The sequence below is a fragment of the Pseudomonas sp. RP-B7 genome (genome assembly GCF_059803535.1).
The window spans coordinates 168,162-210,448 of the sequence record NZ_JAPFHC010000005.1 but is presented as its reverse complement, the minus strand read 5'-3'; the positions used below and the strand labels follow the sequence as shown (position 1 = coordinate 210,448).

At 61.5% G+C, this 42,287-nt stretch carries 37 protein-coding genes and 1 pseudogene (1 of these 38 only partly in view); 16 read left to right on the top strand and 22 right to left on the bottom strand.

Going from position 1 to position 42,287, the window contains the following annotated elements:
- Positions 1-132: 132 nt before the first annotated feature.
- From OPU96_RS07830 to gap, 5 genes are all read right to left on the bottom strand, one after another.
- The gene (locus OPU96_RS07830; protein ID WP_498558935.1) at positions 133-741 is read right to left on the bottom strand and encodes a biliverdin-producing heme oxygenase; all 609 of its coding nucleotides are present in this window, start codon (positions 739-741) and stop codon (positions 133-135) included.
- A 135-nt stretch (positions 742-876) separates the two neighbouring features.
- Positions 877-3,447 carry a TonB-dependent receptor gene (locus tag OPU96_RS07825; RefSeq protein WP_498558934.1) on the bottom strand — a complete coding sequence of 857 codons (2,571 nt, stop codon included), beginning with the start codon at positions 3,445-3,447 and terminating at the stop codon, positions 877-879.
- A 115-nt stretch (positions 3,448-3,562) separates the two neighbouring features.
- The gene (locus OPU96_RS07820; RefSeq protein ID WP_498558933.1) at positions 3,563-4,531 is read right to left on the bottom strand and encodes a FecR family protein; all 969 of its coding nucleotides are present in this window, start codon (positions 4,529-4,531) and stop codon (positions 3,563-3,565) included.
- 61 nt (positions 4,532-4,592) lie between these two features.
- Positions 4,593-5,111 carry an RNA polymerase sigma factor gene (locus OPU96_RS07815; RefSeq protein ID WP_498558932.1) on the bottom strand — a complete coding sequence of 173 codons (519 nt, stop codon included), beginning with the start codon at positions 5,109-5,111 and terminating at the stop codon, positions 4,593-4,595.
- Positions 5,112-5,337: 226 nt separating this feature from the next.
- Positions 5,338-6,339 carry a type I glyceraldehyde-3-phosphate dehydrogenase gene (gap, locus tag OPU96_RS07810; RefSeq protein ID WP_192299486.1) on the bottom strand — a complete coding sequence of 334 codons (1,002 nt, stop codon included), beginning with the start codon at positions 6,337-6,339 and terminating at the stop codon, positions 5,338-5,340.
- Positions 6,340-6,560: 221 nt separating this feature from the next.
- Here gap and edd point away from each other — a divergent pair, with 221 nt between their 5' ends.
- From edd to OPU96_RS07790, 4 genes are all read left to right on the top strand, one after another.
- A complete protein-coding gene (gene edd, locus OPU96_RS07805) occupies positions 6,561-8,387 on the top strand; it encodes a phosphogluconate dehydratase (RefSeq protein ID WP_305391458.1) in 1,827 nt (608 codons plus the stop codon).
- The gene (locus tag OPU96_RS07800; protein ID WP_226456273.1) at positions 8,384-9,340 is read left to right on the top strand and encodes a glucokinase; all 957 of its coding nucleotides are present in this window, start codon (positions 8,384-8,386) and stop codon (positions 9,338-9,340) included. The genes edd and OPU96_RS07800 overlap by 4 nt, the downstream gene beginning before the upstream one ends.
- A gap of 143 nt (positions 9,341-9,483) precedes the next feature.
- The gene (locus OPU96_RS07795; protein ID WP_192299483.1) at positions 9,484-10,218 is read left to right on the top strand and encodes a response regulator; all 735 of its coding nucleotides are present in this window, start codon (positions 9,484-9,486) and stop codon (positions 10,216-10,218) included.
- Positions 10,208-11,677: an ATP-binding protein gene (locus tag OPU96_RS07790; RefSeq protein WP_192299482.1), complete on the top strand. Its 1,470-nt coding sequence runs from the start codon at positions 10,208-10,210 to the stop codon at positions 11,675-11,677. The genes OPU96_RS07795 and OPU96_RS07790 overlap by 11 nt, the downstream gene beginning before the upstream one ends.
- Before the next feature lie 126 nt (positions 11,678-11,803).
- On the opposite strand, the gene OPU96_RS07785 is transcribed toward OPU96_RS07790, so the two are convergent.
- Positions 11,804-12,733: an AraC family transcriptional regulator gene (locus OPU96_RS07785; RefSeq protein ID WP_192299481.1), complete on the bottom strand. Its 930-nt coding sequence runs from the start codon at positions 12,731-12,733 to the stop codon at positions 11,804-11,806.
- Between the two features lie 328 nt (positions 12,734-13,061).
- On the opposite strand from OPU96_RS07785, the gene OPU96_RS07780 reads away from it, so the two are divergent.
- Positions 13,062-13,403, top strand: a complete 342-nt coding sequence (locus tag OPU96_RS07780; protein WP_192299480.1) for an antibiotic biosynthesis monooxygenase family protein — start codon at positions 13,062-13,064, stop codon at positions 13,401-13,403.
- Between the two features lie 12 nt (positions 13,404-13,415).
- On the top strand, positions 13,416-13,694 hold the full coding sequence (locus OPU96_RS07775) for a hypothetical protein (RefSeq protein ID WP_192299479.1): 279 nt from the start codon (positions 13,416-13,418) through the stop codon (positions 13,692-13,694).
- A gap of 159 nt (positions 13,695-13,853) precedes the next feature.
- Here OPU96_RS07775 and OPU96_RS07770 read toward each other — a convergent pair whose 3' ends face one another.
- Positions 13,854-14,486 carry a flavin reductase family protein gene (locus OPU96_RS07770; RefSeq protein WP_192299478.1) on the bottom strand — a complete coding sequence of 211 codons (633 nt, stop codon included), beginning with the start codon at positions 14,484-14,486 and terminating at the stop codon, positions 13,854-13,856.
- A 196-nt stretch (positions 14,487-14,682) separates the two neighbouring features.
- Here OPU96_RS07770 and OPU96_RS07765 point away from each other — a divergent pair, with 196 nt between their 5' ends.
- Complete coding sequence (locus tag OPU96_RS07765) at positions 14,683-15,444, top strand: COG4705 family protein (RefSeq protein ID WP_192299477.1); 762 nt, start codon at positions 14,683-14,685, stop codon at positions 15,442-15,444.
- A 127-nt stretch (positions 15,445-15,571) separates the two neighbouring features.
- Here the strand turns inward: OPU96_RS07765 and OPU96_RS07760 are convergent, their stop codons facing one another.
- The 4 genes from OPU96_RS07760 to OPU96_RS07745 form a co-directional block, all read right to left on the bottom strand.
- Positions 15,572-16,891, bottom strand: a complete 1,320-nt coding sequence (locus tag OPU96_RS07760) for an MFS transporter (protein WP_192299476.1) — start codon at positions 16,889-16,891, stop codon at positions 15,572-15,574.
- 281 nt (positions 16,892-17,172) lie between these two features.
- Positions 17,173-18,498 carry a sigma-54-dependent transcriptional regulator gene (locus OPU96_RS07755; RefSeq protein ID WP_498558931.1) on the bottom strand — a complete coding sequence of 442 codons (1,326 nt, stop codon included), beginning with the start codon at positions 18,496-18,498 and terminating at the stop codon, positions 17,173-17,175.
- Positions 18,492-20,258 (bottom strand): sensor histidine kinase, encoded by a 1,767-nt coding sequence (locus tag OPU96_RS07750; RefSeq protein ID WP_226456271.1) that lies wholly within the window; start codon positions 20,256-20,258, stop codon positions 18,492-18,494. Before OPU96_RS07750 ends, OPU96_RS07755 begins: the two co-directional genes overlap by 7 nt.
- 240 nt (positions 20,259-20,498) lie before the next feature.
- Positions 20,499-22,022, bottom strand: a complete 1,524-nt coding sequence (locus OPU96_RS07745) for a fumarate hydratase (protein ID WP_016971118.1) — start codon at positions 22,020-22,022, stop codon at positions 20,499-20,501.
- 217 nt (positions 22,023-22,239) lie between these two features.
- Between OPU96_RS07745 and OPU96_RS07740 the strand changes: the two genes are divergently transcribed.
- Both OPU96_RS07740 and OPU96_RS07735 read left to right on the top strand, forming a co-directional pair.
- On the top strand, positions 22,240-23,172 hold the full coding sequence (locus tag OPU96_RS07740; RefSeq protein WP_226456270.1) for an iron-sulfur-binding ferredoxin reductase: 933 nt from the start codon (positions 22,240-22,242) through the stop codon (positions 23,170-23,172).
- A gap of 30 nt (positions 23,173-23,202) precedes the next feature.
- Positions 23,203-23,952 carry an enoyl-CoA hydratase-related protein gene (locus OPU96_RS07735; protein ID WP_226456269.1) on the top strand — a complete coding sequence of 250 codons (750 nt, stop codon included), beginning with the start codon at positions 23,203-23,205 and terminating at the stop codon, positions 23,950-23,952.
- Between the two features lie 167 nt (positions 23,953-24,119).
- On the opposite strand, the gene pyk is transcribed toward OPU96_RS07735, so the two are convergent.
- The gene (pyk, locus tag OPU96_RS07730) at positions 24,120-25,571 is read right to left on the bottom strand and encodes a pyruvate kinase (RefSeq protein WP_192299471.1); all 1,452 of its coding nucleotides are present in this window, start codon (positions 25,569-25,571) and stop codon (positions 24,120-24,122) included.
- Between the two features lie 173 nt (positions 25,572-25,744).
- On the opposite strand from pyk, the gene OPU96_RS07725 reads away from it, so the two are divergent.
- Together OPU96_RS07725 and OPU96_RS07720 are read left to right on the top strand one after the other, a co-directional pair.
- Positions 25,745-26,119 (top strand): tetratricopeptide repeat protein, encoded by a 375-nt coding sequence (locus OPU96_RS07725; RefSeq protein WP_498558930.1) that lies wholly within the window; start codon positions 25,745-25,747, stop codon positions 26,117-26,119.
- Between the two features lie 226 nt (positions 26,120-26,345).
- Positions 26,346-26,705, top strand: coding sequence for a PilZ domain-containing protein (locus OPU96_RS07720; RefSeq protein ID WP_192299469.1), 360 nt, complete (start codon positions 26,346-26,348; stop codon positions 26,703-26,705).
- Positions 26,706-26,765: 60 nt separating this feature from the next.
- Here the strand turns inward: OPU96_RS07720 and OPU96_RS07715 are convergent, their stop codons facing one another.
- From OPU96_RS07715 to OPU96_RS07690, 6 genes are read right to left on the bottom strand one after another with little or no spacing between them, the layout of a single operon-like run.
- Entirely contained in the window at positions 26,766-28,097 is a 1,332-nt protein-coding gene (locus OPU96_RS07715) for a DUF58 domain-containing protein (protein ID WP_226456267.1), read from the bottom strand.
- A 7-nt stretch (positions 28,098-28,104) separates the two neighbouring features.
- Positions 28,105-29,100 (bottom strand): AAA family ATPase, encoded by a 996-nt coding sequence (locus OPU96_RS07710; protein WP_192299467.1) that lies wholly within the window; start codon positions 29,098-29,100, stop codon positions 28,105-28,107.
- Positions 29,097-30,257 (bottom strand): DUF4350 domain-containing protein, encoded by a 1,161-nt coding sequence (locus OPU96_RS07705; protein WP_498558929.1) that lies wholly within the window; start codon positions 30,255-30,257, stop codon positions 29,097-29,099. The genes OPU96_RS07710 and OPU96_RS07705 overlap by 4 nt, the downstream gene beginning before the upstream one ends.
- Positions 30,254-31,783, bottom strand: a complete 1,530-nt coding sequence (locus OPU96_RS07700) for a DUF4129 domain-containing protein (protein ID WP_305391452.1) — start codon at positions 31,781-31,783, stop codon at positions 30,254-30,256. The genes OPU96_RS07705 and OPU96_RS07700 overlap by 4 nt, the downstream gene beginning before the upstream one ends.
- On the bottom strand, positions 31,770-32,750 hold the full coding sequence (locus tag OPU96_RS07695) for a stage II sporulation protein M (RefSeq protein WP_498558928.1): 981 nt from the start codon (positions 32,748-32,750) through the stop codon (positions 31,770-31,772). Before OPU96_RS07695 ends, OPU96_RS07700 begins: the two co-directional genes overlap by 14 nt.
- Entirely contained in the window at positions 32,747-33,439 is a 693-nt protein-coding gene (locus OPU96_RS07690) for an RDD family protein (protein ID WP_226456263.1), read from the bottom strand. The genes OPU96_RS07695 and OPU96_RS07690 overlap by 4 nt, the downstream gene beginning before the upstream one ends.
- 167 nt (positions 33,440-33,606) lie before the next feature.
- On the opposite strand from OPU96_RS07690, the gene sbcB reads away from it, so the two are divergent.
- Positions 33,607-35,034, top strand: coding sequence for an exodeoxyribonuclease I (gene sbcB / locus OPU96_RS07685; protein ID WP_226456262.1), 1,428 nt, complete (start codon positions 33,607-33,609; stop codon positions 35,032-35,034).
- 90 nt (positions 35,035-35,124) lie between these two features.
- Here sbcB and mvaT read toward each other — a convergent pair whose 3' ends face one another.
- Complete coding sequence (gene mvaT / locus OPU96_RS07680; RefSeq protein ID WP_005790963.1) at positions 35,125-35,499, bottom strand: histone-like nucleoid-structuring protein MvaT; 375 nt, start codon at positions 35,497-35,499, stop codon at positions 35,125-35,127.
- A 349-nt stretch (positions 35,500-35,848) separates the two neighbouring features.
- Here mvaT and purU point away from each other — a divergent pair, with 349 nt between their 5' ends.
- Together purU and OPU96_RS07670 are read left to right on the top strand one after the other, a co-directional pair.
- Complete coding sequence (gene purU, locus OPU96_RS07675; RefSeq protein ID WP_226456261.1) at positions 35,849-36,697, top strand: formyltetrahydrofolate deformylase; 849 nt, start codon at positions 35,849-35,851, stop codon at positions 36,695-36,697.
- Between the two features lie 85 nt (positions 36,698-36,782).
- Positions 36,783-37,022, top strand: a complete 240-nt coding sequence (locus tag OPU96_RS07670) for a hypothetical protein (protein ID WP_192299579.1) — start codon at positions 36,783-36,785, stop codon at positions 37,020-37,022.
- On the opposite strand, the gene OPU96_RS07665 is transcribed toward OPU96_RS07670, so the two are convergent.
- Both OPU96_RS07665 and OPU96_RS07660 read right to left on the bottom strand, forming a co-directional pair.
- Positions 36,945-37,709 carry a methyl-accepting chemotaxis protein gene (locus tag OPU96_RS07665; RefSeq protein WP_370694924.1) on the bottom strand — a complete coding sequence of 255 codons (765 nt, stop codon included), beginning with the start codon at positions 37,707-37,709 and terminating at the stop codon, positions 36,945-36,947. The genes OPU96_RS07670 and OPU96_RS07665 overlap by 78 nt on opposite strands.
- A 93-nt stretch (positions 37,710-37,802) precedes the next feature.
- Positions 37,803-38,834 (bottom strand): annotated as a pseudogene (locus tag OPU96_RS07660) (cache domain-containing protein); the annotation flags it as partial.
- Between the two features lie 205 nt (positions 38,835-39,039).
- Between OPU96_RS07660 and OPU96_RS07655 the strand changes: the two are divergent.
- Entirely contained in the window at positions 39,040-40,518 is a 1,479-nt protein-coding gene (locus tag OPU96_RS07655) for a helicase HerA-like domain-containing protein (RefSeq protein WP_226456259.1), read from the top strand.
- Between the two features lie 4 nt (positions 40,519-40,522).
- On the opposite strand, the gene OPU96_RS07650 is transcribed toward OPU96_RS07655, so the two are convergent.
- A complete protein-coding gene (locus OPU96_RS07650; RefSeq protein ID WP_192299440.1) occupies positions 40,523-40,978 on the bottom strand; it encodes a DUF721 domain-containing protein in 456 nt (151 codons plus the stop codon).
- A 305-nt stretch (positions 40,979-41,283) separates the two neighbouring features.
- Between OPU96_RS07650 and secA the strand changes: the two genes are divergently transcribed.
- Positions 41,284-42,287, top strand: partial view of a preprotein translocase subunit SecA gene (gene secA, locus OPU96_RS07645; RefSeq protein WP_192299439.1) — the start only. It continues 1,732 nt past the right edge of the window; the window shows 1,004 of its 2,736 coding nt (coding positions 1-1,004); its start codon is at positions 41,284-41,286; its stop codon lies off the right edge, out of view.

Sequence of the window (42,287 nt, the reverse complement as noted above, 5' to 3'; positions counted from 1 at the left end):
GCTCGCGAAGGCGGTGTGCCAGTCGACATCTTTATCAACTGACAGACTGTATTCGCGAGCAAGCCCGCTCCCACACAAGCCCGCCCCCACACAAGTCCGCTCTCACATTTTTGATTGCATCCCAACCAAGGGTCAGGCCAGTTCAGGGGCGCTAGCGTACGCCTGTTCCAGCAATACGGTGAAGCGTACAAACGCATCCACAGCACCTTTTTCCACCGCGGCTTCTTCTGCAGCACTGAACTGCAGCGCGTCGAGGGTGCGGGTGAAGCGCTTCCAGCCTTCGGCGCGACCACCGGCGGGTTCGCCCAGGTGACGGGCACCGAAGGTTTCGCTCAGGCCCAGGCCTACCGCGCGCTTGATCAGGAACGCGGCGCCCAGCTTGGAGCCTTCGGACACGAACAGCCAGCCCAGGGCTTCGGCCTTGCTCGGGTTGCTCACCGCACCGGCCACGGGTGCGGGCACTTCGGTGTCGAGGTCGGCCAGGTCCAGCTTGGCGGCGTCGGCACGGCAGCGCTCGGCCAGGTCCGGGATGAGCTTGATCAGTTCTGCATCGGTGTACAGGGCCACCAGTTCCGACTGGAACAGGTACTGCGCGACCACGAAACGGGCGAAGTTGGCCTGGGTTTCGAACGGAGCGTGGGCTTTGACGAGGGCATCAAGCTGGGCGTGTGGCGCGTGGGTGATCTGGTTCAGGCGCTGGGAGCGCAGGTGTGGGCGTTCTGCGGTAGCTGTAGCGGTCATGGAAAAGTCCTTGAGAAGGGGAGCGCCTTGTTGCTCTTAAAGAGAGCCGTTATCAAATAGACGAACAGGAAGACGCGGCACAGTAAAAAAACCTCACCCCGTCGATGAAATTTCGACGAGGTGAGGCGGGTGCTATCAGATGTCCCAGATCAGGTTGATCGCAAAGTTGCGGCCAGGCTGGGTCAGGCGGTCGATGTTGGCGGGCGCGGTCACGCCGGCTTCGCCGATGCTGTCGAAGCTGCGCACGTCATCCCAGTTCCAGTATTTCTTGTCGGTCACGTTGTACAGGCCACCATTGATGGTCACGTCGTTTGTGACTTTGTAGAAACCGGTCAGGTCGACGATGCCAAAGCCTGGGGTCTTGAACGGGGCCTTGGTGGTGTCGCCATCGGGTGAGAAGAAGGTCGCGCTGTCGACACGGTTCTGTTTCTTGACCAGGGTCCAGCTGACCAGCGCTCCGTAGTTCTGCTGCTCGTAGCCCAGGCCGAACACGCCCTTGAGCGGGTTGACGCTATTGATCGGCTCGCCGGTGTCCTCGTTGCGGCCGTAGGCATAGGCCACCGAACCCAGGGAGTACAGGCCTTGCGGCGCGCCGAAGGCGTCGAGGTTCAGGCGTCCCTTGGCTTCCACGCCCTTGATGGTGGCGCGCTTGATGTTGCTGGCCTTGAAGGCGGTGCCGGTGGGGGACAGCAGCGCGGCGTCTTCGTTGATGAAGTCGCGGTACTTGTTATAGAACACCGCCACGTCGAAGTTGCCCGATTCGAAATTGCCACGCAGGCCGGTTTCGAAGCTCTTGCTGCTTTCCGGCTTGAGGTCCGAGTTCGGTTCGACCACGTAGCCTTGCTGGATATTCTCGAAGCGCCCGTACAGGGCCTTGGCCGATGGGGTGCGGAAACCTTCGGCGTACTGGCCGAACCAGGTGTAGTTATCGGTCAGGGCGTAGGTCAGGCCGAATTTGGGCGATACGCGGTGCCAGGTCTTGTCGCTGTCGTCGTGGGCGTAGATGCGGTTCGGGTCGGTGGCGTTGAGGAAATCCTCGGTCAGCTTGGGCTTGAGCTGGGTGTAGTCATAACGCACGCTCGGCAGGAAGGTCCAGTCGCCCCAGCTGATCTGGTCCTGGGCGAACAGCGCGTAGGTGTTGATGGTCGGGTCCGGGAAGTCGCTGGCCGGTGTGACTTTGTCCGAGGCGAAGCTGCTGGGACCACCGACGGCCGCGCAGTAGGTGCTGACGGTCAGGCAGGTGGCGCTGCCGGTACGCGAGCCGGTGACTTTGGCCTGTTTGAGGGTGGTGCCGTAGGTCACCACGTGGTCGGTGTCACCGATGGCGAAGGCTTTGTCCAACTGGGCGTCGAAGATCCATTGTTTTTCCTGGTAGAGCGTCTCGCGCTCACGCAGCAGGTTGCGCGCACCCGACACGTAGTGTTCGGCGGTGCTCTGGTCGGTCTTGGCGATCTGGTAGTTGAGGCTGGTCTTGATGTGATCGGCAAACGGCGCGTCGAGGGCGAAGGTGTTTTCCAGGCCGAAGCGTTCACGGCTGATGGTGTCGTTGCCCGAGCGTGCGCGGTACAGGTTGCTGTTGAAGCCGGTGTTGAACGGGCCGCCTACCGCACTTTTCTGGTTTGTATCGCGGTCGTCCTTGTACTTCTCGTAGGTCAGCACCAGGCGGTTTTCGTCGCCGTAGTTCCAGCCCAGCTTGGCCAGGACGTTGGTGGTGCGCGCGTCTTCCGGGTTGGCGCCGGTGCGGGCCAGGCCGGTGGCATTGTTGCCGTCGTAGGATTCGGTTTCGTGGCCGTTGCGCTGGCTCAGGTGCAGCAACCCGTCGAAGTCCTGCACGCGGCCGGCGACGGTGCCGGAGGTCAGCCAGCTCTCGTCGGCGGAACTGTAGCCGGTCTTGAGGCGGGCGCCGACGTCCTGGCCGGGCTTGATGATGTCGTCCGGGTCGAGGGTGAAGTAGCTCACTGCGCCGCCGATGGCGCTGCTGCCGTACAGGGCTGACGCCGGGCCGCGCAGGATCTCGACGCGCTTGACGATTTCCGGGTCGACGTAGTTGCGACGGGTTTGCGCGTAGGGGCCGTTGGAGAAGTGATCGGGCACTTCAACGCCGTCGACCTGGGTGAGGATGCGGTCGCCGTCGATGCCACGGATGTTGAAGCCGGCATTACCGGAGCGGGTACCTGCGCCGCCGACGGAGACGCCGGGCTCGTAGCGCACCAGGTCGCGGCTGTTGCCGACGTTGAGGCGGTCCAGCTCCTGGCGATCATGCACGCTGACGGTGCTGGGGACGCTGTTCACATCCTGTTCGTGGCGGGTGGCGCTGATGGTCACCTGTTGCAGGTTGAGGGTACTGCCGGCGACGCGCTTTTCCAGGACGATATTGTTGTTGCCCAGTTTGCGGTAGCTCAGGTTGGTCCCCACCAACAGCTGGTCCAGGGCCTTTTCCGCTGATAGCGGGCCGCGTACGCCGGGGGACGAGACACCCTGGCCCAGTTCCGCCGGCAGGCCGACTTGCCAGCCGGTGACGCCGGTGAAGGCATTCAGCGCCGAGACCAGCGGTTGCTGGGCGATGCTGAAGTTGTAGTTGCCGTGGCTGCGTGGCGCCGGTTCGGCGGCGCTGGCGCTCATCACCGGCGCGCCGGCCAGCAGAACGGCGGCGGTCAGCAAGGACAAGACGGGCGAAGAAGACCGGCGATTGAAACGAGAGGACATCGAGAGCGCTCCGGAGTACGAATCTTATAGTTGCGAACCGAACCAAATAGGAATCAGTTGCATTGGCTAAGACGAGACGTACCGTCGCAGGCTATCGAGTAAAAATAATTCTCATTTAGTTCAGGATCACCAGCGCGGGGTATTCCGAGAGCTTGGCCGAGGTGATGTGTGCCAGGGAGCGCACCACGTCCAAGGGCTGGTCGAGGCGGTAGTTGCCGGTCACGGCGACGCTGGCGAGCTGGTCGTTGTTATTGACGATCCAGCCGGGGTAGTAGCGACGCAGCTCGGCGAGCACTTCGCCCATGGGGCAGTTTTCAAAGATCAGCCGGCCCTCGACCCACGCCAGGTCCTTGTCTGCATCCAGCTTGGCCGGTGGGCCGAAGCCCTTGGGGCCGATGCGGATGCTTTGCCCGGCGCTCAGGCGCACACGGGCGTCGTCGACGGTGTTGCTCAGGTCCACGTCGCCGCGTTGTACTTGCACCTGGGCCTCGCCGTTGAGGTAGCGCACGGCGAAGGCCGTGTCGCGCACGCTGGCGCGCACCGGGCCGGCGTCGATCTCCAGGGGCAGGCCACGGTTGGGCGCGATCTCGAAAAACGCTTCGCCCTGATACAGGCGGGCAACGCGCTGGTGGTCCTTGATGCTGCTGGAAAACGCCGAGTTGGTGTTCAGCAGCACTTTCGCGCCGTCGTCGAGTTGCAGGCGCTGGCGTTCGCCGACCACGGTCAGGTGGTCGGCTTGCAGGCGCACCGGCAGGTTGCTGAAGCTGAACAGGCCGATCAGCAGCACGGCGGCGGTCGCCAGGGGTTTCCAATGCGGTTTGAGCCGGCGCCAGGCACTCGGCTTGCGTGGCGCGGCGAGGGCGACGGCAGCGCTGTGCACCGGCGCGCCCCCCCAGGCGGCCTGGGCCTTGGCGAAAGCGTGGGCGTGGGCCGGATCGCTGGCCAGCCAGGCCTGGAACTCGGCCTGCTGCCCAGGCTGCGGGCACTGCAAGGAGATCAGCCAGTCGAGGGCCTGGTCCATAGCCGTGTCTTGCAACACCTCATGAGCCAGCTCATGGGGGTGCAGTTTATTCGGGTCCGTCACGGTGTTCCTCGGGTCTTCGCCACGTTTTATTGATCTTTCCTACAGCTGAATCGGGTGAAGCTTAAAGCCGATCCAGCCTTTCGGCCACACCTACACAGATGGCCATGATCAACTTCAGTTCCTTTTGCACGGTGCTCAAGGACACGTCCAACTGATCGGCAATCTCCTGGTAGCTGCAACCGTGCAGGCGGCTGAGGATGAAGATCTGCTGCTGGCGGGCGCTCAACTGGCCGAGGCTGACGCTCAGGTGTTCCAGCAGTTGCTCGGCCTGGGTCGCGTCTTCGGGCGTACTGATGGGGGCGGCGACGCTTTGCAGGACATCCAGCGGGACATCTTCCTGCAACGTACGGGCCTGGATCCTGCGTGAGCGCAGATGATCCAGCGCCAGATTGCGTGCGGTTTGATAGACGAAGGGTTCGAGGTGGTCGATCGGCCGCTCGCTGAGGGCGCGGGTGACACGCAGGTAGGTTTCCTGCAAGAGGTCCTCGGCGGTGCTGGGGTTATTTACCATCCGCTGCAAGGTGCGTAGCAGAATCACCCGTTGGGTGATAAAGACTTGGTTGAAGCGAGATTGGCTCACAGGGGTACCAGACCGATTTGCAGTTAATGATAATGCTTATCATCAACTCAAATAGCAAGGAGCACTTTTGGGAGGGTTGGCGCAGGACAAATGTGGGAGCGGGCTTGCTCGCGAATACAGTCTGTCAGTTGATAAAGATGTCGACTGACCCACCGCCTTCGCGAGCAAGCCCGCTCCCACACAAGCCCCACACAAGCCAACTCCCGTGGGGATTTCTACTGGGCCGTTATTCGGCGTTGCACAGCGCCAGGCAGTTATCCAGCATGCGGTTGGAGAACCCCCACTCGTTGTCATACCAGGCCAGCACTTTCAGCAATTTGCCAGTGGACTTGGTGTGATTGGCATCGAAAATCGACGACAACGGGTTGTGGTTGAAGTCGCTCGAAACCAGCGGCAGGGTGTTGTAACCGAGGATTTTCGAGTGCTGGCTGGCTTCCTTGAGCAGCGCGTTGACTTCTTCGGCCGTGGCTTCCTTCTTCAACTGCACGGTGAGGTCGACCAGCGACACGTTGATCACCGGCACACGCACGGCCATGCCGGTCAGCTTGCCTGCCAGTTCCGGCAGTACCAGGCCGACCGCTTCGGCGGCGCCGGTCTTGCTCGGGATCATGTTCTGGGTGGCCGACCGCGCGCGGTACGGGTCGGTGTGGTAGACGTCGGTCAGGTTCTGGTCGTTGGTGTAGGCATGAATGGTGGTCATCAGGCCGCTTTCGATGCCCAGTTCGCGGTGCAATACCTGGGCAACCGGCGCCAGGCAGTTGGTGGTGCACGAGGCGTTGGAGATGATCTGGTGGGATTGGCGCAGAATGTCGTGGTTCACCCCGTAGACGACGGTGGCGTCCGCGCCCTTGGCCGGTGCGGAAATGATCACCTTGCGTGCGCCGGCGGTAATATGGGCGGCAGCCTTGGCGCGGTCGGTGAACAGGCCGGTGCATTCGAACACCACGTCGATATTCAGCGCGGCCCACGGCAGTTCGGCCGGGTTGCGAATGGCACTGACAGCGATCCGGTCACCATTGACGGTCAGGCTTTCCTGATCGTGGGCGACCTCTGCTTCGAAAGTGCCATGTACGGTGTCGAATTTGAGCAGGTGGGCGTTGATCGAACTGTCGCCCAGATCGTTGATGGCGACGATCTGCAAATCCTGGCGGTAGCCTTGGGTATACAGTGCGCGCAGGACATTACGGCCGATACGGCCAAAACCATTGATTGCGATACGAAGAGTCATTGGAAAGTGCCTGTCGTCGATTTGTTGTAAGAATTACAAGATTATTCGCATAAAAATAGAAAACAAGCCTTTTTAGTGGCAATATTTTGTTCAATCTACAACGAGTGACCTGAATCAACTGGTCCGATGATTCAAACGACACCCTGCCATCCCATGGTTAGCGGGCGTTTGATCAGCATAGACACTCAGGTCGCCACATCCGTTAGCCTGGAGTTCTACACATGCATCCCCGCGTTCTTGAGGTCACCGAACGGCTTATCGCCCGTAGCCGCGCCACCCGCGAGGCTTACCTTGCGCTCATTCGCGGCGCAGCCAGCGACGGTCCGATGCGCGGCAAGCTGCAATGCGCCAACTTCGCCCACGGCGTGGCCGGTTGCGGCACTGAAGATAAAAATAGTCTGCGCATGATGAATGCCGCCAACGTGGCAATTGTTTCGTCATATAACGACATGCTCTCGGCGCACCAGCCGTACGAACATTTCCCTGAACAGATCAAGAAGGCCCTGCGCGAAGTGGGCTCGGTCGGCCAGTTCGCCGGCGGCACCCCCGCCATGTGCGACGGCGTGACCCAGGGCGAGCCCGGCATGGAGCTGAGCCTGCTCAGCCGCGAAGTGATTGCCATGTCCACGGCGGTAGCGCTGTCCCACAACATGTTCGACGCCGCGCTGATGCTGGGCATCTGCGACAAGATCGTCCCCGGCCTGATGATGGGCGCGCTGCGCTACGGTCACCTGCCGATGATTTTCGTGCCCGGCGGGCCGATGCCGTCCGGTATCTCCAACAAGCAGAAAGCCGACGTACGCCAGCGCTACGCCGAAGGCAAGGCGACCCGCGAAGAACTGCTGGAATCGGAGATGAAGTCCTATCACAGCCCCGGCACCTGCACCTTCTACGGCACCGCCAACACCAACCAATTGCTGATGGAAGTGATGGGCCTGCACCTGCCCGGCGCCTCGTTCGTCAACCCGTACACGCCGCTGCGTGACGCCCTGACCCGCGAAGCCGCGCACCAGGTCACGCGCCTGACCAAGGCCAACGGCAGCTTCATGCCGATTGGCGAGATCGTCGACGAGAAGTCCATCGTCAACTCCATCATTGCCCTCAACGCCACTGGCGGCTCGACCAACCACACCCTGCACATGCCGGCGATCGCCATGTCGGCGGGCATCATCCTGACCTGGGACGACATGGCCGACCTCTCCGAGGTGGTGCCGACCCTGTCCCACGTGTATCCAAACGGCAAGGCCGACATCAACCACTTCCAGGCGGCTGGCGGCATGTCGTTCCTGATCCGCGAACTGCTCGAAGCCGGCCTGCTCCACGAAGACGTCAACACCGTGGCGGGCAAGGGCCTGAGCCGCTACACCCAGGAACCGTTCCTGGTCGACGGCGAACTGATCTGGCGCGACGGCCCGATCGAGAGCCTCGACGAAAGCATCCTGCGCCCCGTGGCCCGCGCGTTCTCGCCGGAAGGTGGCTTGCGCGTGATGGAAGGCAACCTCGGCCGTGGCGTGATGAAAGTCTCGGCCGTGGCCCTTGAGCACCAGATCGTCGAAGCGCCGGCGGTGGTATTCCAGGATCAGCAAGACCTCGCCGATGCCTTCAAGGCCGGCCAGTTGGAAAAAGACTTCGTCGCGGTGATGCGCTTCCAGGGCCCGCGCTCCAACGGCATGCCCGAACTGCACAAGATGACCCCGTTCCTCGGCGTGTTGCAGGACCGTGGTTTCAAGGTTGCGTTGGTGACAGACGGGCGCATGTCCGGCGCCTCGGGTAAGATTCCCGCCGCGATCCACGTCAACCCCGAAGCCCAGAGCGGCGGGCCACTGGCGCGGGTGCGTGATGGCGATATTATTCGCGTGGATGGCGTCAAAGGCACCTTGGAGCTCAAGGTGGACGCCGAAGAATTCGCAGCGCGCGCGCCGGCCACGGGCCTTCTGGGCAACAACGTGGGGGCCGGTCGCGAGCTGTTTGCATTTATGCGCTTGGCCGCAAGCTCCGCAGAGCAGGGCGCCAGCGCCTTTACCTCTGCCCTGGAGACGCTTAAGTGAAGCTTGCGCTGGTCGGTGATATTGGTGGAACCAACGCGCGTTTTGCGTTGTGGCGCGATCAGGAGCTGCATTCGATCCGCGTGCATGCAACGGCGGACTATGCCAGCCCTGAGGATGCGATCAAGGTCTACCTCAAGGAAGAAGGCCTGCACATCGGCGACATTGGCGCGGTGTGCCTGTCGGTGGCCGGTCCCGTGAGTGGCGATGAATTCAAGTTCACCAACAACCATTGGCGCTTGAGCAGGGCGGCTTTCTGCCAGGCCTTGCAGGTAGACGAACTGCTGCTGGTCAATGACTTCTCGGCCATGGCCCTCGGCATGACCCGCCTCAAACCCGGCGAATTCCGCGTGGTCTGCGAAGGCACGCCGGAACCGTTGCGCCCGGCGGTGGTGATCGGCCCGGGCACCGGCCTGGGCGTCGGCACGCTGCTGGACCTGGGGGGCGGGCGTTTTGCGGCGCTGCCGGGGGAGGGCGGCCATGTCGACCTGCCATTGAGCAGCCCGCGAGAGACCCAGCTGTGGCAGCACATCTACTCTGAAATCGGCCATGTCAGCGCCGAAACCGCCTTGAGCGGCGGTGGCTTGCCGCGTCTGTACCGGGCGATTTGTGCCGTCGACGGGCATACCCCGGTGCTGGAAACCCCCGAAGCCATCACGGCCGCAGGCCTGGCCGGCGACCCGGTGGCGATGGAAGTGTTGGACCAGTTCAGCATCTGGCTGGGCCGCGTGGCCGGCAACAACGTGCTGACCACGGGCGGGCGCGGTGGTGTGTATATCGTGGGCGGGGTGATACCGAGGTTTGCCGACTTCTTTATCGCCAGCGGTTTCGCCAAGAGCTTTCGCGACAAAGGCTGCATGAGTGACTATTTCAAAGGTATTCCGGTGTGGTTGGTGACGGCGCCTTATTCCGGGTTGACTGGCGCGGGCGTGGCGCTTGAACAGGCTTTTGCGTAGGCAGCGATGGCCTCTTCGCGAGCAAGCCCGCTCCCACATTCTGATGTGTGAACACCTTCAAGTGTGGGAGCGGGCTTGCCCGCGAAGGGGGCCTCAAGGGCAACAAATGACTTAAGCTTGGCCATAACAACAAGGAGGCCCCCGTGAGCGTAATCAGTAAATCCATTCTCCTCGTCGACGACGACCAGGAAATCCGCGAATTGCTGCAAACCTACCTCAGTCGCGCCGGCTTCCAGGTGCGTGGCGTGCCGGATGGCGCGGGGTTCCGCCAGGCGATGAACGAGGCGCCGTGCGACCTGGTCATCCTGGATGTGATGCTGCCGGACGAAGACGGTTTCAGCCTTTGCCGCTGGATCCGCCAGCACCCGCGCCAGGCGCAGGTGCCGATCATCATGCTCACCGCCAGCTCAGACGAAACCGACCGTGTGATCGGCCTGGAACTGGGCGCCGACGATTACATCGGCAAGCCGTTCAGCCCCCGCGAGCTGCAAGCGCGGATCAAGGCGCTGTTGCGCCGTGCGCAGTTCGGCCAGGAACAACGCGGCAGCAGCGATGTGCTGGCGTTCGATGAGTGGCGCCTGGACATGATCAGCCACCGGCTGTTCCACGTAGACGGCGAAGAAGTGATCCTCTCCGGCGCCGACTTTGCTCTGCTCAAATTGTTTCTCGATCACCCGCAACAGATCCTCGACCGCGACACCATCGGCAACGCCACCCGTGGCCGCGACCTGATGCCGTTGGACCGTATCGTCGATATGGCCGTCAGCCGCCTGCGCCAACGCCTGCGCGATACCGAAAAACCGCCGAGGCTGATCCGTACCGTGCGTGGCAGCGGTTATCAACTGGCAGCCAGCGTGGTTGCCGGCAATGCCCACTGAACATCTGAGCGAACGCCGCCGCCGCTTCCCGGTACCGCGCTCGCTGCTGGGGCGCATGCTGCTGCTGACCTTGCTGGTGGTGTTGTTTGCCCAGGCGCTGTCGAGCGTGATCTGGGTTTCGCAACTGCGCGCCACCCAGCTTGAAGGCCTGGTCACCAGTGCCCGCAGCCTGGCGCACTCGATGACGGCCAGCGTGAGTTATTTCCGTTCGTTGCCGGTGGCCTATCGCCCGTTGGTCCTCGACCAATTGCGCAGCATGGGCGGCACACGGTTCGTGGTGACGCTCAACGATCGGCCGCTGGACATGCAGGTCTTGCCGCAAACTCCGCGCAAACAGGCGGTACTGGAGGCGGTGGATGAAGTGCTGCGCCAGACCCTGGGCGCCGACGTGCACATCTCGGTGGAATTCGTCAGCGCCGAAGACCTGCGCATCTTCAACGCCGGTTTGAAGCTCGACGAGTTGCCACGCTCATGGGCGCATTACGCGCTGACCCTGGAGCCGGTGAACCCGCCGGTGCTGGTCACCCAGATCCAGCTCGCCCCTGGCGAGTGGCTGTACATCGCCTCGCTGCTGCCCGAGCCCTACACCAGCCTTGAAGAACAGGGCCTGCCGTCCCAGCAAGTGTGGTTTATCGTGCTCACCAGCGGCTTCTTGCTGCTGTTTATCGGCCTGCTGGTGCACTGGCAAAGCCGGCCGCTCAAACGCCTGGCGCGGGCGGCGCGGGACATGTCCCTGGGCGCCGACGTCGAACCCGTGGCCGAAGGCGGCGGCAGTGAAGTGGTCGAAGTGGGCCGCGCCTTCAACGCCATGCGCGAGCGCATCAGCCGTTACCTGACCGAGCGCAGCCAGTTGTTCAGCGCTATTTCCCACGACTTGCGCACACCGATCACACGCCTGCGCCTGCGTGTGGAGTTGCTTGAGGACGAAAACCTGCAAGCCAAGTTCGGCCGCGACCTGGATGAATTGGAGTTGCTGGTCAAAGGTGCGCTGCAATGCGTGAAAGACACCGACATCCACGAAAACATCGAGCCGGTGGACCTCAACCACGTGCTCGACTGCCTGGTCGAGCCGTACCTGGCGCCGAACGGCAATGGCCGCGTGACCCAGCACGGTCGTGCGCTGAGCACCTATCCGGGCAAGCCGCTGGCGCTCAAGCGCTGCATCGGCAACCTGATCGACAATGCGTTGAAGTACGGGCAGAACGCGCATTTGCACATCGAAGACGATGGCGCGCAGTTCATCCTGCATGTGGATGATGAAGGGCCGGGCGTGCCGGAGCAGCGCTTGGAGCAGGTGTTTGAGCCGCACTTCCGCTTGGCTGGGCAGCAGCAGGGGTACGGGCTGGGGTTGGGGATTGCGCGCAATATTGCCCACAGTCATGGCGGCGAGGTGAGTCTGCAGAATCTGCGCGAGGGGGGGCTGCGCGTGACCCTCCAGCTACCTCGTGGCCTGGATTAAAAAACGCCGCAGCTCAAAATGTGGGAGCGGGCTTGCTCGCGAATGCGGTGTGTCAGTCAAAAATATACTCACTGATCCACTGCATTCGCGAGCAAGCCCGCTCCCACATTTTTGATCTCTATTGAATCAGATGCTTTGGCGCAGTCTGGCCAGGTCTCTCAAAGGCGGCGCGCCGAATAACCGGCTGTATTCGCGGCTGAACTGCGACGGGCTTTCATACCCCACCCGATACCCCGCCGCCGAGGCTTCCAGCCCTTCGGCAATCATCAGTCGGCGCGCCTCCTGTAACCGCAGTTGCTTCTGATATTGCAGCGGGCTCATGGCGGTAATCGCCTTGAACCGATGGTGCAAAGTCGAGACGCTGAGGTTCACTTCCTTGGCCAAGTCATCGATGCGCAGCGGCTGTTCATAGTTGCTGTTCAACCAGGTGATCGCCTGGCTGACCCGATGGCTCTGACTGTTGGCCACGGCGATTTCATACAGCCGATAGCCCTGCGGCCCACGCAACAAACGGTAGAGGATTTCCCGGTTGATCAGCGGCGCGAGCATGGCGATGTCTTTGGGCGTATCCAGCAGGCGCGCCAGGCGCAGCACCGCGTCGAGCAACGGGTTGTCGATGCGGTCGACGTACATGCCGCGGGCGGTCGGACGCGACGGCACGCCCATCGGCCCGGCTTCGGCGATCAGCGCGGTGAGTTGCGCCGGGTCGATATTGATGCGCACCGACAGGTTCGGGTCTTCGGGCGTGGCATCGATGATCCGCCCGGCGACCGGCATGGCGACCGAGAACACCAGGTAATTGAGCGGGTCATAGGCAAAGATTTCATCGGCCAGGCGCACTTCCTTACTGCCACTGGCGAGGATGCACAACGCGGGCTCCACCAGCACCGGCATAAAGTCGCGTGGGGTGTTGTGGCGGTTCAGGTAGAGCGAAGTGATCGCGGTGCCGTAGGAACCGTCCTCCCAGGTGTGCCGGTGGACGATGCTGGCCAGTTCGGCACGCTGTTTTTCCATCTCGGCATCGAGGGGCGTGGACTGATGTTCAGCTGACGACATGGGGCGTCCTCTACAGGCTTTTTTGATGGGCTCAGCTTAGCGGCGACTTTTCAAAAAGTGTTACGTCGATTCTGCACAATCCTTGCCTGATCCTGCGATACGTCACGAATCAGGCAAGCAGCGGGGCTGTCATCTGCCTGAAACACTGAGTCTGCGGTGCTCATCTCTGCAGCACCCCGGACCTGCGCGCTACGCTTCTCGCAGGATTGTGCAATAAGCCGGCAGGAATCGACTAACCGCGCCGAGCGCCGCGCCGTTATCTTTGATCCTGTGGCAACACGCCCTCACCGTGCTTGCCGAGCATCACTTCTCAACGGGAGAGTCGAACATGTCCACCCCCATTCCCGCGAGCCATATGGCCTTTATCCGCGCCCGCAGCGGGTGCAGCACCGAACTCGGTGCACGCTTGAGCAGTTTGATCGAACCGGGCCGCCAGGCTCAGGGTTGCCTGCAATTCTCGTTGCAGCAGTCCCAGGTTGACGCCGATGTGTGGCTGGTCTCGGGCTTCTGGAGCAGCGAGCAGGCGATGAGCCTCTACTTCAACTCACCGGCCTTGATGATCTTCACTGAGCTGTTGAACGACATGGTGATCCGCAGTATGGATTTCCAGACATTCACCGATGCATCCGCCGCCAACGCCTATGGCGAGTACCTGCAACTCGCCGGCTAAATCAGGTTTAGAATGGCCGACTTTCCATTGGCCAGGACCTGCAACATGGCACGTAAAGAATTTGCCCACCACGAAGCCGTTTCCGCCGTAGTGCCGGGAGAGGGTGGCTACAGCGCCGCCGTCGCCGTGAAGGCACTGGACGGCATGGGCGCCCCGCGCTTTCACAAGATCCTTGATGGACAGAAGTTCAAGACGGCGTCCGATGCTGACGATGCGGCGGCACTGCAGCTTGAGCGGTTGATTGCTGTGGATGAAGAAGGTCAGCTGTCCTGGGCGCCTGCCACAGTCTAAATAACACTGCTGATCCAAAGGTGGGAGAGGGTTTGTGTGGGAGCGGGCTTGCTCGCGAATGCAGTCTGTCAGTTGATAAAGATGTCGACTGATACACCGCCTTCGCGAGCAAGCCCGCTCCCACACAAGCCCTCTCCCACAGTTTTGATCGCATTTCAGTCAGGGTTTGGTGGCGCCTGGGCGGTACATCTTGAACAGGGCTTCCGGGCCCAGCTGGAAGTAATCTGCCGGCCCACCGCCACGCAAGATCGGCTCGGCGGCGGCCGTGTCGTAGACGCCATCCTTGAGCAACCACTTGGCAATATGCACCGCCACCACCTCACCGAGCACCAGCCAGCTCGGTACCCGTTCCTTGTCGGCCCGTTGCAGCTGAATAATCTGCGTCACCTTGCATTCAAACGACACCGGGCTCTCGCCGACCCGTGGCACGGCAACGATTTTCGAAGCCACCGGCGTCAGCCCGGACAACTCGAATTCATTCACCTCAGGCGATACCGCTGCGCAACTCTGGTTCATCTGCTCGGCCAGCGGGCGGGTCGCCAGGTTCCACACGAACTCGCCGGTCTGCTCGATATTGTTCAGGCTGTCTTTGCGGCCGACGCTGGAAAACCCAATGATCGGCGGAATGTAGTTGAACGCATTGAAGAAGCTGTAAGGCGCCAGGTTCAAGCGGCCTTCGCGATCCTGTGAGGAAATCCAGCCGATGGGCCGTGGGCCGACGATGGCATTGAACGGGTCATGGGGCAGGCCGTGGCCGTTGGCGGGTTCGTAGAAGTGGATGTCGTCGGGCATGGCCGGGGTTCCTGCGATTGAGTGCGGTGAGGTGGCCATACTGCAAGGCATGGCGGTGAATTTCCATCGGCGATATGGAATTTTCATACAGCGCCCACCTATTTTTCACAGCTACACGTTCAGTCTGCGCGGCAGGTCGACGCCCCCTCATAAGTCGGCCAGTTCAAAGACTGAGCATTGGAGCTTTTTACCCCCCATGAACAAACTTCCTCAGATCACCCTGGCGTTCTGGGTCATGAAAATCTGCGCAACCACCCTGGGCGAAACCGCCGGGGATTTGCTCTCGATGACCCTGAATGTCGGCTACGCCCTCAGTTCGATGATCTTGATCAGCGTGTTCCTTGTCACCCTGGTGACGCAACTCTGGTCGAAAACCTACAACCCGGTGCTGTACTGGATCGTGATTCTGTCCACCAGCACGGCCGGCACCACCATGTCGGACTTTATGGACCGTACCTTAGGCCTGGGCTACGCAACGGGGTCGATGATCCTGATTGTGATCCTGATGATCATCTTCGCGATGTGGCACCTGAGCGGCGATTCGCTGAACGTGAACAAGGTGCAGACGTTCCGTGGCGAGTTGTTCTACTGGATGGCGATTCTGTTTTCCAACACCCTGGGCACCGCACTGGGCGACTTCCTGGCGGACGATTCGGGGCTGGGTTTTGCCGGCGGTGCGTTGTTGATCGGCTCGACCATTGCGGCCGTGGTGGCGCTCAAGTACTTCACGCGGATCTCGTCGGTGTTGTTGTTCTGGGTGGCGTTTGTGTTGACCCGCCCGTTTGGCGCGACACTGGGCGACTTCCTCACCAAACCCCATGAAAAGGGCGGGCTGGATTTCGGCACGATTGGCTCGTCGGCGGTGCTGGCGGCGGTGTTGGTGGTGATGATTGTCGGGGCGTCGTATGCGCAACGGCGGTATGGACGTGACCGCATTAGCCCGGCGATACAAAACTAAAATGTGGGAGCGGGCTTGCTCGCGAATGCGGTGGATCAGTCAAAATATCTGTGTCTGATACACCGCATTCGCGAGCAAGCCCGCTCCCACACAAGCCCGCTCCCACATTTAGAACTGCATTCAGCTGTTAGTCAGTGGTAATCCGCGAATGCTTGCGCGTGTCCTTCATGGTCACGTAGACCACCAGCGACACCGCGATGCACGCAGTCACATACCAGTAGTAACCGGTTTCCATGCCGATGCTCTTGAACCACAGCGCAATGTATTCAGCCGTACCGCCGAAGATCGACACCGTCAGCGCATACGGCAGGCCCACGCCCAGTGCACGGATTTCGGTAGGGAACAGTTCGGCCTTCACCACCGCGTTGATCGAGGTGTAGCCGCTGACGATGATCAGCGCGGCCATGATCAGGAAGAACGCGCCCCACCAGGTCTGGATGGTGTGCAGGGTTGTGAGGATCGGTACGGTACACAGGGTGCCGAGGATACCGAAGGCGATCAGGATCGGCCGCCGGCCAACCTTGTCCGACAGAGCGCCGACCAGGGGTTGGATGCACATGAACAGAAACAGCGTCGCCGCCGAAATGGTGGTGGAGTCGGAAATGCTCATGCCGACGGTGTTCACCAGGTATTTCTGCATGTAGGTGGTGTAGGTGTAGAACGCCAGCGTGCCGCCCATGGTCAGGCCGACCACGGTCAATACTTCCTTGGGGTGACGCAGCAAGGTGCGCATCGCGCTTTCCTTGGCTTTTTCCTTCTTGGTGAACGACTCGGTTTCTTCCATGCCGCGACGCAGGTACAGCGCAACGACCGCGCACAGTGCGCCGATGGCGAACGGGATGCGCCAGCCCCAGGCGTACAGTTGCTCGGTGGTGAGCACTTGTTGCAGCACGATCAATACCGCCAGGGCAATGAGCTGGCCGGAAATCAGGGTCACGTACTGGAAGCTGGAGAAGAAGCCGCGACGTTCCTTGGTCGCCATTTCACTCAGGTAGGTCGCGGAGGTGCCGTACTCGCCACCCACGGACAGGCCTTGCAGCAAGCGCGCGAGGACCAACAGGATGGGTGCGCCGATGCCGATGGTGTCATAGCCCGGCGTCAGGGCGATCAGCAGCGAACCGAAGCACATCAACAGTACCGAGGCCATCAACGCGGCCTTGCGGCCTTTGTAGTCGGCGTACATGCCCATCAACCAGCCGCCGATCGGCCGCATGATGAAGCCCACGGCAAAGATCGCGGCGGTGTTCATCAGTTGCGCGGTGGAGGAACCGGCGGGAAAAAAGGCTTTGGCGAAGTACAGCGAGAATGCCGCGTAGACGTACCAGTCGTACCACTCGACCATGTTGCCGACCGAGCCGCTGAAGATCGATTTGATCCGGCTGGAGGTGGTGCGTTCTTTTGCCGGCGCGGCCGCCGACCCCAGAGGCAGGGCGTTGGAGTTATCCATTGAAGGATCCTTCATCTAGTTGTTTTTATGGAGCGTGCCTGGGCACAGCCTGGTTGGGGCTATAGCAGGAGCTGTGCCAGGTGGATGAAGGCCCGGTCTAGAAGGGTTTGGCGGATTTTTTGAGCGGAAAGTCGCTGATGTTTTGTGAGGGGTGAGCGGAAATCCGCTTATGGCGGCTGGCCTTTTCGCGGGCAAGCCCGCTCCCACAGTTGACCGAGTTCCAAATTTGGAATGCAGTCAGTGTGGGAGCGGGCTTGCCCGCGAAGACGGCCCGAAGGTCGCTAGAGAAACATCTCCCGCGCCAACCCATGGCGCTGCATCTTTTCATTGAAGGTGCGCCGCGGCAGTTGCAGCTCCGCCAGCACCGCCTTGATGTCACCTTTGTGCCGCGTCAACGCCGCCTTCAAGCAATGGGCTTCAAACGCTTCCTGCTGCGCCGCCAACGATTGCCCGGCCTCGATGCCTTCCGGCTCCGGCTCGCCCAACCCCAGCACCTGGCGTTCGGCGACGTTGGCCAGCTCGCGCACATTGCCCGGCCAGTCGTGGCTGAGCAGGCGCCCCAACTGCGCGCCGCTCAAGGGCTCGATACTGCGGCCGAGGCGCTCGGCGGCACTGTGTGCAAAGTGGTCGAACAACAGCGGAATATCTTCACGCCGCTCACGCAACGGTGGCAGGCGCAGTTGCGCGACGTTCAACCGATAGGCCAGGTCTTCACGGAAACGCCCGGCGCGCGCTTCTTCCAGCAGATCGGGTTTGGTCGCGGCAATAATGCGCAAATCCACGTGGATGCTCTGGTTGGAGCCCAAGCGCTCCAGCTTCTGCTCCTGCAACACCCGCAGCAGCTTGACCTGCTGGGCCAGGGGCATGCTTTCGATTTCATCCAGGAACAGGGTGCCGCCGTGGGCGTATTCCAGTTTGCCGATGCGTTTACCCTGAGCGCCGGTAAACGCGCCGCTTTCATGGCCGAACAGCTCGGCCTCAAACAGTTGCTCGGGGATCGCCGCGCAGTTGAGCGCCACAAACGGCTTTTTCGCGCGCGGGCCGAAATCATGCAGGCAGCGCGCAACCAGCTCCTTGCCGCTGCCGGTCTCGCCGCGGATCAGTACATTGACCGGCAAGCCTGCCAGGTCCAACACCTGGCGCCGCAGGTTCTGCAACCCCCGGGACACGCCGAGCAGGCTCGATTCAAGCTGGGCCTTGTGGTCAGCCTGTTGATGCAGGCGCCGGTTTTCCAGGATCAGCCCGCGCTTGTCCAACGCCCGGCGCAGGCTGTTGAGCAGGGCGTCGGGGCTGAAGGGTTTTTCCAGAAAGTCGTAGGCACCGTCGCGCATGGCTTCCACCGCCATCGGCACATCGCCGTGGCCGGTGAGCAGGATCACCGGCAGGTCGGCATCGCGGCGTTGCACTTCGGCGAGCAACTCCAGGCCGCTGAGGCCGGGCATGCGCACATCGCTGAGGATCACGCCGGGGAAGTCCCTGGGCAACTGCGCCAGGCATGCCTCGGCGCGGCTGAACAGCTGCACCTCAAAGCCCGACAGGCTCAACCACTGCTCCACGGCCGTGCGGATGCTGGCTTCGTCATCGACCACAATCACCGCGTTCAACATAGGTCGGGCGTCTCCAGCGCGATTGGCAAGGTCAGGGTAAACACCGCGCCGTCGCCACGGTTGCCGGCGATCAGGCGCCCGCCCAATTCGTGCACGATGGCGTAGGACACCGCCAGCCCCAGGCCCAGCCCATCACCCACCGGCTTGGTGGTGAAGAAGGGGTCGAACACGCTGTTCAGGTGTTCTTCGGCGATCCCGCCGCCGCTGTCGCTGACGGTCAGTTGCCACAGCTGCTGGTCGGCGTGCAGGCGGATTTCCAGGCGTTTGCGCGGCTTGTCGGCCATGGCGTCGAGGGCATTGCGCAGCAGGTTGATCAGCACCTGTTCCAGGCGGATCGCGTCGCCGCGGACCCAGGCCGGGCGGGTCAGGTCGAGTACCACGCCGATGCCTTCATCACGCAGGCGTGCGTCGAGCAGGTGCAGGGATTGGTCGACCACCATCGCCAGGTCCAGGCGTTCGCGCAGGCCGCTGGGGCTCTTGCGGGCGAAGGTCTTGAGGTGGCCGGTGAGCGCGGCCATGCGTGTGAGCATTTCGTCCAGCGGGGTCAGGGCCTTGTAGGCATCGTCCACGCGGCCGTGGTCGAGCAACAGGCGCAGGGTGGCCAACTGCATGCGCTGGGCAGTCAGCGGCTGGTTGATCTCATGGGCGAGGGCGGCGGACATCTGCCCCAGCGCCGCCAGCTTGGCCGATTGCACCAGGCCATCCTGGGCGGTGCGCAGCGCCTGGGTACGTTCCTCCACCAGGCGCTCCAGCTCTTCGCGGCTGCGCTGGCGCAACCGGGCCAGGCGCCAGCGCTGCGTGAGGAACAACACCAGGAACACCAGGGCCAGCCAGGAACCGGCGGCGGCCAGGCCGGCGTTGCGCTGGTCTTCAAAGGCGAATTGCGGTTTGCGCAGCAGGTGCAGGGTCCAGCCTTCGGCTTTGAGCGGCAGGGATTCCCAGATGTAATTGGCGTTGCCATCGGGGCCGTTGACGCGCATCAGGTGGCTGTTGTCGTCAAAGCGCTGCAAGGGCTGGGTGTCCAGCGGTTCCAGGTGTTTCTTGTCGTATTGGCGGGTGGCCTTGAGTTCGGCCAGGTCGGTGTCCGACAGCGGTCGCAGGTTGCGGTAACGCCAGCCTGGCTGATTGGCGATAAACACGATGCCGCGCGCGTCACTGACCAACAACAGGTCGTTGCCCTGGGCCCATTCGCGCTCGAGCTCGGGGAATTCCAGCTTGACCACCATGGCGCCGAGGAACTGCTCGTGTTCATCCACCACCGCGCTGGAAAGGAAGTAGCCCGGCACGCCTGTGGTCACCCCCACCGCGTAGAAGCGTCCCGTGCCCTGGCTTTTGGTCTGGCTGAAATACGGCCGGAACGCGTAGTTGTGCCCGACATAACTGCTCGGCAGGTTCCAGTTGCTGGCAGCCACCGCGAGGCCGTTGCGGTCCATCAATTCCAGGGTCGATGACTGTGCGGCGCCGTTGATGCGTTCCAGTTTGCGGTTGAGCACATCCTGGGTTGCGGGGTCCAGCGGGCCTTTCAACGCGCTGATCATTTCCGAGTCCAGCGCCAGTACGGCGGGCAGGGCGCGGTAGCGTTCGATCAGGGTGTGCAGGGAATTGGCGTACAGCGCGAGTTGCTGATTCGCACGGGCCGCATCGTCCACCAAGGCTTGGCGCTCGGCGTGGCGGGTGGCCAAGGCGGCGGCCAACAGCGCACCGGCGATGATCAACAGGGAATAGAAGGTCAGGCGCAGGGGGCGAGGGATCACGATCATACGGTGATGAACAGGCGCAGTGAGGGGAGTGCACCATACCATGCGTGCCTTGAATCTTGTGACGAATGGGTTTGTGTGGGAGCGGGCTGGCCCACGAATGCGCTGTGTCAGTCGCCGCAGATGTTGGCTGATCCACCGCCTTCGCGGGCAAGCCCGCTCCCACATTTGAAGCGTGCCAGCCATAAAAAAGGCGACTGGGCCGTGTAGCCGCAGTCGCCATTTTTTATGGCGGGGAAGTGCTTATTGCACTTCTACCGCCAGGCTTTCACTGATCTTTTTCTGCCAGATGGCAGGACCGGTGATGTGCACGGATTCGCCCTTGCTGTCGACTGCAACGGTGACCGGCATGTCTTTGACGTCGAACTCGTAGATCGCTTCCATACCCAGTTCGGCGAACGCAACCACGCGCGACTTCTTGATGGCTTGCGCCACCAGGTAGGCAGCACCGCCGACGGCCATCAGGTACACGGCCTTGTGGTCCTTGATCGCTTCTATCGCAGTCGGGCCGCGCTCGGATTTGCCGATCATGCCCAACAGGCCGGTTTGCTCGAGGATCTGGCGGGTGAACTTGTCCATCCGCGTCGCGGTGGTCGGGCCAGCCGGGCCAACCACTTCTTCGCGCACCGGATCAACCGGGCCGACGTAGTAGATGAAACGACCCTTGAGGTCCACCGGCAGGGTTTCGCCCTTGTTCAGCATCTCGACCATGCGCTTGTGCGCGGCGTCGCGGCCGGTGAGCATCTTGCCGTTGAGCAACACGGTTTCGCCCGGCTGCCAGCTCTGCACTTCTTCTGGGGTCAGGGTGTCGAGGTTGACGCGACGGGCCGATGGGCCGGCTTCCCAGACGATTTCCGGGTAGGCGTCCAGCGGTGGCGCTTCCAGCGACGCCGGGCCCGAACCGTCGAGCACGAAGTGCGCGTGACGGGTGGCGGCGCAGTTGGGGATCATGCACACCGGCAGGGAGGCAGCGTGGGTCGGGTAGTCCATGATCTTCACGTCGAGCACGGTGGTCAGGCCACCCAGGCCCTGGGCGCCGATGCCCAGTTGGTTGACCTTCTCGAACAGCTCCAGGCGCATCTCTTCGATACGGTTCTGCGGGCCGCGTTTTTTCAGTTCGTGGATGTCGATGGATTCCATCAACACTTCCTTGGCCATCACCGCGGCTTTCTCGGCGGTGCCGCCGATGCCGATACCGAGCATGCCCGGTGGGCACCAGCCGGCGCCCATGGTCGGAACGGTCTTGAGCACCCAGTCGACGATCGAGTCGGACGGGTTGAGCATGGCCATTTTCGACTTGTTCTCGGAACCGCCACCCTTGGCCGCCACGTCCACTTCCACGGTGTTACCCGGGACGATGGAGTAGTGGATGACCGCAGGGGTGTTGTCCTTGGTGTTTTTACGCGCGCCTGCTGGGTCGGCGAGGATCGATGCGCGCAGGACGTTTTCCGGCAGGTTGTAGGCGCGACGCACGCCTTCGTTGATCATGTCGTCCAGGCCCATGGTGGCGCCATCCCAACGTACGTCCATGCCTACGCGCACGAACACGGTAACGATACCGGTGTCCTGGCAGATCGGGCGATGGCCGGTGGCGCACATGCGCGAGTTGATCAGGATCTGGGCGATGGAGTCACGGGCCGCTGGCGATTCTTCGCGCAGGTAGGCTTCGTGCATGGCCTGGATGAAATCAACGGGGTGGTAGTAGGAAATGAATTGCAGGGCGTCGGCAACGCTCTGAATCAGGTCGTCTTGCTTGATCACGGTCATGAGTCGCGCTCCTCTATAAGGGAACATTCAATAAAGGTGGCTTCAGTGGGGTGCATCGGTCGGCTGAAGCCACCTTTCCAAGGCACGCCAATGGTGCAGGCGCGACGCTAAAAAGGCGCGGCAGTATAACCCGGCACGGTGGCCGATACACCCGACTATGGTCAAACTGTCGCAGGCATGATTCCCTGTGCCCATCCCCTGTGATTGAGACCTTTATATGCCTGAACTGCACGTCGGCGAACGCCACTGGTCGGTCGCCACCGGCAGCAATCTGTTGGATGCGTTGAATCAGGCGGGTGTGGCGGTGCCCTACAGTTGCCGCGCCGGCAGTTGCCATGCGTGTCTGGTGCGGTGTACCGGCGAGGTTTCCGATCGGCAGCCGGATGCCTTGAGCCCGGCCCAACGCCAGGAGGGTTGGCGGTTGGCCTGTCAGTGCCAAGTCAGCGCGGATCTGCGCGTCGAAACCTTTGATCCGGTGCGTGACGGTTTGGCGGCGCAGGTCGTGGGCGTCGATTGGTTGAGCTCGACGGTGCTGCGCCTGCGTCTGCAACCGGAGCGTGGGCTGCGCTATCGCGCCGGCCAGCATCTGGTGGTGTGGGCGGGGCAGGTGGCGCGGCCTTACTCGCTGGCGAGTTTGCCGCAGGAGGACCCGTTCCTGGAGTTTCACCTCGACTGCCGCCAGCCTGGGGAATTCACCGATATTGCCCGTCAGTTGCAACTCGGCGACGGTTTGCGTCTGGGCGAGTTGCGTGGCGGCGCGTTGCAATATGATCCGGACTGGCAAGCCCGACCGTTGTGGCTGCTGGCGTCGGGCACGGGCCTGGGCCCATTGTGGGGGGTATTGCGTGAGGCGCTGCGCCAGGATCACCAGGGCGCCATCCGCGTGATTCACCAGGCCCATGATGTCGCCGGGCATTACCTGGCCGAACCCCTGGCAGCGCTGGCCGCGCAGCATCCGAACTTGACGGTGGAGCTGTGGACGGCGGCGCAGGCGACCCAGGCATTGGCGCAACTGCGGCTTGTTTCGCGGCAAACCTTGGCCTTACTCTGCGGACACCCCGCCCATGTTGACGCGTTCTCCAAGCGCCTGTTCCTGGCGGGCCTGCCGCGCAATCAACTGCTGGCCGACGTGTTCCTGCCCCGTGGTTGAGCGCTGAACTCCACAGCCGCGAGAATCGCCATGACCGACGCCATCCTGCAGCACCGCGAACGTGGGCTGCTGACCTTGCAGCTCAATCGCCCCGACAAGAAAAACGCTCTGACCCGTGGGATGTACACACAGTTGGCCAAGGCGCTGGAGTTGGCCGATGCAGATTCAGCCATTCATGCGGTGCTGATCCAGGGCAGCAGCGAGTGTTTTACCGCCGGCAATGACATCGGTGACTTCCTCGAGCAACCGCCAGCCGACCTCGACAGCCCGCCGTTTCACTTCATGCAAAGCCTGCTCAACTGCCGCAAACCGGTGATCGCCGCAGTGGCGGGCGCGGCGGTGGGGATCGGCACCACGCTATTGCTGCATTGCGACCTGGTCTATGTCAGCCGGGATGCGCGGTTGCGCATGCCGTTCGTCAACCTGGGGCTGTGTCCGGAGTTTGGCTCGAGCCTGATCCTGCCGCGACTGCTGGGGCATGCGAAGGCGGCAGAGCTGTTGCTGTTGGGTGAGGGGTTCAGCGGTGAGCAGGCGGCGGCGTGGGGGATTGCGACCGAGGCGCTGGGCAGTGGCGAAGCGGCGTTGGCCAAGGCGCGGGAAGTGGCTGCGCGTTTCGAGACGCTGGCGCCGGGGGCGGTGCAGGTGACCAAGCAGTTGATGAAAAGCGTGGATCGCGAGCAGTTGCGGCGGGTGATTGAGGAGGAGGGCGCGTTGTTTACCCAGCGGTTGAGGTCGCCGGAGGCGGTTGCGGCGTTGTCGGCTTTTATCACTGGGCGATGAAGCTTGGCTGATTGGTCTGGCCTCATCGCGGGCAAGCCCGCTCCCACAGGGGATCGCGCTCAAACTGTGGGAGCGGGCTTGCCCGCGATGAGGTCCTGTGCAGCCACACAAAAACCCAGGCATAAAAAAGCCCCGAACCAGTCGGGGCTTTTTCATTCAGCAGTCACTCAGACCATTGGGTCGCCAACGTGCAGGATCTTCATGCCATTGGTGCCGCCAGTGGTGTGGTAGCTGTCGCCCTTGGTCAGGATGACCCAGTCGCCTTTTTCCACGACGCCGCGCTTGACCAGCTCGTCGATGGCCGCCTGGCTGACTTCGTGCGGCGGCAGCGATGCCGGGTCGAACGGCACGGTGTACACACCACGGAACATCGCCGCGCGGGCCTGGGCTTCGCGGTGTGGGGTGAACGCGTAGATCGGCACCGAAGAACGGATGCGCGACATGATCAACGGCGTGTAGCCACTTTCGGTCAAGGCGATGATCGCCTTCACGCCCGGGAAGTGGTTGGCGGTGTACATGGCCGCCAGGGCGATGCTCTGGTCGCAGCTTTCGAACTCTTTGCCGATGCGGTGGCTGGAGGTCTTGCTGGTCGGGTGCTTTTCAGCGCCGACGCAGATACGCGCCATCGCTTGCACGGCTTCCAGTGGGTACGGGCCGGCGGCACTTTCAGCCGAGAGCATCACGGCGTCGGTGTAGTCGAGCACGGCGTTGGCCACGTCGGACACTTCGGCGCGGGTCGGCATCGGGTTCTGGATCATCGACTCCATCATCTGGGTCGCCACGATCACCGCTTTGTTGTGGCGGCGTGCGTGCAGGATGATCTTCTTCTGGATACCGATCAGCTCGGCGTCACCGATTTCCACACCGAGGTCGCCACGGGCAACCATCACGGCGTCGGAAGCCTTGATCAGGCCATCGAGGGTTTCGTCATCGGCCACGGCTTCGGCGCGTTCGATCTTCGCCACCAGCCAGGCGGTGCCGCCGGCTTCGTCGCGCAGTTTACGGGCGTATTCCATGTCGGCTGCGTCGCGCGGGAAGGACACGGCGAGGTAGTCCACTTCCATTTCAGCGGCGAGCTTGATGTCGGCCTTGTCTTTTTCAGTCAGGGCAGGAGCGGTCAGGCCACCACCGCGACGGTTGATGCCTTTGTGGTCCGACAGCGGGCCGCCGATAATCACGGTGCAGTGCAGTTCGGTCGGGGTAGCGGTGTCGACGCGCATGACCACGCGGCCGTCATCCAGCAGCAGTTCGTCGCCGACGCCGCAATCCTTGACCAGGTCCGGGTAATCGATACCCACGACTTGCTGGTTGCCTTCGGTCAGCGGGTGGCTGGTGGAGAAGGTGAACTGGTCACCGATCTTCAGCTCGATGCGCTTGTTGGCGAATTTGGCGATACGGATTTTCGGGCCTTGCAGGTCACCCAGCAACGCCACGAAACGGCCATGCTTGGCCGCGAGGTCACGCACCAGCTTGGCACGAGCCTTGTGCTCGTCCGGGGTGCCGTGGGAGAAGTTCAGACGGGCGACGTCCAAACCAGCCAGAATCAGCTGTTCGAGGACTTCCGGCGAGTTGCTGGCCGGGCCAAGGGTGGCGACGATTTTGGTACGACGGACGGACATGCACAGACTCCTGAGTTCAAGCGCTGAGGAAGGCTACTATGCTCTTTCGTTGTAGTCATTGTTCGTTTGCACTACTTATCGACGATTAACTTGTTTTCGCGGCGGCTGATTACGAACAACCTTGAAGATTTTCGACGAGGGGTCGATACATTGCACAAGACAGGAGAACCCTCATGCGAATTTTGCTCGTTGCCGCCCTGGCCATCAGTGTTGTCGGCTGCACCCGCTGGTCGATGGACCACCATTTGAACAACGCTTATCGCGCCTACAAGGTCGGCGATTGCGAGCGCGTCACTCTGGAGTTGTCCCAGGTCGACCGCGAGAGCCGTACCCGGCGTTATGTGCAGCCGGAGGTCTCGATGTTGCGTGGGCAGTGCCTGGAGCGCCAGAAATTGTTTGTCGACGCCGTGCAGACCTATCAGTTCATCATCAATCAGTATCCGTCGAGTGAGTACGCCTATCGTGCCCGCGCGCGGCTCGATACCTTGCAACAGCTAGGACACTACCCTGGAGCAAGCACCGCCCAGACGCGCCCGGCCTCGCTGTGATGACATTCGTCATTTAATAACTGGCCCGTTGCCAGTCTTGGGCTATCCTTTGGATGTTCGTTTGTACAAGTTTCTATTCGAACGAATGAGGGACCCGGATTCGGCAGTTGTCTGGTGACACAAGGTTGTATGTTGTCACTCCGATATCCAGGGAGAGCGAGAGATACGCGCTCGTTCCGAATCACTGGCACGGCCAGATTAATGGCCATTGGATGGCGATCTCACCATGTTTACCGACCGACGGATCGAGCGGCATCAGCTACCTTGTTTTCTGCAAGTATTCAACCGCCTCACTGACAAGCCCATCGGCTTTTTGGGTAACGTCTCGGCAGACGGGCTTATGTTGATCAGCCTGCTGCCCATGATGGTCGACGCGGACTTCGAGTTGCGCTTGAAGATTCCCGTGCCTGGCGACACCTTTGAGGCCATTGACCTGACGGCGACCTGCTTGTGGAGTCATGAAGACATCAACCCACAGCATTACGATTCCGGGTTCAGGGTGCTCCAGGCGCCCGAGGAATATGGGCAACTGATCAGCGTATTGATGCATTACTTCAGTTTCGATCCTTTGCAGGCTTCAGCCTAGCTATCGCGTGCTGTCGGCCCGGTTGGGGACTGCCCCTTGCCGAGGCCGTGCGCTCTATTCTCAGAGTACGCCCGCTTTCTTCCAGCCCAGGTAGCGTGTCACCAGGGCTGGGCCAAGCTCCGATGGTGGAGTGTCCAATACCGACAGGCCATGGGCGCTCAAGCGGTCATGCAGTTCATCCCGGGTATTGAGGTAGTCGACGGTGCCGCTGTAGGCCAGGGCTTCGGGCAAGGTTTGCACGGGGATCTGGCGCAGTTGGTCGAGTACTTCCTCGCGCAGGCTGGCTACCAGCACCCGGTGTTGGCGGCCGATGCGCTTGGCCGCGGTCAACAAAGCCTCATCGTCCTCATCCCGAAGGTTGGTGACCACAATCACCAGGGCGCGGCGTTTTTGTCGGGCCAGCAGTTGGCTGGCCGCGGCCTCGTAGTCGGCTGTGCGTCGTGTCGTGTCCAGGTCGTAGACTGCGTTGAGCAGCAGGTTCAACTGGCTGCTGCCCTTGACTGGTGCCAGGTAGCGCGACTGTTCACCGGCAAAGGTGCATAAGCCCACCGCATCGCCCTGGCGCAAGGCTACATAGCTGAGCAGCAGGCAGGCATTCAGCGCATGGTCGAAGTGCGACAGCTCGTCGTCCTGGCTGCGCATGCGTCGGCCGCAATCAAGCAAGAACACGATTTGTTGGTCGCGCTCATCCTGATATTCCCGGGCGATCGGTGTACGTTGCCGTGCAGTCGCCTTCCAGTCGATCTGGCGCAGGCTGTCGCCCTCGCGAAATTCGCGCAGTTGATGAAACTCCAGCCCCAATCCGCGTCGCTGATGCTGCCGAACGCCCAACTGGCTCAGCCAGTTGTCCACTCCCAGGAGCTGTGCACCATAGAGTCGGGCGAAATCCGGGTAGACACGTGTGGCGTCGTTGACGTCGATCAAGCGCCGCACCGCCCACAGCCCGAGGTGGCTCGGCAGGTGCACCTCGCAACGAGTGAAAGTGAAATGCCCGCGCCGCAAGGGGCGCAGGCGATACCCCAGCTCACTGCGTTCACCCGGTCGCAGCGCGATGGACTGCGGCATGTTCTCTACGCTCAGGCCGTCAGGAGCATGGTCGAATACCTGCACGGTCAGGGGCTGTGGCGAGTCGTGTTCCAGCGTCAGGCGCACCTCGCCCCAGCGGCCCAACGCCAGGCTGCCGGGCATCTGCCGTTGCACGCGTGGGGAGGGGCGATGGCGCAGGCGCGCGGCATCCAGCAACGCCAGCAGCAAAAGCGCCAGCAGCAGGCCCCAGGCTATCGAGTACAGGGTGTCGGGCACCTTGAACTGCAACGCGGTCGCCGCGCCGAGCAGGGTGTTCAGGCCAAGCAGCACTGCGAGCCAGGTCAACAGCAGGCGGGTCGGTTTCATGGGCGGTTCATTGCCGAGGTGCCGGGATCTGGTCGAGCATTTGCTTTAGCACCTGGTCCACGTCCAATCCGTCGATGTCCAGTTCGGGGGCGATACGCACCCGATGGCGCAATACCGCCAAGGCGCAGCCCTTGATGTCATCCGGGGTGACAAACTCACCGCCGCGCAACAGGGCCCTGGCCCGGGCGCCGCGTACCAGGGCGATGGACGCCCGGGGGCCGGCGCCAATGGTCAATCCTGGCCAACTGCGGGTGGCGCGTGCCAGGCGCACGGCATAGTCGAGTACCTGCTCGTCGAGGGGCAGTTCGCTGGCGATCTGTTGCAATTGCAGCACATCTTCAGCCTGCAACACGGTACGCAGGGGCTGTACATCAAGCATGTCGGCGCGGGATGAGCGCGTCACTTCGCGCACCATGTCCAGCTCTTGTTGTGCATCGGGGTAGTCCATGCGGACTTTCAGCATGAAGCGGTCCAGCTCGGCTTCGGGCAGGGGGTAAGTGCCTTCCTGTTCGATCGGGTTCTGGGTCGCCAGCACCATGAAGGGTTGGCCGATGGGCAGCGCTTCGCCTTCAAGGGTGACCTGACGTTCTTGCATGGCTTCGAGCAGCGCCGCCTGGGTCTTGGCCGGGGCGCGGTTGATCTCGTCAGCCAGCAGCAGATGGGTAAACAACGGCCCCTTTCGCAACTTGAACTGCTCAGTGTGCAGGTCGTACACGGCATGGCCGGTGACGTCGCTGGGCATCAGGTCCGGGGTGAACTGGATACGCGCGAATTCTCCACCGAAACACCGCGCAAGGGCGCGCACCAGCAAGGTCTTGCCCAGGCCGGGAACGCCTTCGAGCAAGACATGGCCTCCGGCGATCAGCGATGTGAGGACATCATCGATCACCTGATCCTGGCCAATGACCGCTTTACGTAGTTCAACACGCAGGGCCTGTGCCTGCCGACTGGCCTTTTGCAGGCTTTCGGTCGTCAGGGCAGTTGCCGGGGAATATTCGCTCATAGGGCGTTCCTGAGAGTTTGCAGGCTGGCCACCTGACGGCTGAAATCGGCGCTGGAAAGCCGTTTTGCCGGGAGGGGGCCGAGGGCCTGGCTGATGACGTGAGAAGGTTGGCGCGTCAGGTGTTCGAGCACCTGCTGCTGTTCTGCGGAGTCGAGGTGTTCAAAACCTGGGTGACGCCGCCTTGCGGCGCGCAGGATGTCGCGCTGCAACGCACGCAGCAAAGCACCCTGGCCGCCGCGGCGGAGCAGGAAGTCGGCGCTCGCGTTCAGGTGTTCTTGCAGTTGCCGGCGTGCCTTGGGGGCCGGCGCTTGTATCGGACCTTGGCGCATGCCGACGTGCCAGAGTGCCAGGGCGAGCAGCGCAGCGAGCGCCACCAACGTCTGGGGGAAGTAGCGCAGCAACAGGGTGAACAGGTTGTCCACGTCGCTGTTGAACAGCAGGGTCACCGCGGTGTCTTGGTTGAGATACCACAGCAGCCAGGCGTTGTCGTGCTTGCCGATGTTCGGGTTTTTCCACAGGTCGCTGTCGGTGATCACCGTCACACGGCCATGCCCGAGATTGAGTTGCATCAGGTGGCTGGACTGGGCGCTATTGGCAGAAAACTGTGCCAGATGCTTGGGGTCGGTGAGGTTGAAGTCGGTATCGAAACTGAAATAGGCCGGTGCGGTTTCGTTGTCGACATAGAGCTTGGTCAGGTCTGGGGATTTCTGTTTTCGCGCAGGTACGGGCTCGTCAGGTTCGTCGCTCAATGCCTGGTGAATCTGCAGGTGATCCAGCAGCAAGTCGCCGCTGTTGCCGGTTTCTTCATCCCAGAGCGCTTCAGCCACCAATAGCAGATGGCCGCCGGACCTGGCCCAGTCCAACAGCTGCTCGGCCTGGCGTGGTGTCATGTTGCTGCGCTCGCCCAGCAACAGCAGGCTGTTGTTTTTGGCTGGCAGGGTCTTCAGCCCCTCAAGGCTATTGGCGTGTTCGACGCCCAGGCCTTGCTGGCGTAAAAAGTGTTCCGCTGCCAGGTAGGGGTTGGCTGCGGCCTCGGGTGAGGGGCCGCGGTCTATGACTTCATCGTAGGGGATCGCTTTGTTTCCGACATAGACAAGGCCTGCCCCCAGCAGGCACGTCAGCAGCGCTACGATGACCCACAGTAAAGTCCGTTTCATCGGGCTGCCCCCGCGTTGAACAAGGTGCGCCAATCACTGCACAGTTGCTGTTGAGCCTGGGCCGGGGGCAAGCGGTGGCCGTACGCGAGGTTTTGCCAGTGCCGGGTCAGCTCATCGCTGAATGCCAGCAAGTGCGGCTGTTGCAGCCGATGGATGCGTTCCAGGACCTGGCCTTCCGTATCGGCGCTTTTCAGTGGCAGGTTGAAGTCATGCAGCAACCGGCTAAGCAAGCCTCGATAGAGCAGGCCGAGTGCTTCCCGTGGCTGTGTGGGCCAAAGTTGCTCGGCCGTGCTGGCGATGTCGTCGGGCAAGGTCTCGACGCCCAGTTCCAGGCCGAACAGTTGCGTGGGTATCGGTTTGGCGGGTTTTGGTTGGCGTGAGCGGCGCCGGCTGACAAAGGCGTGCAGCCAATCGCGATAGCGCCAGATGAGCAGGGCAATACCGGCGGCCAACAGGCTCCACAGCAGCACTTCCATGCCCAAGGCGACGTGTTTGAGGGTATTGCCGTTGAGGTTGTCCAGCCATGCCCGCAACCAGGCCGGCAGCTTGCCGTCTCCGTGTGCCTTGCTCTTAGTGGCGGGTTTCTCATCGCCGAAACGATAGCGCGTGACGGTTTCCGGATTTTTGAACGGTGGCTTCTCCAGCAATGTCTTGATCGACTGGCTGGCGGCCTGGGTTGTCACTTGTTTGGGCGGGGAGGCGTCCTCGGCCATGGCGGGGCCGCTGAATGGGCTCAGGGCCAGCACCGTCACCAGCACCAACAACGGCACTACGCTGCTCAGGCGTTCGCGCAGGCGGCGGAATACCAGCTCCAGGTCCCAGGCCTCCAGCACGGTACGGCGGTTGAGGTACAGGCTGAAGCCGCACGCGACATACATCGGCTCCCAGAACACCAGGATCAGGGCATAGAAGGCATTGCCCAGGTGTTCCAGCCAGAGCCCCTCGGAACCCGTGGCCAGTGCCATTCGTTGCCAGTCCCAATCCAGTTCGAGCTGCTGGGGGATGAGTAGATAGAACAGGGCCATGCAGCCGAACCACAGGCCTATTTCCAGATGCACCCCAATAATGGTCAGCCAGCGTCCGGCCCAGGCGCTGCGTTGCTGCAAGACGCCCAGGCGTTTTTGGCGGTCGGGACCATCCAGGCCTTCGAGTTGACTGACCGGCATCAAAAAGCTGCGACTCGGGCTGAGTCGCCGCCAGGTCAGGCTGGCCAATAGCTGGCCTTTGAGCAGTCGCGGCCATTGGCTGACGGCCTGCCTGGCGCTGGGTGTCTCTGCGAACAGGGCTTTCGACAAGATATACAGCGGCAGACGATCAAAGGCCGGCTTCAGCCACCAGAACACCAACAGAGCCGTGGAGGGATACTTCCAGAACAGTGCGGTCAGCAACGCGAAAACCGGCAAGGTCACCATCGCCCAACTGCCCATCAGCAGCCAGCGATGCTCCTGGGCCATCCGTACTCCAAGGTCCATGGCTTCCCATGGCGTGCGGGGGCGGATCACTACGCTGGCATTACTCAGGCGCATGGCGAGTCCGTCCGGCAAAGATCAGGTAAGCGGCCACCAGCAACCAGAGCAGGGTGCCCACCAGGTATTTGAGCCAGGGCGCAACGCTGGTGGTGGAAGACCAATAGGCTTCGATGAACGCGGCGATCAGCAGGAACACCATCACGCCGCACAGCATCTGCACGCTTTGATGCGCCGCCAGCCGCAGGGATTCGCCTCGCGTCAGTTGACCCGGGGCGATCAATGCCCAGCCCAGTTGCAGTCCCGCCGCGCCGGCCAGGGCGATGGCGCTGAGTTCGAAGGCGCCATGGCCGATCACAAAGGACCAGAACGTCTGGCCAAAGCCTATTTCGGTGAGGTGGCCGGAGATCGCACCGATGATCAGGCCGTTGAAGATCAGGAAGAACAAACTGCCCAGCCCCAGCAACAAACCGGCGGCGAAGGTCTGGAACGCGATACCGATGTTATGCATCACGTAGTAGCCAAACATCATCCAGTCTTCGCTGGAAGCACGTTCGGCCGCGCGCCCGAGGCGGCTGGCCTCGGGGTTGTACATGCTGTGCATCTCGGCTACCTGCTGGGGGCTGACGATGCTGTAGATCAGGTCGGGAAACAGGTACACCAGCAGTGCTACACCGGCCAGGCTGCCGAAGAACAGCAGGCTGGCAACCAATACAAAGCGCCACTGCGCGCGAACCAGGCGTGGGAAGTCGGCCAGGATAAAACTCAGGACCTTTGCGCCCAATTGGCTGCGATGGCGGTAGAGCTGTTGATGGCCACGCAAGGCCAGTTGTTGCAGGGGGTCCACCAGATAACTGCTGTAGCCGCGCTCCTGAGCCAGGGCGAGGTGTTGGCACAGGCGCCGATACTGGTGGGGGAAGTCGGTCACGTCAGCGGCCTTGGCCTTGCCTTGTTCCAGCTGGGTCAGTTGTTCGGCGAAGGCATGCCATTGCTGCTGGTAACGGCTTTCGAACAGGCTCTGTTTCATATTGGCCCCAACAGGCCGCGAGCCACGCCGTTGAGTTGTTCGGCGGCACGTGCCGGTGACACTTGCAGGGGCGTGGCGAGAATGGAGGCCAGTTCGTGGACCCGCTCGGCCGACAACTCACCCTGGCGTTCGGCAAAGCCAAGGATGGCGCGTTGCTCGCTGAGGTCCAAGGCAAAGGGCAGGCGCAAGGCCGCAGCTGCGGGGACATTGGGACGGGGCAGGGGATGCTCGCGGTAGATCACCAGCGTACCGGCGGCGAGGTCGCCGAGTCGTTTGAAATGGGGGTGCTGCAGGCAACTGATGGCCCCGAGAAAGTAGCCGAAAGGCAGCATGTCGACAAAGCGCAGCAGGTTGCGGATCAACGAGGCGGACCAGCCGATGGGCGTGCCGTCATCCTGTACCACGCGCAAGCCCATCACCTGCTTGCCTGGGGAGCAGCCCTGGTTGAGCACTTCGAACAGCACCATGTACCACCAGCTGACCAGGAACAGCAGCAGCGAACCGATGCCGATGCCGATATTGCCGAGCAGCGCCAGGGGCACGACGAGGATTCCCATGACCAGCCCACGCAGGCCCAGGTCGAACCCGAAGGCCAATGCACGGGGTACCAGGCCGGCTGGGCGCAACGGCAGGTCGATGCCCTCCGGGGTCTCGATCTGGTAACGGGTGTCCAATGGGGCTGATGGCATCGCGATCCTTGGCAGTGCAGTGTGGCTGAGAGAGACGGATGCTAGCAGTGTCGGCGCTGGAAGCAACCATTCAAGGTTTTACTGGATGTTTGTACAGGGTCGATGGCGCTGGCTTCGAATGCCTTGCAGCGCCTAGACTTTGCCGATCTTCAGCACAGGAACAGCCCGTGACCTCCATTTTCTGGTACGACTATGAAACCACCGGCATCAATCCGCGCAGCGATCGCCCCCTTCAGGTCGCCGGTATCCGCACCGATCTTGAACTGAACGAGATCGGGCCGCCGGTCAACCTATACTGCCAACCCAGCGACGACATCCTGCCGCATCCTGCTGCATGTGCGATTACCGGCATCACCCCCGGCATCCTGGCGCAAAAAGGCTTGGCCGAGGCCGACTTCATGACACGGGTGCACGCCGAACTGGCTGCCCCCGGTACTTGCGGGGCCGGTTACAACACCTTGCGGTTCGACGATGAAATGACGCGCTACAGCCTGTATCGCAACTTCTTCGACCCTTATGCCCGCGAGTGGCAAGGCGGCAACAGTCGCTGGGACTTGATCGACGTGGTGCGCACCGCCTACGCCTTGCGTCCGGAAGGTATCGAATGGCCACAGCAGGACGGCCGTGTCACGCTCAAGCTTGAACGCCTGACCGCCGCCAACGGGATTGATCATGGCCAGGCCCACGATGCCTTGTCCGACGTGCGTGCAACCATTGCGTTGGCCCGGTTGGTACGGGAGAAACAGCCCAAGCTGTATGACTGGCTGTTCCAGTTGCGCAGCAAACAGCGGGTGATGGACCAGGTGCGTCTGTTGCAGCCGATGGTGCATATCTCCGGACGTTTTTCGGCCGAGCGTCATTACCTGGGCGTTGTGTTGCCATTGGCTTGGCACCCACGCAATCGCAATGCGTTGATTGTCTGTGACCTGGGTCTCGACCCTCAAGGCTTGCTGGACCTTGATGCCGAAACCTTGCGTCAGCGCCTCTACACGCGGCGTGACGAACTCGCTGACGGGGAACTGCCTGTGCCCCTCAAATTGCTGCACATCAATCGCTGCCCGGTGGTGGCTCCGTTGAATGTGTTGCGGGCGCAAGATCGTGAACGCTTGCACTTGGATATGGACAGTTACCAGGCGCGCGCGCTGCGGCTAACTGACGCACAGGAAGTTTGGCGCGACAAGTTGGCGAGCATTTATGCCGAGGAGGAATTTGCGCCGACAACAGACCCGGAGCAGCAGCTTTATGATGGTTTTATCGGCGATCGCGATCGGCGCTTATGTGAACAAGTACGCAACGCTGAACCTGCGCAACTAGCACATCAGCAGTGGCCGTTCGACGATCATCGCCTGCCCGAATTATTATTTCGCTACCGTGCGCGCAACTTTCCCGAGACCTTGAATAACGAGGAGCAACAACGCTGGAAATTATTTTGCCAGCAGCGTTTGTCGGACGCTGAGCTGGGCGCGCCGATTACCCTTGAGGGATTTAATCAGGCACGTCTGGAGTTGGCGGCAAGTGCCACGCCGTATCAGTTGCAGGTGTTGGCGCAGTGGCAGGAATATGCCGACGCTTTAGCGGCCCGGTTCAATTTGTAATCGGGGCCCTAGAGTATTTTCAGGCAATAAAAAACGCCAGCGAGCTGGCGTTTTCAAAGTGTCGCGTATCAGGCCGCAGCCCGATGGGGCTTAGCCCAGCAGGGTAGCCCAACCTTCAACCACGTCACCGCCCCACTTGGCTTTCCACTCTTTCAGAGTCTTGTGGTTGCCACCTTTGGTTTCAATCACTTCGCCGTTGTGTGGGTTCTTGTATTGCTTGACCTTGCGAGCACGCTTGGTGCCGGTAGTTTTCACGGCGCCACGTGGAGCCTTAACTTTCGACTCTGGGTCCAGCAGCGCGATGATGTCACGCAGGGACTTGGAGTATTCACCCATCAGGGTGCGCAGTTTGCCTTCGAATTCCAGCTCAGTTTGCAGCTTGTCGTCTTGGGACAGGTTCTTCAAGCGGGCTTGCAGCTCTTTGATAGCTTCTTCGGTGGCACGGTATTCGTTGATCAGGGACATGTGGACTACCTTATGTAGAGCGCTGATTGACAGGAAGTGGGTCAATAATAGTCAGGCCAAATCCTCAAGTAAACATTTAAGGGTGTATTTATGTGAATTGCGTTGAATGTTTGTGGCAATGCAATGCGTTGGAGTTAATTAATAGGGCATACGCGGCAAAGATAATCTACGTAAGAAAAGCATAATTGCCCGATTTTGCGCGTGAACGTTCATATAGCGCTGGTAAAACCTTACGCTATTAAGGGGCGTATCGCTGCCAGGCCACCAGAATAAGCCTCGACGGATACTGCAGTTTTTCTGCGTAGTGGCTAGAATGGCGGCCTTTGCGAAGTTCTGGAGTTTTCCCCTAATGCGCACTTTTCGGCTGGTGATTGCTTGCCCGGACCGGGTTGGTATCGTTGCCAAAGTCAGTAACTTTCTGGCCTCCCACAACGGCTGGATCACCGAGGCGAGCCATCACTCGGACAATCTCAGCGGTTGGTTCTTCATGCGTCACGAGATTCGTGCCGACTCGCTGCCCTTTGGCCTTGATGCCTTCCGCGAGGCGTTTGCGCCGATTGCCGAAGAGTTTTCGATGACCTGGCACATCACCGACACCGAGCAGAAAAAACGCGTGGTGCTGATGGCCAGCCGCGAATCCCACTGCCTGGCAGACTTGCTGCACCGCTGGCACAGCGATGAGCTGGACTGCGAGATCGCCTGCGTGATTTCCAACCACGACGACCTGCGCAGCATGGTTGAGTGGCATGGCATCCCGTACTACCACGTGCCGGTCAACCCGCAGGACAAGGAACCGGCGTTCGCCGAGGTGTCCCGCCTGGTCAAGCAGCACGAAGCCGACGTCGTGGTGCTGGCGCGCTACATGCAGATCCTGCCGCCGGAGCTGTGCAGTGCCTACGCTGGCAAGGTGATCAATATCCACCACAGCTTCCTGCCGTCGTTTGTCGGCGCCAAGCCTTATCACCAGGCATCGCTGCGTGGTGTGAAATTGATTGGTGCGACCTGCCACTACGTGACCGAAGAGCTGGACGCCGGCCCGATCATCGAGCAGGACGTGGTCCGCGTGAGCCACAGCGACAGCATCGAAGACATGGTGCGTTTCGGCCGTGACGTCGAGAAGATGGTGTTGGCCCGTGGCCTGCGTTACCACTTGGAAGACCGCGTGCTGGTTCACGGTAACAAGACTGTGGTGTTCTGATCACCGAGTGGTGATTGAAGAATGAAGGGCCTGGGCGTTAAATCGTCCCAGGCCCTTTTTTTTGCCTGCCCTCAAGGAGTGGACCATGAGCGATCCGTTGGACAAAGCCACATCCAAAGCCCCGGCGACGCTGGGGGAGGGTTGTTTGAGCCGCTATGACCCGGATGACCTCGACAGTGAGGACGGCACCGATTTTCCCGGTGCCGCCGAACTGTGGGCGCGTGAGCAGGGCAAGCCTGCACACGGGTCAGATGCGGAAGCTGCCGACCAACTGCTTGAGCCGCCCGGCCTGTTGCTCAAGGTCGGCACAGGCACGCAAGGTTGACTGCAGGTTTTCCACACCTTCCTGGTTGAGGGTGTTGATCTCGGTGATGTCCATGTTGATCGACTCCACCACCGAGGTCTGTTCCTCGGTAGCGGTGGCGACCGACTGGTTCATGCCGTCGATTTCGCCGATACGTTGGGTCACGCTGTTCAGGCGTTCGCCGGCGAGGTTCGCAATCTCCACGCTGTCCTGGCTGTGACGCTGGCTTTCGCTCATGGTGCTGACCGAGTCCCGCGCACCGACTTGCAGCTCTTCGATCATGGTTTGCACCTGTTGCGCCGATTCCTGGGTGCGATGGGCCAGGTTGCGCACTTCATCGGCGACCACGGCAAAGCCACGGCCAGCTTCCCCGGCGCGGGCGGCTTCGATGGCGGCGTTGAGCGCCAGCAGGTTGGTTTGCTGGGAGATGCTGGTGATGACTTCGAGGATTTGCCCGATGTTCACCGTTTTGCTGTTAAGTGCTTCGATATTGGTGCTCGAAGCGCTGATCATCGCCGATAGCTGCGTCATCGCCTTGATGTTGCGCTCCACCACTTGCTGACCATCTTCCGCCAGGCTGCGCGCATCGCTGGCCTGGCTGGAGGCCTGCGCGGCGTTACGGGCGATTTCCTGGGCGGCGGCCCCCAGTTGATTGATGGCGGCAGCCACGCTGTTGGTGCGGTTGGCCTGTTCGTCGGAATTGACCATTGATGAGTTGGACGCGCTGACCACACGCAGGGCCACTTCATTGACCTGCCCGGTGGCCGAGGACACTTCGCGGATCGACGTATGAATACGCTCGACGAAGCGGTTGAACGCGTTGCCCAGGGTGCCGAATTCGTCGTGGTTCTGGATGGTCAGGCGGCGCGTCAGGTCGCCTTCGCCATCGGCGATGTCCTGCATGGCGCGGGTCATCAGGTGCAACGGTTGCAGCAGCACACGGATCAGCATGCCAAGCAGGGCGATGATGATCACCACGGCAATGAGGGTGGCGATCACCGCCGAGGTGCGAAATTCGCTGAGCATGGCGAAGGCTTTGTCTTTATCCACCGAAATTCCGAGATACCAGTTCACCGACGGCAAGCCTTTGATCGGTGTGAAGGTGACGATGTTGTCCTTGCCGTTGGCCTCGACCTCGCTGAAGTCGCTGCTGATTTTCGGGGTGTTTTTGGGGTAGACGTCGGCCAGGGTCTTCATCACCAGGTTTTTGTCCGGGTGCACCAGGACCTTGCCGTCGGCACTGACCAGGAAGGCGTAGCCCATGCCGCCCAGGTCCAGCGCGCCAATGTTGTCCACCAGGGTTTGCAGGCTCAGGTCACCGCCCACGACGCCGATGCTTTGGCCGGACTTGATGCTGGGGGTGGCGATGGAAATGATCAATTTGCCAGTAGCGGCGTCGATGTAGGGTTCGGTCAGGGTCGAACCGTTACTGCTCTGGGCGCCCTTGTACCAGGGGCGAACGCGGGGGTCGAAGCCGTCCGGCATTTTGGTGTCGGGGCGGATGGTGAAGGCGCCCGTGCTGTCGCCTACGTAGGTTGCCATGAACGAGGAGGTCAGGGTTTTCTGATCCAGCAGGCTGCCGACCACACTCGGCTCGGGGTTGATGGCGATGTTCTGTGCGGCGTTTTCCACCAGGGCAATGCGCCCGGTGAGCCAGGTTTGAATGTTGCCTGCGGTGACGTCGCCCATTTCATTCAGGTAGCTGTTGAGGTCGTTGCGAATGGCGTTGCGTTGCAGGTAGTCGTTGTAGAGGGTAAACAGCGCGAATGCGGCGACGACTATAAGGGAGGCTGCAAGCAGGATTTTATGGCTGAAGCGTAGATTTTTATTCATGGCTTGTAGGGGTCCGCTAAGGTCTTAATATCCGATGCGCGTCCTTGTGGGAGGCGCAGAATGGCAGCGTCAAAAAAGGTGTGATATTGCTTGTGATAGCTCCGCTGGCTCCTGTGGGAATTATCTGACCTATTTTTAGACTTTGTGGGTCTCACATCTGTCTGTATCGACCTCGCGTTATTAAAGCTTAATCATGGGAGACAAAATGTCTGACTCCACGCAACTCCTGATCGGCGCAGACCTTGAAGGCCAGCCCATCGCCCAGGCCATGCGCCTGGGCAATCGCCACGGGCTTATCGCCGGTGCCACCGGCACGGGCAAGACCGTCACCTTGCAGCGTCTGGCCGAGGCGTTCAGCGATGCCGGTGTGGCGGTGTTTGCCGCTGACATCAAGGGCGATCTGTGTGGCCTGGGTGCCGCCGCCAACCCCCAGGGCAAAGTGGCCGAGCGCATTGCCGGCATGCCTTTCCTTAACTACACGGCCAAGGCTTATCCGGTCACGTTGTGGGATATACACGGGCAGTCTGGTCATCCGTTGCGTACCACCATCAGCGAAATGGGCCCGTTGTTGCTTGGCGCCCTGTTGGAGCTGACGGACAGCCAACAATCGGCGCTCTACGCGACATTCAAGATGGCCGACCGCGAAGGTCTGTTGCTGCTGGACTTGAAGGACCTCAAGGCGCTGCTCAACCACTTGCGTTATCACCCGGAGTTGCTGGGCGACGATGCCGCGCTGATGACCACCGGCTCCAGCCAGGCGCTGTTACGGCGCCTGGCGGTGTTGGAGCAGCAGGGCGCCGAAGCCTTGTTTGGCGAACCGGCCCTGCAACTTGAAGATATTCTGCAACCCGCCAGCGACGGACGGGGGCGCATCCACCTGCTGGACGCCAGCCGCCTGGTACACGAGGCGCCGAAGGTCTACGCGACGTTCCTGTTGTGGCTGCTGGCGGAGTTGTTCGAACAACTGCCAGAGCGTGGCGATGCAGACAAACCGCTGCTGGCGCTGTTTTTCGATGAGGCGCATTTGTTGTTCGCCGACACGCCCAGGGCCCTGCAAGAGCGCTTGGAGCAGGTGGTGCGGTTGATTCGTTCGAAAGGGGTAGGGGTGTATTTCGTCACCCAGTCCCCGGGTGACCTGCCGGACACGGTGCTCGCGCAGCTCGGCCTGCGTATCCAGCACGGCCTGCGCGCGTTCACCACCAAAGAGCAGAAGTCTCTGCGGGCGGTGGCAGATGGTTTCCGACCGAACCCCGCGTTCGATGCTCTGGCGGTGTTGACCGAGTTGGGCACGGGTGAGGCGTTGGTGGGCACCTTGCAGGAAAAAGGCACGCCGGAAGTCGTCCAGCGCGTGTTGGTTGCGCCGCCGCAATCGCGGATCGGGCCGTTGAGCGAGGTTGAACGCGTGGCATTGATCGCCAGTTCGCCGTTGCAGGGGCGCTATGACAAGCCGATCGATCGCGAATCAGCCTACGAAGTGCTGATGGCGCGCAAGGAGCTGGGGCCGACCGAGGAGGCCAAGCCGGCCGAAGAAGAGCCGAGTTTTACCGACAAGGCCGGAGCGTTTCTGGGAACGGCAGCGGGCAAGGCGTTGAAATCCGCCATGCAGCAGGCTGCCAATCAGATGGGGCGGCAGCTGGTGCGGGGGTTGCTGGGGTCGTTGCTTGGCGGCAGCAAGCGCAAGTAACGGCTCAGGCCTTGGGCTTGGCGTGGGCGGCGAGCCGCTCAAGCGCTGCGCGCAGGCCTGGATCGCTGATCCCGTCGGCCGTTGCCTGAATGGTTTCGGCCGCGTTTTCCGACAAATCCATGGTGTGCCCCACCGCGCCCTGCTGGACAGTGGGCGGTTGCACCTTGAACTGGATGCGCGTCAGGCTGGCGAACTCATCAAATGCCATCAATTGGCGTTGCAGGCGCTTCTGTTGATAGCGCAGGCGGGTGGCCCAATGGCCATCTGTGACAATGAGTAGCAGGTTGCCCTCGCGCCAAGACGCCACATGACAATGTTCACGTGCGGCCGGTTGCAGTTGGCTTTCGACCAGGCGCTGCAGATGGCCCAGGCGTTGTGCATGGCCAAAGATGGCTTTCAACGGCTTGGCTTCGCGAAGCAACGCGCCGGGAGCGCGGGCTGTAAGGGGGCGAAATGCCATTATTAGACACCTAAAGTAACAGAGCGGCCATCTTAGCAGAAAGCGCCTGTACGCCCCCAAGCCATGCGCTGAAGGGGTAAAGCCCGTGAAATCAATAGTTAACTTCTGTGCTCCATGGGTTGAAAGTCCGGTAAAAGCCCTTATTTTAAACAAGCCCTCTCACCGCCCCATGCCTGCATCGGGGAACAACGCCACTTTCCTCACCCACGATTCCGGGTAGAATGCGCGTTCGCATGCGGCCGTGAGGGCTGCTCGGGCCACTCACGGTGCGCCCTCCATCCCTATGTGTGGAAGAACCTGCCGATATGTTTGCGCCTTTGTTAAAGAAACTTTTTGGAAGCAAGAATGAGCGCGAAGTCAAACGCATGCTCAAGACGGTGCAGCTGGTCAATGCCTTCGAAGAGCAGATGGTTGCCCTTTCGGACGAGCAATTGCGCGCCAAGACCGAAGAGTTCAAGGCCCGCATAGCCAAAGGTGAAACCCTCGACAAGCTGCTTCCCGAAGCCTTTGCGGTCGCCCGTGAAGCCGGCAAGCGTGTCATGGGCATGCGCCACTTCGACGTCCAGTTGATCGGCGGCATGACCTTGCATGAAGGCATGATTGCCGAAATGCGTACCGGTGAAGGCAAGACCCTGGTGGCAACCCTGGGTGTTTACCTCAACGCACTGTCTGGCAAGGGCGTGCACGTTGTGACGGTGAACGACTACCTGGCTCGCCGGGACGCCAACTGGATGCGCCCGCTGTATGAATTCCTCGGCCTGACCGTCGGCGTTGTCACGCCGTTCCAGCCGCCGGAAGAGAAACGCGCCGCCTACGCCGCCGACATCACCTACGGCACCAACAACGAATTCGGTTTCGACTACCTGCGCGACAACATGGCGTTCAGCATGGAAGAAAAATTCCAGCGCGAACTCAACTTTGCCGTGATCGACGAAGTCGACTCCATCCTCATCGACGAAGCCCGTACCCCGCTGATCATCTCTGGCCAGGCCGAAGACAGCTCGCGCCTGTACACCGAGATCAACAAGTTGATCCCGCGCCTGGAGCAGCACATCGAGGAAGTCGAAGGCGTGGTGACCAAAGAAGGTCATTTCACCATCGACGAGAAGACCCGCCAGGTCGAACTCAACGAAGCCGGTCACCAGTTCGTCGAAGAAATGCTGACCCAGATCGGCGAGCTGGCCGAGGGTGAAAGCCTGTACTCGGCGCACAACCTGGGCCTGTTGACCCACGTGTATGCCGGGCTGCGTGCCCACAAGCTGTTCCATCGCAACGTTGAATACATCGTGCAGGACGGCCAGGTCGTGCT

What these genes read in the sequence shown, in the direction of transcription:
- OPU96_RS07830 (WP_498558935.1), bottom strand. Translation starts at nt 741, where the DNA reads ATGACCGCTACAGCTACCGCAGAACGCCCACACCTGCGCTCCCAGCGC.
- OPU96_RS07825 (WP_498558934.1), bottom strand. Translation starts at nt 3,447, where the DNA reads ATGTCCTCTCGTTTCAATCGCCGGTCTTCTTCGCCCGTCTTGTCCTTG.
- gap (WP_192299486.1), bottom strand. Translation starts at nt 6,339, where the DNA reads ATGACTCTTCGTATCGCAATCAATGGTTTTGGCCGTATCGGCCGTAAT.
- edd (WP_305391458.1), top strand. Translation starts at nt 6,561, where the DNA reads ATGCATCCCCGCGTTCTTGAGGTCACCGAACGGCTTATCGCCCGTAGC.
- OPU96_RS07790 (WP_192299482.1), top strand. Translation starts at nt 10,208, where the DNA reads ATGCCCACTGAACATCTGAGCGAACGCCGCCGCCGCTTCCCGGTACCG.
- OPU96_RS07785 (WP_192299481.1), bottom strand. Translation starts at nt 12,733, where the DNA reads ATGTCGTCAGCTGAACATCAGTCCACGCCCCTCGATGCCGAGATGGAA.
- OPU96_RS07780 (WP_192299480.1), top strand. Translation starts at nt 13,062, where the DNA reads ATGTCCACCCCCATTCCCGCGAGCCATATGGCCTTTATCCGCGCCCGC.
- OPU96_RS07775 (WP_192299479.1), top strand. Translation starts at nt 13,416, where the DNA reads ATGGCCGACTTTCCATTGGCCAGGACCTGCAACATGGCACGTAAAGAA.
- OPU96_RS07770 (WP_192299478.1), bottom strand. Translation starts at nt 14,486, where the DNA reads ATGCCCGACGACATCCACTTCTACGAACCCGCCAACGGCCACGGCCTG.
- OPU96_RS07765 (WP_192299477.1), top strand. Translation starts at nt 14,683, where the DNA reads ATGAACAAACTTCCTCAGATCACCCTGGCGTTCTGGGTCATGAAAATC.
- OPU96_RS07760 (WP_192299476.1), bottom strand. Translation starts at nt 16,891, where the DNA reads ATGGATAACTCCAACGCCCTGCCTCTGGGGTCGGCGGCCGCGCCGGCA.
- OPU96_RS07755 (WP_498558931.1), bottom strand. Translation starts at nt 18,498, where the DNA reads ATGTTGAACGCGGTGATTGTGGTCGATGACGAAGCCAGCATCCGCACG.
- OPU96_RS07750 (WP_226456271.1), bottom strand. Translation starts at nt 20,258, where the DNA reads ATGATCGTGATCCCTCGCCCCCTGCGCCTGACCTTCTATTCCCTGTTG.
- OPU96_RS07745 (WP_016971118.1), bottom strand. Translation starts at nt 22,022, where the DNA reads ATGACCGTGATCAAGCAAGACGACCTGATTCAGAGCGTTGCCGACGCC.
- OPU96_RS07740 (WP_226456270.1), top strand. Translation starts at nt 22,240, where the DNA reads ATGCCTGAACTGCACGTCGGCGAACGCCACTGGTCGGTCGCCACCGGC.
- OPU96_RS07735 (WP_226456269.1), top strand. Translation starts at nt 23,203, where the DNA reads ATGACCGACGCCATCCTGCAGCACCGCGAACGTGGGCTGCTGACCTTG.
- pyk (WP_192299471.1), bottom strand. Translation starts at nt 25,571, where the DNA reads ATGTCCGTCCGTCGTACCAAAATCGTCGCCACCCTTGGCCCGGCCAGC.
- OPU96_RS07725 (WP_498558930.1), top strand. Translation starts at nt 25,745, where the DNA reads ATGCGAATTTTGCTCGTTGCCGCCCTGGCCATCAGTGTTGTCGGCTGC.
- OPU96_RS07720 (WP_192299469.1), top strand. Translation starts at nt 26,346, where the DNA reads ATGTTTACCGACCGACGGATCGAGCGGCATCAGCTACCTTGTTTTCTG.
- OPU96_RS07715 (WP_226456267.1), bottom strand. Translation starts at nt 28,097, where the DNA reads ATGAAACCGACCCGCCTGCTGTTGACCTGGCTCGCAGTGCTGCTTGGC.
- OPU96_RS07710 (WP_192299467.1), bottom strand. Translation starts at nt 29,100, where the DNA reads ATGAGCGAATATTCCCCGGCAACTGCCCTGACGACCGAAAGCCTGCAA.
- OPU96_RS07705 (WP_498558929.1), bottom strand. Translation starts at nt 30,257, where the DNA reads ATGAAACGGACTTTACTGTGGGTCATCGTAGCGCTGCTGACGTGCCTG.
- OPU96_RS07700 (WP_305391452.1), bottom strand. Translation starts at nt 31,783, where the DNA reads ATGCGCCTGAGTAATGCCAGCGTAGTGATCCGCCCCCGCACGCCATGG.
- OPU96_RS07695 (WP_498558928.1), bottom strand. Translation starts at nt 32,750, where the DNA reads ATGAAACAGAGCCTGTTCGAAAGCCGTTACCAGCAGCAATGGCATGCC.
- OPU96_RS07690 (WP_226456263.1), bottom strand. Translation starts at nt 33,439, where the DNA reads ATGCCATCAGCCCCATTGGACACCCGTTACCAGATCGAGACCCCGGAG.
- mvaT (WP_005790963.1), bottom strand. Translation starts at nt 35,499, where the DNA reads ATGTCCCTGATCAACGAATACCGTGCCACCGAAGAAGCTATCAAAGAG.
- purU (WP_226456261.1), top strand. Translation starts at nt 35,849, where the DNA reads ATGCGCACTTTTCGGCTGGTGATTGCTTGCCCGGACCGGGTTGGTATC.
- OPU96_RS07670 (WP_192299579.1), top strand. Translation starts at nt 36,783, where the DNA reads ATGAGCGATCCGTTGGACAAAGCCACATCCAAAGCCCCGGCGACGCTG.
- OPU96_RS07665 (WP_370694924.1), bottom strand. Translation starts at nt 37,709, where the DNA reads ATGGTCAATTCCGACGAACAGGCCAACCGCACCAACAGCGTGGCTGCC.
- OPU96_RS07655 (WP_226456259.1), top strand. Translation starts at nt 39,040, where the DNA reads ATGTCTGACTCCACGCAACTCCTGATCGGCGCAGACCTTGAAGGCCAG.
- OPU96_RS07650 (WP_192299440.1), bottom strand. Translation starts at nt 40,978, where the DNA reads ATGGCATTTCGCCCCCTTACAGCCCGCGCTCCCGGCGCGTTGCTTCGC.